Consider the following 56892-nt stretch of genomic DNA (forward strand, 5'->3'; position numbering starts at 1 on the left):
CCCCAGATCGTGAGTAGCAATCAGTACAGAGACCCCAAAATTGTTGAACTCCTGAAATAGCCGCATGATATCCATGGAGAGCTGGGGATCCAGGTTGCCGGTCGGTTCATCCGCCAGCAGCAGCGGCGGCTTGTTGACGATGGCACGGGCGATGCCGACCCGCTGCTGTTCACCCCCGGAGAGCATCCGCGGCTGGTAACGCTCCTTGCCGAGCAGCCCCACCTTGTCCAGCGCCGCCGCCACGCGCTTGTTGATATCGGCGTGGCTGTAGCCATCGATCACCAGCGGCAGCGCCACGTTGTCAAACACGGTGCGGTCCATCAGCAGGCGGTGATCCTGAAAGATCATCCCGATCTGGCGGCGAACATAGGGGATCTGGCTGCGCTGGATATGGCTGACATCATCACCATGAAAGAAGACGCGACCATCGGTCGGACGCTCCATCACGCTGATCAGTTTGAGGAGGGTACTCTTACCCGCCCCCGAGTGCCCGGTCAGAAAGGCCATCTCTCCCTTGCGCAGGTGAAAGCTGACCTTTTGCAGCGCCTGATGGCCGCCGCTGTATACCTTGCTGACCTTGTCAAAACGAATCATAACGGTTCCCTGAAATTGACAAACCCCGACCGGAGTCGGGGCATGGAACACTTACTCATCACGGCAGAGCTGACTCATCACGGCCGGACTTATTCATCGCGGCTGAAGAGCGCCTCGATGAAGTCGTTGGCAACGAAGGGACGCAGATCGTCGATCCCCTCGCCCACCCCGATATAGCGGATCGGGATCTGGAACTTGTCGGCCACCGCAAAGATGACGCCGCCCTTGGCGGTGCCATCCAGCTTGGTGAGGGTGATACCGGTCAGGCCCACTGCCTCGCTGAACAGCTTGGCCTGGCTCAGGGCGTTCTGGCCAGTGCCGGCATCCAGCGTCAGCATGATCTCGTGGGGCGCCTCTTCATCCAGCTTCTTCATCACCCGCACCACCTTCTTGAGCTCCTCCATCAGGTTGCTCTTGTTCTGCAGGCGACCGGCGGTGTCGGCGATCAGCACGTCAGCCCCGCGGGAGCGGGCGGCCTCGATAGCGTCATAAATGACAGAAGCGGAATCGGCGCCAGTGTGCTGGGCAATCACCGGAATGTTGTTGCGCTGACCCCAAACCTGCAGCTGTTCGACCGCTGCGGCACGGAAGGTGTCACCCGCCGCCAGCATCACGCTCTTGCCTTCAGCCTGGAACTGCTTGGCCAGCTTGCCGATGGTGGTGGTCTTGCCGACGCCGTTTACGCCGACCATCAGGATCACATAAGGCTTCTTGCTGGTGTCGATCACCAGCGGCTGTTCGACCTTGGCCAGCATCTCGCCCATGTCCTGCTTGAGCAGGCCGTAGAGCGCCTCGGCATCCTTGAGCTGCTTGCGATCCGCGTGCTGCACCAGCCCCTCGATGATACGAGTAGTGGTATCCACACCGAGATCGGCGGTCAGCAGCTGGGTTTCCAGCTCTTCAAACAGCTCATCGTCGATCTTCTTGCCACGGAACAGGCCGAAGAAACCGGAGCCGATATTCTCCTTGGTGCGTACCAGACTGCGCTTGAGGCGAGCAAAGAAGCCCTCCCGCTGCGGTTTGTCCTGGGTGTCGTCGTCCACCTTGGCGGCCAGCGGCAGAGCGGCCAGGGCGGCAGCCTCAGCCTCCATCGCTGCGACCAGGCGCATATCTTCCGCTCGCTGGGCCTCTTTGGCGATACGGGCTTCTTCCGCAGCCTGAGCTTCGGCAGCGATGCGAGCCTCTTCCGCGGCGCGAGCCTCGGCGGCGATTCGAGCCTCTTCCGCAGCGCGAGCCTCGGCAGCAATGCGAGCTTCTTCCGCAGCGCGGGCTTCGGCGGCGATACGAGCCTCTTCCGCGGCGCGGGCTTCGGCGGCAATGCGAGATTCTTCCACAGCGCGAGCTTCGGCGGCGATGCGGGCCTCCTCTGCAGCGCGGGCTTCGGCGGCAATGCGAGATTCTTCCGCTGCACGAGCCTCGGCAGCAATACGCGCCTCTTCTGCAGCGCGAGCCTCGGCAGCAATACGAGCCTCCTCTGCAGCGCGAGCCTCGGCAGCGATACGTGCCTCTTCCGCAGCGCGAGCTTCTGCGGCAGTGCGAGCGGCTTCAGCGGCACGCTCCTCTTCGGCGATCAGCGCTTCGTTGACGATCACCGGCTCCAGATCGGAGGCACACTCCTCCACCACCAGCGGGCCGTGGTCGTCCAGCTCGGTCGGCAGGCAGCAATCATCTTGCAAAACGGGATTCTGTGCGCTGGCAGGCACTTCGGGGGCAACGGCCGGCGTACTATCGGAAACTGTTATATCGGAAACGGGAGCGGGGGTAGCAGTGACCTCGGGCTCAACGGTAACGGGGGTGGCTTGGGGTGTCTGTGGTTGGACAGCCTCAGCCTCTTCTTTCTTGCGGCCGAAACCCAGCCAGGAAAACAAACCTTTTGCCATCTAAAAATACTCACATCAAAGGCTGACTGCTAAGATAGCCGTCCCTTGGCGGGTCGGCATAAAAATGAACCGCCTTATACTACCACTTTATTTTCTGACGATGAAACGCGATGCCCAGAGTGAAATCCAGCCGTAGCAACCCGAGCAAGAGTCCCGCCCCACAAGGAAAATCGGGCTTTGTAAGAATCATCAGCGGCCAGTGGCGAGGCCGCAAATTGCCGGTCAAGGATGTGGAGGGGCTCAGACCCACCACGGATCGCGTCAAGGAGACCATCTTCAACTGGCTGGCCCCCCACATTCGCGGCACCCGCTGCCTGGATCTGTTTGCCGGTAGCGGCGGACTCGGACTGGAGGCGCTGTCGCGCTATGCCGAGCAGGTGACCCTGATCGAAATGGACAAAGGGGCCGCCGACCAGATCAAGAAGAACCTGACCGCTCTCGGCAGCAGTCAGGGTCAGGTGATCCAGTCAGATGCAGTGAGCTGGCTGCAAGGCCCGGCCACGCCGTTTGATCTGGTGTTCCTCGATCCGCCGTTTCGCCGCGAGCTGCTGCCGCAAGTGTGCGAACTGCTGGAGCAGCGCGGCTGGCTGGCAGCGGACGCCCTCATCTATCTGGAGCGGGAGAAGGAGATGGCCGATCTGGCGCTGCCCGCCAGCTGGCAACTACTCAAGGACAAACAAGCCGGTCAGGTCTGCTATCAACTCTATCTAAGGGAGGTAAACAATGAAGCGAGTCTTTAATCTGTTGGCGATGGGGCTGATATTGTTCTTCTGGTTTGGTGTGCTGATGAGCCTGATTGCCCCGCTGCCCGGCAAACTCAACGGCTTTCTGCCGGTCTGCGGCGTGATCGTCGCCCTGCTGCACTGGCTGCAGGCCAGCATGATCAAGGCAGCTTGCAAACGCTACTTCGCTGTCACCAAGGCCGAGTTTGTCACTGTGCTGATATTTGGCGTGTTTGGCATGGTCGACATTCGTCAGCGCCTGCAAGAGATCGTCAACGCCGCCCAGCGCGGCAATCTCTCGGACAAACCATAAAAGAAAAGGGGACGGCGGTAGCCGTCCCCTAGAGTCGTGTCGTCCTGTCCGTAGAACTGCAATGCTCCCTGCAATCCCTGACGTTATCCTAATCCTTTGGAATATCCCCTTTCCAATCCGTTGGCGTGTCCTGCGGCGTTCCTGGCCTGGCAATTCATCCTGAACTGCTTCCCTGTCTCCATCCTGGAGGTGTCCATTACCACGTCCTGTGGGGTTCCTTGCGTCTTCCTGACAGATAACCATCCGGGTTATCTCACTTCATCCTGAAGTATTCCTCTCGCATCCGGCGAGGTCCTGTTCATCCTGAAGAACGAGGTTCCGTTCGTTCTACTCCCATCCCGAGAGTGTCCTGCCGCATCCCGCGGTGTTCCTTTATTCATCCGTAACGATAATCATCCTGATTATCGAGCTCATCCTGAGGTGTCCCTTGTCCACATCCTGCGGACTATTCCATCTTTATGCGCTGCCCTGCATCCTGCCGGACCAGCTCCGTCCTTGTGAGACCCATACTAAGGAAATGCGCCCCCCGAACAAGGGCCATCCGATGATAAAGATCCGATGCAGCTCTCATCCCAAAAAACAAACTTAAAAACTAACCCTTTAATATCAGTTATTTATTTAGTTTCACGGGAAAGTTCGATCATTCTGGCATGGCTTCGCGTACGGCTCAAAGCGCCAGCCTCTTACAGTCGCTATGGCAGATCTCTTACACGGGTTTCGCCCCCAAAAACGGGGCAGGAAAACGGTTCAATCCTGACGTTAAGACTTAAAAATTAGTTGAATAAATATGCTTAAAAAAACCGCAAAAAAAGAGCCGAGACCAGGCTCGACTCTTCAACATTCCAATTTTTTAATCAGCTCAAGCGGTTGGCCGGATTGAGATAGGCCTTGCGCAACGATTCCGGTGCCAGCACCTCCAGTTCACCGCCGATGTTGTTCAACCAGCTGCGAAACTCCGGGGTGTCCTGCACTTCGGTCTCCACCACCACGCTGCGCTTGTCATAGCGGGTCATGCGCGGATTGTTGCCGGGGATCTGGTTATCCACCAGCGACTGGCTGTTGGCATCGATCCGGCCGACGAAGCGGATCGGGCCGCTCACATCCTGATAGCCCTGATCGCGGATCAGCTTCTGGATATTGAAATCCTTCGGCTGGGTGGCGCTGAAGTTGGTCAGCTCCACGTTCTTGATATGGTCAAACGGGATGCCGTAAACCTTGGGATCCAGCTCGGATAGTGTGCAGAGCAGGATCGGCCCGTCCGGCTGATTGAGAATGCCGAGCGGGTTGATACGGTCGTAGCAGAGCCAAACGGTGCGCTCTTTGATCACGCGCTGGATCTCGGCACTGAACTTGCGACCACGCCAGAGCGCATCGCGGATCAGGGTGCTGCGACGGATCTCCGGGTTGCCGGCAAACGGGCGCGGTGACTGGTGGACACTCTCCAGCCAGCGTTCGGCCAGTTCACTCTGGCTGTCGCGGATCACCTGGCTCGCCTTGTCGACCAGCGGATTCAATTCAGTCAGTACACTCGCCGGCAACAGTTGGCTCGCCTGATCACTCCAGGTTTTCAGGGCCACCGCCAGCGAGAGCGGCATGATATTGGCAAAGTCGTTGAGGCCGTGGCGCTCGAAGCACCAGCCATGGGGTTTGCTGCGCTCGTCCGAGGTGAGGTCGAACAGTCCCATGCCGGACATCTCCTCCAGGTCCCGTTGCACGGTACGCAGACTGACATGGATGCCTTCCTCTTCCAGTTTTACCTGAAGTTGGCTGGCGGTCAGCTTGTAAGGGCGGTGCGGGATGCAACGCGCCAAGGTCAGTTGTCGTAACAGCTTCTTACTCATGGTGCATGCCTTCACTGGTTTAGCGTTGACTCTATGCTAGTCGCAACTTGCGACAGTCTATGTCGTAAGTTTTGTAGCGACAACTGTCGCCATTTTCATACAAAACTACACATGCATTTGATTTGTAAGAAAAAATATGAATAAGGACGGCTAGCTTGACGTTTTCAGACAAGCTAAGCGCATCGAAGAAAACTAAATGGAGAGGCAGGCTAACATAGAGGGGCTTAGGATTTTTCTGAATCTGTTCTTTTGAGATAGCCGGAGGGAGGCAATCCTCCCTCCCAGCCAAATCACGTCAGCCACGACCAGGCTGACTTGGTGATGGCCGCACCGACCATGTAGCCAAACACCGCCAGTGCCGCCACACCGGCCACCAGCTTCTGGCCGCGGGCCGGACGCTTGAGCGCCATGACTCCCAGGCCGATATAGAGCACCAGTGCAATCAGCTTGGCCATCAGCCAGGGTTGTTGGCCGGGGCTCAACTGCAAGGCCACCGCCAGCAACACCCCAAACAACAGCAGGAAGGTGTCGTTGATATGCGGCAGGATCTTCAGCCACTTCTGCTGCAACCGATCGCTGCCGGCCAGCGCCAGACTCCAGCGATAGATAAAGAGCAGCAGACTGACCAGCGCCAGCGTCATATGCAGGTGTTTGAACATGGGGTAATAGGCAATCATTTTGCTTCCTTGTCGTCGTCGGGTAGCCCGCTGTTCCAGTTGTGGGCATGGATACGCTCCTGCCCCTCCTCATCGTCTTGCAACAGGTCGGAGAGGATCTCCCGGTATTGCAGGCTCTTGTTGATATAAGTGTGTTCGTCGTCCAGATAGTTGACCTGCTCGCGCAACAGCCAGTTATCGTGCTGCTTGAAGGTCTGCCCCGCCCGCCAGGCCTGGTTGGCCCGAAAACCGAGCTGGGTCAAGGCTTCCACCCCCAGATCGACCGCCGAACCCAGGGTTTCCCGGTGTACGCTCTCGACCCCGTGGCGCAGGATCTCGTGGGCATGGGGTCGATCCAGCGCTCGCGCCAGGATCTTCAGGTGCGGGAAGTGCTTCTGCACCATCTCGATCACCGCCAGCGAGGTAGCCGGATCGTTGATGGAGAGCACCAGCAGCTTCGCCTTGTGCGCCCCGGCGGCATGGAGCAGGTCGATCCGGCTGGCATCGCCATAAAAGACCTGATAGCCGTACTTGCGCAGGGTCTCTATCTGGCTGGCATCCTGCTCGAGGATGGTGGTGCCGATGCCGTGACCATGCAGCAGACGCCCCACGATCTGACCGAAGCGGCCGAAGCCTGCGATGATCACCGGATGCTCCACCAGATCAGGTTGCTCATGTTGCGGTGCGTCGCTCTGGTTACGGTAATCGAACCAGGGCTGGATCACCCGATCGTTGAGGATCAGCAGCAGCGGGGTGAGCGCCATGGAGAGCGCCACCACCAGCGTCAGCAGGGAGATGGTCTCACCGGGCAGCACCCGGTTCTGGGCGGCAAACGAGAAGAGCACAAAGGCAAACTCGCCCCCCTGTGCCAGCGCCAGCGCGAAGGTCCAGCGTTGACTCGGCGAAATGCGGATGATGAAGCCGAGCGCCATCAACACCAGCCATTTAAGCACCATCAGGCCAACCACCAGGGTTGGTATCAGGAAGGGGTGTTCGGCAAACAGCCCGAAGTCGATCCCCGCCCCCACCGACATAAAGAACAGGCCGAGCAGCAAGCCCTTGAACGGCTCTATGTCGGCCTCCAGCTCATGGCGATATTCGCTGTCGGCCAGCACCACCCCGGCGAGAAAAGAGCCGAGAGCGGGCGAGAGCCCCACCGACTCCATCAACACGGCGATAGCGATCACCAGCAGCAGGGCGGCGGCGACGAAGATCTCCCGCATATGGGACTGGGCGATGGCACGAAATACCGGCCGCATCAGATAGTGGCCACCCAGCACTATGCCGGAGATGGCCGCGACCACCAGCAAACCATGTTGCCACCCCGCCAGCTCGGAGCCTCCACTGCTGGCGACCGGCGCCATGGCCAGCAGCGGCAGCAACGCCAGGATAGGAATGACCGCAATATCCTGAAACAGCAGTACCGCAAAGGCGGAGCGACCGCTCTCGCTCTGCATCAGCTTGCGCTCCTGCAGGCTCTGCAACACGATGGCGGTGGAAGAGAGCGCAAGAATGAGGCCGATGGCCAGCCCCTGTTGCAGCGGCAGACCGATCAGGTGTGCCACGCCGGTCAGCGCCGCCGTGGTGAGCAGCACCTGCAGGCCGCCGGTGCCGAGGATCGGCCCCTTCAACTGCCACAAGAGGGCCGGACGCAATTCAAGACCGACCAGAAACAGCATCAGTACCACGCCAAACTCGGCGAAGTGCATCACATCCTTCTGTTCCCCCACCAGCCCCAGCAGGAAGGGGCCTATGATGATCCCCGCCAGCAGGTAGCCGAGCACCGAGCCTAGCCCCCAGCGTTTGGCCAGCGGTACCGCGATAACGGCGGCGGAGAGGTAGATAAAGGCATCAAACAGGATCCCGTGGCCCATCAGTCAGCCCTCCGTGTGAACATCAGATCCGGCTCATAAGCTCGGCCAGCAAGCTGCCCGTGTTTCATCAGAGCACCTCCAGCAAGTCGCGCAGATAAGGGCGCCCGGCCAGTTGCTCCGGGGTCAGCTGATCGTCACGCAGGGCGCAAAGCAGCTGGCGGTAATCCTGCCCACAGCGGCGCAGGGCGGCGGGATCCTTGATCTTGTGAAAGGAGTGCAGCACGAAAGGGGGCAGCCAGTTCATGCCGCACAAGGTGGCCGCCTGCTGAAATGGCAGCAGAAAATCGAGCAGCGGTCGGCTGTTGTAACCCTCGCTGCAGTAGGACTCCGGCGCCCCGCCGGTGGTGATGGCGCTCAGCCACTGCTTGCCCTTGAGGGCGTGGGCTTCAGGGCCGTAGGCATAGCCATACTCCAGCACCAGATCCATCCACTCTTTCATGATGGCCGGGCAGGAGTACCAGTAAAACGGGTGCTGGAAGACGATGATGTCGTGCTCACAGAGCAGCGCCTGCTCCCGCTTCACATCGATAAACATGTCGGGATAGTGCTGATAGAGGTCGTGAACCGTGACCCCCTCCAGCCCCTCAATCGCCTGCAACAGCTGCTTGTTGGCCCGCGAGCTCTGCAGCGCGGGATGGGAAAAAATAACCAGAATGCGTTTCATGACCACATCACCCGAACAAAGCCTTGCGGTGCAAGGCGAGGTAAACAGAAAAGGGGAGTCTGGGGAGCTGCATCGTAAAGGTGCACAGGAGAGCGACCTTATCAGGAAGCGCCATAGCCTGCCAACTCGGGGATCAGCTCCCGCAGCGCCGGATTGAGGGTCTGGTGGGCGGGATAGCAGAGCCCGATCCGGCGAAACATCCGCGGCCCGCTCACCGGCAGGGTACAGAGCCCCGCCTCATCCTCGACCAGCCCGTCCGGCAGAAAACTGATGCCGACCCTCGCCAGCACCAGCGCCATCACCAGCCCCTTGCTCTCGGCCTTTGCCACCAGATTGAGGGTAAGGCGGTCACAGGCCAGCAGGCCGATAGTCTGCTGATGGGCCTCACAGGGTGGGCACTCAATAAAATCATAATGTTGCAGCTCGGCCAGCTCGATCCTTTCGCGACTGGCAAGGGGATGGTCGACCGGCACGCAGAGCACGTAATCCTCCTCCCACAGCGGCAGGAAGATCTCGTCCTCCCGGCGCAAGGCATCCAGCGTCAAACGGCAGTCGGCGGGTGTGGTGTAGTCGGAGAGGGTGAGATCCAGTTGCGGCAACACGCGCTGTACTTGCTGCAACAGCCCGGCCACCCGGCGGCGACTCAAGTCCGGCATGATGGCGATATTAAGCCTCGCACGCGTCGCTTTCTGGCGAAACAGCTCCGGCAGACGGCGCGCCTCCTCCACCAGCTTGACCGCGTGAGGATAGAGATAGTGGGCCGGATCTTTCGCCACCACCCCCTTCTTGCCCCGGACAAACAGGCTGTCACCGAGCGCCTCTTCCAGCTGGCGCAGCCCCGCCGAGAGGGAGGGCTGGCTGACGTGGCAACGCTCGGCCGCCGCCGTGATGTTCTTCTCTTCATAGATGGCGATGAAGAAACGCAGCAATCTCAAGTCCAGCATAAACCAACCATAGTTTTTTCAGATGATAACCAGCGGAAAACAATATTTATCACTTATAGATGCAGTGACTATAGTGATTGGGTTCCGTGCTGGCCAGCCACCTGTTTGCTCAAACCGACTCTTGAATCAGAAGGAAAGACCCATGTCCAAATCTCTCGTCGTGATCACCGGTGCCTCCGCCGGGATCGGTGCCGCCATCGCCCGTGCCTTCTCTGCCGCCGGTCATCCGCTGCTACTGCTGGCCCGCCGGGTCGAGCCGATGCAGGCACTGAACCTGCCCGATACCCTCTGCATCGGGGTCGATGTAACCGACACCGCAGCCATGAAGGCCGCCATCCAGCAGGCAGAAGCCAAATTTGGCCCGGTCGGCTGCATGGTCAACAACGCCGGCGTCATGCTGCTGGGTCAGGCAGATGTGCAGGATCCCGCCGAATGGCAGCAGATGCTCAACATCAACGTGATGGGGGTGCTGAACGGCGTCCACGCAGTGCTGGCAGGCATGAAGGAGCGCCGCAGCGGCACAATCATCAACATCAGCTCCATCGCCGGTCGCAAGACCTTCCCGAACCATGCTGCCTACTGCGCCACCAAGTTCGCCGTGCACGCCCTGACCGAGAACATCCGGGAAGAGGTGGCCGATGTCGGCGTGCGGATGGTGACCATCGCCCCGGGTGCGGTCGAGACCAAGCTGCTCAGCCATACCACTGACGAGAGCATCAAGGCCGGTTACCACGACTGGAAAGATCAGATGGGTGGCGTCATTGCACCGGAAGTGATCGCCGATGCCGTGCTCTACGCCTGGAACCAGCCTGCCAACGTCTGCGTGCGCGAGATCGTGCTGGCGGCGACCCGTCAGCAACCTTAATCCTGGCTGACTGACACCATGGGGAAGGCTTGACCCTCCCCCGGGGCACAGGGTTACCATGTGCCCCTTGTTATTTTCGAGTCATTCCATGGTTCTCACCCGTCGCCAACTCGCTCACGCCCGTCGCTGGCTCCCCTTGTGGAGTCTGGTGCTGGTGTTGATGTCGTTTGGCAGCCGGGCCGCAACCGACCTCTGTACCCTGACCACCCACTGCAGCCAGAGCGAGCGCACCCTGGAAAAAGCAATGCCCTGCGGCAGCTTTACCACCGCCCTCTCGATGACGCTGGTAGGCAGCGACAGCCTGACGGTAGCCGTGCTGGAACCGGATACCCCCGACTTCGCCTCCCCCTCTCTCTTTATGCCGGACGCTCCGTGCGAGCGGCTCGAACGTCCCCCACGCATCCAGATCTGAAACGCATCCCGTATCGGGCATCTTTTCTTTCAATCTGAGGTGAGTGATGTACAAACCCCTGTTACTGGCCATGCTGGCCGGTACCGTCAGCTTGTCAGCCCTCGCGGCCGAGAAGATGACCGTCTACAAATCCAAATATTGTGGTTGCTGCCAAAGCTGGAACGAGCACATGGAGCAGAATGGCTTCGAACTGGACGTCATCGAAACCGAACAGCTCGGCGCAGTGAAGCAGCAATACGGTATCGCGCCGGAACTGGCTTCTTGCCATACCGGTATCGTAAATGGCTATGTGATCGAGGGGCATGTACCGGCCGCCGATGTGCAGAAGCTGCTCAGGGAAAAACCGGCGATCCGTGGCCTGACCATTCCGGGCATGCCCCAGAGTGCGCCGGGCATGGATATTCCGGGCCATCCCTATGAGGTACTGAGTATCAGCAACGAGGGCGCGACCAACCGCTGGTCGAGCTACCCAGGCTGACGAAAACTGGTCATGAGAGGGCACTCCCATATCATGTGAGGCACACCTGAGCGGACTCTTGCCGCTCATGGCCAGAAAGAGGGCCGCTATCGCGAGATAGCGGCTTTTTTTGATTACATTTCCTGCAATAACAAGGGATTGCTTGCAACCACCGGCAACAAGGGGCAGATTTAACGCCAATTCATGGAGCCGATGCTCAGGTCCACCAACCCTTTCCAGCGCCAAGGATGCGACATGTTTACCTTTTCCCGAGGAGTTCTGCTGCTAGCCTTTCTGACAGTTCTCCCCCCCACTTATGCCAATGAAGAGCCCGCCATGCTGACAAGCGAACATCCAATCCAGCCGCCCGTGGCCGCCAAACATCCCCGCACTCTGAAAAAACACGGGGATACCCGCATCGACAACTACTACTGGCTGCGTGACGACGAGCGGCAGAAGCCCGAGGTGTTGGACTATCTCAAGGCCGAGAACGCCTATACCGAGGCCATGCTCAAGCCGACCCAACCCCTGCGCGAACAGCTTTACAAAGAGATGGTCGCCCGCATCCCCCAGCAGGATGAATCGGTGCCCTATGTGAAGAATGGCTACCGCTACCAGACCCGCTATGAGCCGGGCAAGGAGTACGGGATCTATTCGCGCACCAAGCTCGGTGAAGAGCAGGCGAGTCTGCTGCTCGACAGCAACCTGCGGGCGGAAGGGCACGAGTTCTATGCCCTCGGCGCCCTTGAGGTGAGCCGCAACAATCGCTGGCTGGCGGTGGCGGAAGATTTCCTCTCCCGCCGTCAGTACCAGATCCAGTTCCTCGATCTGGAGAGCGGCCAGTGGGCCACCGACAAACTGGAAAATACCTCCGGCAATCTGGTGTGGGCCAACGACAACAAGACCGTCTTCTATGTGCGCAAGCACCCGCAGACCCTGCTGCCCTATCAGGTCTATCGCCATACGCTCGGGACGGATCCGGCCACGGACAAGCTGGTCTACGAGGAGAAGGATGACTCCTTCTACATCAGCCTCTACGCCACCACCTCGGAAGATTTCATCGTCATCGCCCTCTCCAGCACCACCACCGGCGAAGCGCGGCTGATCGATGCCAACCAGCCGGAGCACGCCCCCCGCCTGTTCCTGCCCCGCCAGGTGGATCACGAATACAGCCTGGATCACTACCGCGGCCGCTTCTATGTGCGCTCCAACAAGGACGGCAAGAACTTCGGCCTCTACGAGACCAAAGAGAGCCCGGTCGATCGCTGGAAGCCGGTGATTGCCCCCAATCCGGAGGTGCTGCTGGAGAGCTACGCCCTGTTCAAGGATTGGCTGGTACTGGAAGAGCGCAACAAGGGGCTGACCCGACTGCGCCAGATCAACTGGCAGAGCGGTGACGAGAAGGAGATCGCCTTCGACGATCCCGCCTATGTCACCTGGCTCGCCTACAACCCGGAGCCGGATACCAGCGCCCTGCGCTATGGCTACTCCTCCATGACCACCCCCGCTTCTACCTATGAGCTGGATATGGCGAGCGGCAAGCGCACCCTGCTCAAGCAGCAACCGGTGGCAGGCTTCAAGGCCGACCAGTACGCCAGCGAGCGACTCTGGGTGACCGCCCGCGACGGCGTATCGGTGCCGGTGTCGCTGGTCTATCGCAAGGACAAGTTCAAGAAAGAGCAGGCCGATGCGCCCAAGAATCCGCTGCTGGTCTATGGCTATGGCTCCTACGGCGCCAGCATGGATCCCGACTTCAGCAGCTCGCGCCTGAGCCTGCTGGATCGCGGCTTCGTCTACGCCATCGCCCATATCCGGGGTGGTGAAGAGCTGGGCCGTCACTGGTACGAAGATGGCAAGTTGCTGAAAAAGCAGAACACCTTCAATGACTTCATCGATGTCACCAAGGCGCTGGTTGAGCAAGGCTACGGTACCAAAGATCAGGTCTACGCCATGGGCGGCAGCGCCGGTGGTCTGCTGATGGGGGCGGTCATCAATCAGGCGCCCGAACTCTATCGCGGCGTGGTAGCGCAGGTGCCGTTCGTCGATGTGGTCACCACCATGCTGGACGAGTCCATTCCCCTCACCACCGGGGAGTATGACGAGTGGGGCAACCCGAACCAGAAGCGCTACTACGACTACATGAAGAGCTACAGCCCCTACGATCAGGTCAAGGCACAAGCCTACCCCAACCTGCTGGTCACCACCGGACTGCACGACTCTCAAGTGCAGTATTGGGAGCCCGCCAAGTGGGTCGCCAAGCTGCGCGAGCTGAAGACGGATGATAACAAGTTGTTACTGAACACCGACATGGACGCCGGCCACGGTGGCAAGTCGGGCCGCTTCAAAGCCTACGAAGATATCGCGCTGGAGTATGCCTTTATCCTGGATCTGGCCACCCCGGCCAACTGATCCATTATGACCCCGGCCCTTGTCACACAAGGGCCGCATAAGAATCCCCTCCTAGTTTTTCCCTCTTCCATTTCCCTTCATATCAAATTAATCTTCGGCTAGAAAATGAATGATCAAGGTCATGTTTCTCAAGATTAAACTCCGTGATTTTGCCATTTCGTTTGATTTATGTTGGGTGAATGTGCTTAATCGGAGTGCTTGCAACTTTTTATTTGGCCCCTCAGGGGCCAATTTATCTTCGACCGACAGGAGGTCGGTAACCTCACCACAGGATGAGGGTGACCGCCGGAAAAGGGGGCAATCAACTCCCCCGCTTTCGCGCAACGAGAAGAGCGGGCAAGCCCGGCGCAGAACGGGATTGCCATCAATTTATCCGGGGATCGGATAAACAAAATCAAAGAAAAGGGAGAAAAAATGAAAGGATTAACTTTGGCATGCGCCCTGTCGGCGGCTCTGGTCGGTGTTTCATTCGGTGGTCCGGTACAAGCGCAGGAGCGCTTCGTGACCATAGGCACCGGCGGTCAGACCGGCGTCTACTATGTCGCTGGCCAGTCCATCTGCCGCTTCCTCAATCGCGGCGCCGCCGATCACCAGATCAAGTGCAACGCCCCAGCCAGTGGCGGTGGTGTTGCCAACGTCAACGGCATCCGCAGCGGTGAGTTCAACTTCGGCATCATGCAATCCGACCACCAGTTCAAGGCGATGAAAGGGCTGCCACCGTTCCAGGCCGAAGGGGCCATGGACGATATGCGCGCCGTCTTCTCCCTGCAGAGCGAGGTGTTCACCATCCTGGCTCGCCGCGATGCCAAGATCGCCAGCTTCGACGACCTGAAAGGCAAGCGCGTCAACATCGGCAACCCGGGCTCCGGCCAGCGTGACACCATGGAAGAGATCATGGCGGTCAAAGGCTGGAAGAAGGGTGACTTCGGTCTGGTCTCCGAGCTGAAGCCGGCCGAACAGGCCTCCGCCCTCGGTGACAACAACATCGACGCCATGAGCTACTTCGTCGGTCACCCGAACGGCGCCATTCAGGAAGCTTCCACCACCACAGATGCAGTACTGGTACCTGTGACCGGCGCCGACATCGACAAGCTGCTGGCCGAGAAGAGCTACTACAGCAAGGCCGAGATCCCGGGCGGCATCTACAAGGGCAGCGACAAGCCGACCCCCTCCATCGGTGGCAAAGCGGTGCTCTCCACCAGCGCCAAAACCGATCCGGAAGTGGTCTATCAGCTGGTCAAGTCGGTGTTCGACAACCTGGATCGCTTCAAGCGCCTGCACCCTGCCTTTGCCGACCTGAAAGAGACCGACATGATCAAGGTGGGTCTCTCTGCACCGCTGCATGAAGGGGCAGCCCGCTACTACAAAGAGCGCGGCTGGCTCTGATTGAAGGCCCCGGGGCCTTTGTCACTCTCTTCGACACCCGTCTGCCGCCTGATTGCGGGGGCGGGTGTCGCTCTTGTTGTACTCGTTGGCACAAGTTAACCCTATGCAAGATAAACAACTCTCTACCGAGGAACTGATCGCCCAGGATGTGGGCGCTCGCCTGCCGCTTGGCATCATGGGCTGGCTCATCACCGCACTGGCGCTGGCCTGGTCGCTGTTCCAGCTCTGGATCGCCTCTCCACTCCCCTTCATGGTGGGGTTTGGCGTACTCAATGACACCGAAACCCGCTCCATTCACCTCACCTTTGCCCTGTTGCTGGCTTTTCTGGTGTTCCCGGCATTTCGCTCCTCGCCGCGGGATCGGGTTCCCCTCGGCGATATCGCCCTCGGTCTGATCGCTGCTGGCGCCGCGTCTTACCTGTTCGTGATGTATGAAGCGCTGGCACTGCGTCCCGGCACCCTCACCACCGCCGATCTGGTGACCGCCTGCATCGGCATTCCGCTGCTGCTGGAAGCGGCGCGCCGCGCCCTGGGGCCAGCACTCGCGGTCATCGCCATCGTCTTTCTGATCTACAGCCTGGCGGGCCCCTGGATGCCGGGACTGCTGGCACATCGCGGGGTAGGCTTTACCGCGCTGGCCAACCACCAGTGGATCACCACCGAAGGGGTGTTCGGCATTGCCCTTGGCGTCTCCACCAGCTTCGTGTTCCTGTTCGTGCTGTTTGGCGCCCTGCTGGAGCGTGCCGGTGCCGGTCACTACTTTATCCAGCTCGCCTTCAGCCTGCTCGGTCACCTGCGCGGCGGCCCGGCCAAGGCAGCAGTGGTCGCCTCCGGCCTGACCGGTCTGATTTCCGGCTCGTCGATTGCCAACGTGGTGACCACCGGCACCTTCACCATCCCGATGATGAAGAAGGTGGGCTTCAGTTCAGAGAAAGCGGGGGCGGTGGAAGTGGCCTCCTCGGTCAACGGCCAGATCATGCCACCTGTGATGGGGGCTGCGGCTTTCCTGATGGTCGAATACGTGGGCATCCCCTATGTGGAGATCATCAAGCACGCCTTCCTGCCTGCCACCATCTCCTACATAGCGCTGCTCTACATCGTCCATCTGGAGGCGCTGAAACTGGGCATGCAGCCCATCGGCAACCATCAACCCAAACCCTGGCTGCGTCGCCTGACCGGTTTTGCCTTTGGCGCGGCCCTCATCAGCGGCCTGTCACTGGCGGTCTACTATGGCCTCGGCTGGCTCAAACCTGCACTGGGTGACTACGCCCTGCCGGGGATCTCGGTACTGCTGGCTGCCACCTATGTGGCCCTGTTGAAGATCGCCGCCAGCAATGAACCGCTGCCTGCCGAAGATCCCGACAAGCCGCTCACCGAATTGCCCAACACCCGCGCCGTGCTGCTCTCCGGCCTGCACTTCCTGCTGCCGGTGGTGGTACTGGTGTGGTGCCTGATGCTGGAACGCCTCTCGCCGGGGCTGTCGGCCTTCTGGGGGACCGTGATGCTGGTGATCATCCTGCTGACCCAGCGCCCGCTGCTCAACTGGCTGCGCAAGGACGGCAAGCACGACTACGGCACCGTCGCTGACGGCGTGGTGGATCTGCGGGAAGGGCTGGTCGCCGGTGCCCGCAACATGATCGGTATCGGCATTGCCACCGCCACCGCGGGGATTATCGTGGGTGCGGTCTCCCAGACCGGGGTCGGTCTGGTGCTGGCGGATCTGGTGGAGTTCCTCTCCATGGGCAACCTGCTGCTGATGCTGCTGCTAACCGCTCTGCTGAGCCTGATCCTTGGCATGGGGCTGCCGACCACTGCCAACTACATAGTGGTCTCCAGCCTGCTGGCACCAGTGGTGGTGACGCTGGGGCAGCAAAACGGGCTGATCGTGCCGCTGATCGCGGTGCACCTGTTCGTCTTCTACTTCGGCATCATGGCGGATGTGACGCCGCCGGTGGGGCTGGCTTCCTTCGCGGCTGCCGCTGTCTCCAAGGGCGATCCCATCAAGACCGGGATCACGGCGTTTTACTACAGCCTGCGTACCGCGGCGCTGCCGTTCCTGTTTATCTTCAACACCGATCTGCTGCTGATCGACGTGGACTTCGCCCACGGGGTGCTGATCTTCATCGTGGCGACCATCGCCATGCTGATCTTCGCCGCCGCCACTCAGGGCTGGTTCCTGGTGAAGAGCCGCTGGTACGAGAGCGTGCTGCTGTTGCTGGTCGCCTTTACCCTGTTCCGCCCGGGTTTCTGGATGGACATGGTGCACGACCCCTATCGCGAGACCCCGCCTGCCCAGCTGGCCCAAACCATGGGTGAAGTGGAGGCGGAGAGCACCCTGCGGCTGCGGATCCTCGGTGAAGATGCCGTGGGCAAGCCACGCAAGTTCACCCTGCTGGTCGCCGTACCGGATGGGGCAAATGGCGAGGAGCGGCTGGCCAATCTGGGGCTGAGCCTCTATGAGCAGGATGGCAAGACGCTGATCGACAACGTCGCCTTTGGCAGCCCGGCCGCCACCATGGGGCTGGAGTTCGATCAGGAGATCCTCACCGTCAAGGCGCCCACCGATCGCTGGCGCAAGGAGTGGATGTGGATCCCGGGCTTCCTGCTGTTCGGGGTGATCGTCTGGCTGCAGCGTCGCCGCAGCGTCAAGGCCGGTTAATCCGCCAGGCAAATAAGACAGAGGGCCGCGATTGCGGCCCTCTTTTTATGGATATCGATCTCGCTGCAGCGGCGATCAGTGACCCGCCAGCTTCATATTCTCTACCAGCACCGAGCCGGTCTTGAGACTGGAGCGCTCATCCTCGTCACTACCCACCGCCACGATATGACTGAACATCTCGGTCAGATTGCCGGCGATGGTGATCTCCTCGACCGGATAGGCTATTTCGCCATTCTCGACCCAGAAACCGGCAGCGCCGCGGGAGTAGTCGCCATTGACGATATTGACCCCCTGCCCCATCAGCTCGGTCACCAGCAGACCGGTACCCATCTCTTTCAGCATGCCCTGAAAATCCTGGCCGGTATTGGAGACCTGCCAGTTGTGGATGCCACCGGCATGACCCGTAGTGGTCAGCCCCAGCTTGCGCGCAGAGTAGGAGGTAAGCAGCCAGCTCATCAGCTCGCCGTTACGGATGATATCCATGTCGCGGGTACGCACCCCTTCGCCATCGAACGGGGTACTGGCGAGCCCCCCCAGCAGGTGTGGGAACTCCTGAATGGTGAGCCACTCTGGCAGGATCTGCTTGCCCAATTTGTCGAGCAGGAAGCTCGACTTGCGATAGAGGTTGCCACCGCTGATGGCCATCACCAGATGGCCCCACAGGCCGGAGGCAGTATCGGGGTGGAACAGCACAGGGGCATGGCGGGTAGAAATCTTGCGGGCGCCGAGACGGGAGACGGTACGCTCCACCGCCTCGTCGGCGATGCGCTGCGCGCTCCAGAGCCCGTCGAGGGAACGGCTGGAGGAGTAGCCGTAATCCCGCTGCATGTCGCCATCCTGCTCGCCGATCAGCACGCAGCTAAGGGAGTTACGCGACGCCGCGTAGCCTTTGACGAAGCCGTGGCTGTTACCATAGACCTTGATGCCAAGATGGCTGGAGAAACCGGCACCGTCGGAGTGCTTGATACGGACATCGCGACCCAGAGCGAGTCGTTCGCACTCGATGGCCAGATCGATGCCGCGCTGGGGATCCAGCTCGATTTGGTGACACAGTTGCAGGTCGGGGGCATCCCAGGCCAGCAGCTCGGCGTCCGCCAGACCGGCGCAATCATCCGCCGAGGTGTGGCGGGCAATCTCGATGGCCGCTTCAACGGCGGCACGAATGGCGGGTTTGCTCAGATCGGTGGTCGAGGAAGATCCCTTGCAACCATCGCGATAGACGGCGATGCCGAGGGCGCCATCCTTATTGAATTCAATGCTTTCCAGTTCACAACCCCGGGTGTTCACCGACAACCCGGTCTGCTTGCTGATGGAGACTTCGGCCAGCGAGGCGCCCAGTCCTTTGGCTATCTCCAGGGCTTCGGCAACCACGGCCTCGAGATGGGCTTGATCCTGGCGGATTTGGTCTTGCTGATCCATAACTCACATCTGTATGAAAGAAGGAAAGGGGGGTAAGCATATCAGACCCCTGCGCCCAGCGGGAGAAGCTGGTAACATATCCGCCAAACGTGAATGACAGGAATCAAGAGACTGATGAGTCAATATCAAGACGACAACGAGTTCGAAGACTGGGGCCCCAGCAAGAGCCAGCTCAAGCGCGATGCCGAAGCATTGCAGAAAATGGGGGAAGAGATCGTCTCCCTCAGCCACAGCGAGCTGGAAAAAATCCCGTTGGATGAAGAGCTTGCAGAAGCTGTCGAGCTGGGTCGCAAACTCAAGCCGAAGAAGGATGAGTCCTTCCGTCGCCATCTGCAGTTCATCGGCCGCCTGATGCGCAGCCGCGATATCGAGCCGATTGCCGAAGCGCTCTCCATCATCAAGAACCGTCACTCCACCGTGAATGCGCGCCTGCATCGCCTGGAGCAGTGGCGCGAGCGCCTGATCACCGAAGGTGACAGCGCCCTCAACGAGCTGATGTCCCAGTTCCACGAACTGGATCGCCAGAAGCTGCGCCAGCTGATCCGCTCCGCCAACAAGGAGCGGGAGCTGAACAAGCCGCCGGTCGCCTACCGCGAGATGTACCAGTATCTGCGCGGCGAGATCGAAGACCTGCTGTGATCCCCGAAACACGCCTCCCCTCGCGGAGGCGTGTTTATCTTGATGCCTTTTCCCCTACCCCCTCCCTGTGCGTTTAATATATCCACCACTTTGGTGTTCTTGGCATACATCCCTATCCGTTTTTCCCAGTAAAATCGGCACTAAAGAACCATTCAAAACTATGGCATTAACAATCTTGCATCATTTTGTTTGACATATTGAACAGCCTTGGCAGACTGGGGAGAGGATCCAGGCTGTCGCTGCCGAGGCTGACCGACGATTCGATTCTGCCACCCGGTAAGACGCGGGATCCCATGACCATACCTTGAGGCATGCCCTTGCCCAGCCGATGTGCAAGGGTCTGCCCAAGGTGCAGGATGAGACTTCAACGCCAGGGATAATCAGGGTGTTCTATGCCAAATTCCATACTCGTCACCAACCGTAAACCCGTCGTGCTGATGACCATGGGGGCCCAGCCCCGCAACGGCCACGCCTATCAGGTAATGACCCACAAATACATCATGCCGCTGGTCGAGATCAGCGGCTGTGTCCCGCTGCTGGTGCCCACCTGCTGTGGCACCGCCGATCTGGAGCAGTATCTGGATCTGGCTGACGGCATCTATCTGAGCGGCGCCGGCTCCAACATCGATCCGGCGCTTTACGGACAGGAGAACCTCACCCCGGAGAAACAGCAGGACAGGGATCGCGACCTGTTCGATCTGCCCCTCATTAAGGGAGCCCTCGCCCGTGGCTTGCCGATCCTCGGGATCTGTCGCGGCATGCAGGAGATCAACGTGGCACTGGGCGGCGATATCCACCAGAAGGTCTACACCGAACCGGGTTATGACGATCATCGGGAAGATGCCGACGATCCGGTCGACGAACAGTATGGGCCAAGCCATCAGATTGAGCTGCTGCCGGGCAGCTGGTTTGCCGAACTGATGGGGGCTGAACAGATACCGGTCAACTCCCTGCATGGACAGGGGCTAAACCGTCTTGGTGATGGCCTAGAGCCGCTGGCCCATGCCGAAGATGGACTGGTCGAGGCCATCCATGCCCCGACCCTCTCCCCTTTCCTGCTGGCAGTACAGTGGCACCCGGAGTGGAAAGCCAGCGAGAATCCTCACTCCATCAAGATCTTCCAGGCCTTTGGTGACGCCTGCCGACGCCGTCAGAGAGATAATCGTTAACGCTTATTCACCAAATCCTCGCGCCTTGAGCTTGGGCAATCCGCCCCGCTCGGGGCGCAGGGTACGGCAGATATCCATCCCCTTCAGTCCACGCTGGATATGGTCAGGCGAGTGACCAAACACCATGCCGTTGCTGCGGTAGAGGTTGTTGTCATCCAGTTCGAACTTCTCGCCGCCGATCAGCAACTGCTCGCGACCATTAACCGTGCCACCCCGCTTGATGGGCACCTTCATATCACTCAGCACCTCGCCGGTGGCACATCCCTCACTCCAGCGCGCCTCGCTGGAGAAGGGGGTAATGGCTATTTCACGCCAGGAGCCATCCCGGAATTCGACCCGATACTTCTCGGCCAGCAGATCGCAGCCAGCCAATGGCAACAGGGCCATCAAACAGATGATTTTCTTTGAAAATTTCACTCAATCGCACTCCTTTGCCCGGTTCTGCACAGGATAAATAAATTGCCGCCCCAACGCACCATTTCCCCGCGCCGCAGCAGCTATGCTGGAAATAAAACCACAATAAGGTGCTGCTATGGCTGGCGAAAACCTCACCGCGCTACCGACGCTGATCTGGATTGGCGAACACCCGTTCTGGACCCTGCTCACCCTCTCCCTGATGCTGCTCCACTTCTGGCGCCGTCCGGGACAGCGACGGGAGCTGCTCTCCGAGCTCAGTTTCGTGATGATTAGCGCGGTGGTGATCCTGCTGATCCAGCTGGAAGGGGGCTGGTTCAAACTGCCGCTGCCCCATCAATTGCTGATCGAGATCTCCACCCTGCTGGCTGGCCTGATACTGGTCAAGATATGGGGGATCCTGCTGTTCGAGTTTCTGCTCCCCCTCTGCCATGTGCGGATCCCGCGGATCATCGCCGATATCGTCATCACCATCGGCTATATCGGCTGGGGTCTGTTTCGCCTCTACGCCTCCGGCATGGCGCTCGGAGAGATTGTCACCACCTCGGCGGTGATCACAGCGGTCATCGCCTTCGCCATGCAGGACACCCTGGGCAACCTGTTGGCCGGGGTCTCCATTCAGCTCGACAACTCCATCGCCATCGGTGACTGGCTGCAAGTGGATACCACCCAGGGCCGGGTGGTGGAGATCAACTGGCGTGCCACCACCATCGAGACCCGCAACTGGGAGACAGTCGTCATCCCCAACAGCCATCTGCTCAAACAGCGCTTCACCGTGCTCGGGCGCCGTCGCGGCGAACCGCTGCAGTGGCGGCGCTGGGTCTGGTTCGATCTGACCCTGGATACCCTACCGACCCAGATCATCGCGCTGATCGAGAAATCCCTGCGGGAGACCAAGCTCCCCTGCGTCGCCAAGCATCCACAACCGGACTGCCTGCTGATGAACGTCGAAGGGGGCATCGCCCGCTATGCGGTGCGCTACTGGCTGACCGATCTGGCTCGCGACGATCCGACCGACTCCATGGTGCGCAGCCTGATCGATGCCGCCCTGCGCCGCAACGATCGCCGCCTCACCCCGCCGATCTTCAACGTCTTTATGGCCAAGGAGAAGCAGCATCTGGATGCCCGCCACAAGCGCCACACCGCCGAACGAACCGATACCCTGCGCAAGCTGCCGCTGTTTGCCATGTTGCAGGAGAATGAGCTGCTTCAGCTGGCCGATCAGGTGAAGTTCGCCCCCTTCGTCAGCGGCGATATCATGCTGGAGCAGGGAGATGTCTCCAGCTGGCTGTTCGTGCTGGTCAAAGGGGAAGCCGAGATGGTGGTCAATGTCGAAGGGCGAGAGCTGAAGCTTGGTACGCTCAACGCGGGAGACTTCTTTGGCGAACTGAGCCTGCTCACCGGCGAGCCCAGCTCCTTCACGGTACGGGCGGTGGCCACCGTCGAAACCTATCGCATCAATCATGCAATGTTTCAGGAGTTGGTGATGCAGCGCGAGGCGCTGGTCGAGCCCCTCTACCGGGTGCTGAGCGACCGCCAGCAGGAGCAGCGGGCGCTGCTGGAGCGGGAGGCGGAAGCCATGAAGCAACCACCACAACAGCTTGATTTGCTTGATAAACTGATGAAGCTGTTCGGCGGAAGATGACGTAGCATGGCATCGTATTGAGGACATGAAGAGAGAACCGCAGCCATGTTACTGACCACCCTGGCCCTTGCCGCTAGCCTGCAATTTGATTGTCCCGCCACCATCGAGACTCGCCAGCAGCTGCTGACCCCGCAGCAAGGCTGGCAGGCGTTCACCCGCAATGACGATGGCAAACCGGACGAAACCCTCAGCCACCGGCTCGATAATCTGGCCCTGTTCGACGGAGATCCTGCCGAGCTGGCCCAACTCAAACCGGATAATGGCGACAGCGACGAGATCCACTACTGGAGCCAGCTCGATAGCAGTCTGCGCCCGCTCTATCTGGTCTGCCGCTATCAGAACAGCGCCATCACCCTGCAGCAGGCGCTGCCCGTCGGCATCAGCTACTGCCGCGTCAACCAGCGCGACCGCTACACCCTGCTCGGGCTGGTTTGTCGCAAATAGCGGGCGTAACCCCTTGCCATATATCGCTATTCGATGACAGCCATTACCGCCTGAGCCGGGCCACCCGCCAGCGCCATCAGAGCAGCAGCTCGGCCAACTCCTCCAGTGCCGTCAGCTCCACGTCCGGCAACAGTTGCAGCTGTTGCCACGGTTGCTGCCGTTCGTTGAGCCAGGCGGCGCGAAAGCCGTGCAAACGGGCCCCCAGCACATCGGTCTCGGGATGATCCCCCACATGGAGGATCCGCTCCGCTGGCAGCTTGAGGGCGCTGCGGGTCTGCTCAAACATATCCGGCGCCGGTTTCATTCTGGCGCCCGCCCCCGCCTTGCAGACCACCGTGAAGTAGCGATCCAGCCCGGCCTGAACCAGATCCAGATTACCGTTGGTGATCACCACCAGCGGATAGCGTTCGGCCAGTCTGGCCAGCAGCTGATGAGTGGACTCGCTCACCTCGATCTTCGAGCGCTCTGCCAGAAACGCAGCAAACACCTGCTCCGCCTCGCGACTGGCCTGCTGGTCAGCCATGCCCCCCGCCACCATAGCGGCGCGGATGGTCTGCTGGCGCGCCAGACTGACATCGTGGCGCAGCTCGGGCCTGGCCAGCAACACGGCGCGTTTTAGCTCCAGCCAGCGCGGCTTGTCGAGCATGGCGGTGGCCAGATATTCGCTGCGCAGATGGCTCAGCATCCACTGCTCGGCGCGCACGATGGCGGGGCCGTTGTCATAGAGGGTGTCATCGAGGTCAAACGAGATGGCAGCAACCGGCTGCCAGCGGCGATAGAAGTGCATGGACTCTCCTCTGCAACGGGGCTCAGGGCCCGTTATTCATCGTCCTGCTCATCCGGGTCACGCTTGGCCCTGGGGTGGGCGCTGTCGTAAACCTTGGCCAGATGCTGGAAGTCGAGGTGGGTATAGATCTGGGTGGTAGAGAGGTCGGCATGGCCCAGCAGCTCCTGCACCGCCCGCAGATCACCGGAGGACTCCAGCATATGGGTGGCGAAGCTGTGGCGCAGCTTGTGGGGATGAACATGGGCGTTGAGCGCCTGCTTGTTGCCCCAGCCATCGAGGCGGGCCTGCACCGAGCGGGCCGACAGCCGCTGCTTGCGGCTGGAGACAAACAGCGCCTCGCTCTCGTCCCCGGCCAGCAGCGGGCGCAACTTGAGCCACTTCTGCAGCCACTCGACCGCCATCCGGCCGATGGGCAGCACCCGCTCCCGCGAGCCCTTGCCGGTCACCTTGAGCTGGCGGTCGTCGAGCTTCAGATCCACCAGATTGATCCCCACCAGCTCTGCCAGACGCAGCCCTGAGGAGTACATCAGCTCCATGATGGCGCGATCCCGCACCGCCAGCGGATCCTGCTCGTCTGTGATGTTGAGCAGCTGGTGCATCTCGTCCACATCGAGGTTTTTCGGCAGCGGCCGCCCCTGTTTGGGGGTGACGATGCCACGGGCCGGATTGGCGGTCAGCCGCCCCTGCCGCACCTGCCAGTCGCAAAAGCTGCGCAGGGCAGAGACCTTGGTGGAAAGGGAACGAGGAGCAAGCCCCCCCTTGTGCATCCGGGTCACCAGAGTGCGCACCTGGCTCGCCTCGAGCCGACCCCAGTCAGTGAGCCCCAGGGCCACCAGCTCGGCGGTCATCGCCTCCAGATGGGCTTGATAGTTATTGCGGGTATGAGGGCTGAGCTGACGCTCGACCCTCAGGTATTCGATAAAGGCCGCCAGCTCGTCAGCCAGTGCCGCAGGCAGTGGCGGTGCGACGACAGGAGCTTTGGCGGGCGCCCTGGCCGGTGTTCTAGCCATGAGTCAACTCGGGCAGACGCAGTTGCAGCAGGCGCCCCAGTTGGCCCAGCAGCAGGGTGTCGTTGTGGGGAGTAAAGTGGCCTGGATCCGAGCTGGCGAAGGCCAGTACACCGAGATCGCCAAGCCGCATCAGGGCCACCGAGTTGACCAGCACATCGTGGCCAAACAGTGCCTGCTTCTCACTCTGGCTCAGGCGGCCAAAGTAGTAATCCTGCCCCGGCAGACGCTGACCCAGCAGGGATTCGAGCTGCTTGCCCTGCGCCAGAAAACGCTGCTCTGGCCCGCTCAGGGCAAACTTCTTGGGATTGAGCCAGAGCCGCAGCCCGGTCAGGCGCAGCCGCTGGACAAAGGCCTTGCCCATCACGGCACTCACCTCGAACAGGGTCTGGCAGCCGTACAGCTCACCGTAGAGATCGGCATAGACCCGGAAGATCCGCTCGTTCTCGCTGGCGATCCCCATCAATTCGGTGATCTCCTGCTCCAGCTGTTCGATCCGCTCGCGCTGGCGCTCCAGCTGGCGCTCGACCAACGAGACCGACCCTTTGCGTTCATGGGGAATGCGGATCCTGTCCAGCACGGCGGCATGGCGTTGGAAAAACTCGGGATAACGGGCCAGGTACTCCAGCACAGTGGCTTCATCCACCGATTGCTCCTGCCGTTTGAGTTCGCTCATAAATTGGTTGATCCATCAGAGAAATGGGGCTCGCTGCCCCGACATCATGGGCAAAGGGGGCCAGCGCCCCCCGTACCTGAACCTTTATCGGCTAAACCTCTATCTGGCCGTCAAACACATGCTCGGCGGGGCCTGTCATGTAGACCGGCTGGCCCGGCCCCTTCCAGGCGATGGTCAGCTTGCCGCCCGGCAGACTGACGGTGACCCGCTCCTTGAGCTTGCCCTGACTGATGCCAATCACCGCCGCCGCACAGGCACCGGTGCCGCAGGCCAGGGTCTCGCCACAGCCCCGCTCGAATACTCGCAGCTTGATCTCGGTAGCATTGACCATCTCCATGAATCCAACGTTGACCCGCTCGGGAAAACGCTCGTGGCGCTCCATGATGGCACCGAGCGTCTCGACCGGCGCATCGGCGACCGAAGGCACCTCGATGACGCAGTGGGGATTGCCCATGGAGACCACGCCACACATCACGGTATGCTCCTGCGCCCGCAGCAGATAGGTTTTTTCCGCCTTCTGGGCCCGGAACGGGATCTTGCCCGGCTCAAACTGGGGAACCCCCATGTTGACCGTGACCTGATTCTCCCCCTCCAGCTGCAACACGATGCGACCCCGGGCGGTACTGACCGCGATGCGATCCCGGTTGATCAGCCCCTTGAGACGCACGAAACGGGCAAAACAGCGGGCACCGTTGCCACACTGCTCCACTTCGCTGCCATCGGCATTGAAAATGCGATAGTGAAAGTCGAGTTCAGGGTCATAGGGCGGCTCCACCAGCAGCAGCTGGTCAAAGCCGATCCCGAAGTGGCGATCTGCCAGCTTCTTGATGACGTCATTGCTGAAAAATACCTTCTGGGTGACGCCATCCACCACCATGAAGTCGTTGCCCAAGCCATGCATCTTGGAAAAATCTATCAACATCGTGCATTCCTGTGCTGTTAGGGCTGTAAAAACTCACCGTCAACCACTATGAAGTCGTTGTCCACAGCCCCGTGCATCTTGGAAAAATCTATCAACATCGTGCATTCCTGTGCTGTTAGGGCTGTAAATACTCACCATCAACCACTATGAAGTCATTGGCCACAGCCCCATGCATCCTTGAACAATCTGTACACATCGCGCACTCCTGTGCTGTCAGGGCTGTAAAATTCTGTCATCTCTATCTACTGCATCAGGGCAGCAGGTGCTCACCGCGCCAGAGATCGGCCAACTGCTCACGCTCGCGGATCAGGTGTGCTTCGGCACCATCCACCAGCACTTCGGCTGCGCGCGGACGGGTGTTGTAGTTGGATGACATGGTAAAGCCGTAGGCACCGGCCGAACGCACTGCCAGCAGGGAGCCCTCGGCAATGGCCAGGGTGCGCTCCTTGCCGAGGAAGTCGCCGGTCTCGCACACCGGGCCCACCACGTCATAGATCGCGGGAGCATGACCGGCACGGCTATCCACCTCGATGATGTTCATCCAGGCGCCGTAGAGCGAAGGGCGCAGCATGTCGTTCATGCCGGCATCGATCAGCGCGAAGTTGCGGGTCTCGCCCGGTTTCAGATACTCAACCCGAGTCAGCAGCACGCCGGCATTGGCGACGATGGCGCGGCCCGGCTCGAACAGCAGGGTCAGATCCCGGCCCGCCAGCTTCTGCTTGAGCGCTTCGGCATACTCGGTCGGATGGGGTGGCTGCTCGGAACCATAGTTGACCCCAAGGCCGCCCCCCACATCCAGATGGTGGATATGAATCCCTTCCGCCGCCAGACCGTCGATCAGCCGCAGCAACTTGTCAGCCGCTTCCATAAAGGGATTTAATTCAGTGAGTTGCGAGCCGATATGGCAATCCACCCCGACGATCTCGATGTTCGCCATCGCGGCCGCCTTGCGATAGATGGCTGGCGCCAGCTCGATGGGGATGCCGAACTTGTTCTGTTTGAGGCCAGTGGAAATATAGGGGTGAGTACCGGCATCGATATCCGGATTGACCCGCACCGAGACGCGAGCCTTCTTGCCCATGCTGCCCGCCACCCGATTGAGGCGCTCCAGCTCTGCTTCCGACTCCAGATTGAAGCAGAGGATCTCTTTATCCAGCGCAAGGCGCATCTCCGCTTCACTCTTGGCAACACCGGAGAAGACCACCTTGGCCGGATCACCGCCCGCCGCCAGTACCCGCGACAGCTCGCCACCAGAGACGATGTCAAACCCCGAGCCCAGACGAGCCAACAGGTTGAGCAGGGCCAGGTTGGAGTTGGCCTTCACCGCATAGCAGATCAGATGGGGAATATCGCCAGCGGCCTTGTCGAAGGCGTGCCAGTGGCGCTCGAGGGTCGCACGGGAGTAGACGTAAAGCGGGGTACCGTACTGCTCGGCAAGCTGTTGCAGCGAGGTTTGCTCGGCCTGAAGCTGGCCGGCGGCGTCGTAGTTAAAGTGATCCAAGGGGGCGGTTCCTTCCTAGAATGGGTGCGGCATTAGTGCGGCGCGGCCTCGGTGGCAGCCTCAGTGGTCGCAGGCGGTGCTGCTTGCGGTGTACTCTGGCTCTGTGGCTGCTCGGGGGGCGGCATATAGAGCGGCCCCTTCAGACCGCACGCGGCCAATCCGAGGGACAGAAGAGTGGCAAGCAGACACTTGGTGAACTGGGTGATCATAATGGTTCGCTGCGAAAAAATTTTTGGCCCTCTATAATCGCACTCACATTGTTAAAAGCAACAGGATAAACCGATGAAGGATCACGAGTATCACGCCCTGACCGACGCCTTTTTCCAATATGTGGAAGACACGCTCGACGAGGGGTATCCGGATATCGACTGCGAACGCAACGGCGGCGTATTGACCCTCTCTTTCGAGAACAAGACCAAGGTCATCATCAACAAGCAGGAGCCACTGCACCAGATTTGGGTCGCCACCCGCGAGAACGGCTTCCACTTCGAACTGCAGGGTGACACCTGGATCGACAACCGCTTCGGCCACGAGCTCAAGGCGCTGTTGAGCCAATCCTGCTCCGCCCAGGCGGGTGAAGATGTGGTGTTCCCATGATCGACCTGCACCCGCAGGGCGCCCGTCACGCGGTGATCTGGCTGCACGGGCTGGGTGATTCCGGCGCAGGTCTCGCCCCGCTGGTGGACGCGCTGGATCTGCCCGCCGAGCTGCCGGTGCGTCACCTGCTGCCGGATGCCCCCGAGCGCCCCATCACCATCAACATGGGCTACAAGATGCGCGGCTGGTACGACATCAAGAGCTTCGAGGATCCCGCCGAGCGGGCCGTGGAGTCCCATGTCCGTGAATCAGCCGACCAGATTGCCGCATTGCTGGATCAGCTGGTGGCCGACGGGTTTGCCCCCGAGCATATCGTGCTGGCAGGCTTCTCACAGGGCGGGGTAATTGCCTCCTTCACCGCGCTGCGCTATCAGGCTACGCTGGCGGGCTTGCTCTGCATGTCCACCTATCTGGCTGCCCCCGACAAGCTGCTCGGCGAGATGAGCGAGGCTGCTCGCGCCCTGCCCATCTGCTACATGCACGGCATCTACGACGATGTGGTGAGCCTGTCGCTCGGTTGGGATGCCAAGAACCGGCTGGAAAGCGCCGGGCTCGACCCCGAGTGGCACGAGTACCCGATGCGTCACGAGATCTGCCGTCCGCAGCTCGGCGACATTCGCAGCTGGCTGCTGGCCCGCCTCGGCGCCTGAGCAACCGCAAAAGCAAACGGCCTGCATCTGCAGGCCGTTTTTATGGCGACTTACCCTCGCGGGTCACCCGACATCACGAGTGGGTGACACCTGCTCACGCGGAGCTCCCTGGCTGCGATAGGGGATCACTGCCAGCTCGCTCCCCTGCTGCACTATCTCGTAGTACTGGGGCAGGTTGAAGTTGATGAACTGACCATCATCGCTGAACCGCTCGTGGTTGGAGGTGTAGAAGCGGTTGACCCCCGCCACCAGCTCATCCTTGTTGCCGGCAAAGTGCTGGTAGATCTCCACCCGGTTCGCCTCATCGAGGATGTAGATGTTGGTGCCCGCATCCCGGGTATCGAAGAAGAACTGCACCAACCCTTCGCTGGCGTAGGCATCGACGATGCTCGGCAGATGCTGGCTGTGGGTCTTGTCGAGCCGCAGCGGCAGGTGATCCAGCTTGTTGTGGGAGATGTGACGGTAAAAATCGATGGCGTTCTCCAGCTTCTTCACCGACACCCCGCGCCGCTCGAAGAAGATGCCGTACTTCTCGCGGCCAAGGGCCATGGTCTTGACCAGCTGCTGCTTGTCGCGGGCAAGGCGCAGATCGATACACTCCGCCACCAGCTTCTGGAAACGGGAGCGCACCAGAGATCGGAAGTGCTGGCTATAGCAGAACACCTCGATCATCTCGGGGGCGGCGGCATCCTGATGCATCTTGCCGAGGATGGTGGTGAGGGCATCGACCACAGCTTCATCCCCCTGGAAGTGCAGAGTACGGATCTCGCTCCAGGAGTTGCGATAGACCAGATCCACCGAACCGACCAGACACTCCTGATTGCGACCGAACGAGAAGACATCCACTGTATTGGCGTCAAATTCGATCACCTGACCGACCCAGTGGCTAGTCGGGTCCATCTCCAGGTTGAGGAAGATGGAGAGCTGACGGATCTCGCACGGCCGACTGAGCGCCAGGTTGGTGGCCAGCGGGTACTTCTCGGGGAAGCAGCCGGAGAGATCGCGGCAGAACTGGTGCAGATTGTCGATGTGCAGATCCGAGCCCTGATTGAACAGGTGCACCCGCGACTGGGGGGTCAGCAGATCGTTGAAGTAGGCCCAGGAGACCAGCTTGCTGATGTAGCCGTTGAACTCGAGCGGCGCGCGACCAATGATGTCCACCGGCTCCAGCGAATGTTTGTAAAGATACCAGCCGGCGCGGTTGAGGCGACCGTGGGGCACCTGCACGAAGCTAAGGTCGGGCTCGCTCAGATCTGGCGCTATCTTGAGGTTCACCCGCTGCACCTTGCCCGGCAGGCTCTCGAACGCGGCGTATAGTTTGCGCGACAGGATGCCGATATCTTCCGGGTTGATCGACTCGCTGATGTTGTTGCGACGGGCGAACTGGATCAGGTTGCGGTAGCTCTGCATCAGGGCCTCCAGCAACTCGGCATGGGCGATCTTCACCTCCTCGACCTTCCACTCGTGGCGATGATCGAGGTGGTACAGTTTATCCTGGCTCCAACCCCAGTAGGAGACCAGTTGGCTCATCTGCTCGCGGCGCCACTCGGGAGAGTGATCATCCTTGGGATGACTGAGGCCATCGCACACCTTGAGGTAGAAGCAGCGGCGCACCAGATCGAGTCGCGCCATGTCGCCGATGGACTTGAGGTAATTGGTCACCTTGTCCAGCATCAGACAATAGTTGTCGAGCCGGTAGTGCATCCCCTCGTTGTGCTGAAACCAGTCGCGGCTGATCATCGATAGCAACCGGGTGTTGGGGTACTCGTGGGAATAAGCCTCCATCAGCACCGACTTGAGCACCGCCTTATAGGGGGAATCGATCCCCTTGTAGAGCTGCCACAGGGCGGAACCGAAATACTCCTCCGCCGGAATCCGGTCAAAACTGCCGAGATCGAGCCAGTCATCCTGCCTGAGCTTGCCACTCTCGAACAACCCGTTCACATAGTCGTCGTAGTGATCATCACACTCGACAGGAACCAGATACCAGATGAGTCGCTTACCGGCGATGCGCATGGCGCTGCGGTAGAACTCGTCAAGCAGCAGCAGGTGCTGGGCGCTGCCACAGCTCTCTCCCTGCATCTCGGCATCGTTGGTCTGGCGGAACTTGTCTTCGGGGATCAGGAAGAAGTTGAGGTCGACCCCGCGCTGCTCCGCCCACTTGGAGAGCAACCGGCACTTCTGCTCCAGCAGGGCGAGCCGCTCCTGCGACAAGCCAGCCACGTGGCAAACCCAGATATCGAGATCGGAGTGACAGCACTGGCCGATGGAGGAGGTGCTGCCCATGGAGTAGAGCCCCTGAATGGCTCGATCATGGGTTGCCAGGCCGCTCTGACAGTTGGCGTTGCGACAGAGGTCATCGATAAAGGCTTGCTGCTCGGCGCTGGCGCTGAAGCTCCAGATGCCATGAGGAACATCACCGGAGACATAACCGGGGAGCAGGGGGTGATTGAAGTGCAGCATGACGGGCAGCAGTTGGAATACCTGCTGCCCGTAGCGACTCATGAGACCTAACGCCCGTTGCGTCTTGAGACGGGTAATGTCGTCATAACGCGCAACCAGCGTATCGATGTGTTCCTGCAATGCCCTGCCTATCACCTAAGTGAAAATGACGCACCAAAAGAGGGATACGTCAAAAAAGTGTGATCATGTTAACAATGCAAACAGCGGTGGTAAACAAGCCTTCAGCTAAACGTCAGATTATTTCTGGTATGACCACATCAAGTATCAGGGGAAATCATTAAATTCCAATGCATTCAATGAATTAATCAAGGCCGCTTGCTTAATGAAAATCATTTTCAGCATGCATTTTTGAGCTTGGCCCCGCTTTTGCCGGCTCCGCCATGAAAGCACGGGCAAAGGGTGGTAATATCGATTTCCTTCTAAAAATGAAACAACTGATTGATATGGCAGCCCGAACCCTGAAAATTGCCACTCGCAAGAGCCCTCTGGCCCTGTGGCAGGCCAACTTTGTCAAAGACCGGCTCGAAGCCCTGCACCCGCAGTTGCAGGTCGAACTGGTGCCCATGAGCACTCAGGGTGACAAGATCCTCGATACCCCGCTGGCCAAGGTCGGTGGCAAGGGGTTGTTCGTCAAGGAGCTGGAGACCGCCATGCTGGAAGGGCGGGCCGATATCGCCGTTCACTCCATGAAAGACGTGCCGGTGGAGTTCCCCGAGGGACTTGGTCTGCACACTATCTGCGAGCGGGAAGATCCCCGCGACGCCTTCGTTTCCAACCGTTTCAAAGCTATTGCCGAACTGCCGCAAGGGGCCGTGGTCGGCACCTCCAGCCTGCGCCGCCAGTGCCAGTTGCGCGCGGCGCGCCCGGATTTGGTGATCCGCGACCTACGTGGCAACGTCAACACCCGCCTCGCCAAGCTGGATGCCGGTGAGTACGACGCCATCATCCTCGCCGCCGCCGGTCTGAAACGACTGGAGATGGCGCACCGCATCACCGCCTTTATCGAGCCGGAGCAGAGCCTGCCCGCCAACGGTCAGGGTGCCGTCGGTATCGAATGTCGCCTCGACGATGTTGAGCTTCACGCCCTGCTGGCGCCGCTGGAGCACGCCGAGACCCGCGCCCGGGTGCTGACCGAACGCGCCATGAATCGCGCCCTGCAAGGGGGATGTCAGGTGCCTATCGGTGCCTACGCACTGGTCGAAGGCGAGCAGATCTGGCTGCGCGGTCTGGTGGGTAGCCCGGATGGCAGCCAGGTAATCCGTGACGAGATCCGCGGCCCGCTGGCCGATGGTGAGGCCCTCGGCGAGCAACTGGCCCAGCGCCTGCTGGCCGCCGGTGCCGACGAGATCCTCGCCGAGGTCTACCGCGCATGACCCCGCTGGTGGTGCGTCCGGCCGCCCAGGCCGCCGAACTGGTGCAGTTGTTGCGCCAGCACGGCCATGCACCACTCTGCTGCCCGCTGCTGGAAACCGTGGCGGGCAGCGAACTCCCTCTCCTGCCCGACCTGCTGCGCAGTGCCGACGTGGTTATCGCCGTCAGCATCCATGCCGTTCATTTTGCACACGATTTTCTGTTGCAAACTGGTCAGACCTGGCCACATATTGAGTACTTTGCGGTGGGTCAGGCCAGCACAGATGCGTTTGCAGCCATCGGCATCACGGCGAGCTGCCCGGATGACCCGCGCAGCGAAGGGCTGCTGGCCCTGCCCGCCCTGCAGCAGGTAGCAGGCAAACGGGTACTGATCCTGCGCGGCAATGGCGGGCGGGATCTCATCGCCAGCACACTGGCCTCACGCGGTGCTCTGGTGCACTATTGTGCGGCCTATGAACGCCACTACCCCGAGCTAGACGGGGAGACATTGACCCGCCACTGGCAGGCAGCGGGGCTGGACAGCCTGCTCATTACCAGTGGTGAACTGCTGCAACGGCTGCTGGAGCTGGTTCCCGACCACCAGCGGCCCTGGCTTTTTGACCGCCTGCTGGTGGTCCCCAGCCCGCGAGTGGCCGAGATGGCCCACTCCGCGGGCTTTATCCATATCACGATTGCCCAAGGTGCATCCAACCAGGCCCTGACGGCCGCACTGGAACTGAGGAAGATGGAATGACAGAACAACAAGAATCCCAGGTAAAACCCCAGCCGACCGCTGCGGTCAATGGCAGCAAGAGCCGCTCCGGTGCCGTACTGGGAGGGGTCGCCATCCTGCTGGCCCTTGGCCTGACCGGCGGTCTCTATCTGCACGGTCACAAGAATGCCGTGGCCCAGCAAGCCGAACTGGCCCAGCTCAAGCAGCAGCTGGCGAGCGCCCTGAGCAAGATCGACCAGACCAGCAGCAAGGATGCCGAGCAGCTGGCCGCGCTGGATCAAACCCAGCAGCGGCTGCAAGGGGAGATGCAGGGTCTGCAGAACCGGGTACTGGATCTCAACGATAAACGCCCCAACGACTGGATGCTGGCCGAATCCGAGTATCTGGTTCGGATGGCGGGTCGCAAACTGTGGCTGGAGCATGACCTCGTCTCCGCCATCACATTGCTCGGCAATGCCGACGAGCGGATCGCCGCCCTCAACGACCCCAGCCTGATGCCGATCCGCAAGGCGCTGGCCGAGGATATCGCCAAGCTCAAGGGGATGCCGCGCATCGACCGCGAGGGACTGACCCTCAAGCTGGCGGCACTGTCCGACCAGATCGAGCTGCTGCCCCTCTCCACCGTCAGCATGCCGGAAGCCAAGGCCGAGCCGGATCAAGCGGTCAGCACCAATCCAGACGAGTGGGAGAGCAATCTGAAGAAGAACTGGGTCAAGTTCACCGAGAACTTCGTCACCATCCGTCGCCGCGATGGCGCGGTCGAGGCGCTGCTCTCGCCGCAGCAGGAGATCTTCCTGCGTGAAAACCTCAAAACCAAGCTGTTGCAGGCCCAGCTCTCCGTCTATCGCGAGCAGCAGGCGCTCTACGAAGACAGCTTGGACAAGGCCCAGCGCTGGCTGACCCAATATTTCGACACCGACAACAGCGCCACCCGCTACATGCAGGGCGAGATCGACAAGCTAAAGGGTGAGCAGATCCAGATCGACTATCCGGCCCAGTTCAAGACCCAGGCCATGCTGGAGCAGGTGCTGACCGAACGCCTGCAACGCATTCTGGCCAGCAGCTGAGGAGGGCACCATGATCCGTATAATCATTCTGGTTGCCGTGATGGTCGCAGGGCTGATCTTTGGCCCGCAAGCCTCCGGTAACAAGGGCTATGTACTGATTGCCCTTGGCAATTACACCATCGAATCTTCCGTCACCAGCGCGGTGATCCTGGCCGTGCTGTTCTACGGCGCCCTGCTGATCGTCGAGTGGCTGCTGGGTCGGGTATTCGGCCTGCGCCGCAAGACCCTCGGCTGGTACGGCTCGCGCCGCCGCCGCAAGGCCAATCAACAGACCGTCGCCGCCACCCTGGCGATGGCCGAAGGGCACTACAGTCAGGCTGAAAAACTGATGATCAAGGGGGCCAGCAACAGCGATACCCCGCTGCTCAACTACCTGAGCGCCGCCAAGGCGGCACAGGCCCGTGGTGACGACGCCCGCCGGGATCAATACCTGCAAAAAGCGCAGGAAGAGAATCCCAAAGCCGAGCTGGCGCTCACCCTGACCCAAACCCAATTGCAAATCGAGCAGGGCCAGTACGATACCGCGCTGGCGATGCTGGAGTCGGTCTACGCCCTCAACCCGCGCCACCCCATGGTGCTGGATCAGCTGCGTCAGGTGCATCTGGCCCGTCAGGACTGGAGCGCCCTGTGCGACCTGATCCCGGCGCTGCACAAGGTGGGCAAGCTGACCCCGAAACAGGAAGAAGATCTGCTGCAACAAGCCTGGTGTGGTCGCCTGCAACAGGCTGCCGGCAGCCTCGAGACCCTCAAGGCGGTGTGGCAGGATCTGCCGCGCAAACTGCGCCTCGAGCCAGAACTGCTGGCCTGCTACGGCGATCTGCTGCGCCAGCTGGGCGCCGATGGCGAGGCCGCCACCCTGTGGCAGGAGGCGCTGCGCAAACAGCCGATGCCGCAGCTGCTGGCTCGCCTGCCCAAGCTGAAACTCGACAGCTACCAGCCGCTGTTGGCACTGCTGCAAAAACAGCAGGGGCAACCGGAGGTGGACACCGCACTGGCCCAGCTCTATCTGCTGGCCGGTCAGCTGGACGATGCCCAGAAGCTGCTGGAGCAGGAGGTGGAGCGGGCGCCGAGCGCCGCCGCCTATCACGCCCTCGGCCAGCTGATGGACAAGCGCCGCCTCACCAACAAGGCCAACGAATACTATCGTCAGGCACTGGAGCTGGCGGGGATCTGATCCCCGGCGAAAAGAAACGCGAGAGGCCGCATGATGCGGCCTCTTTTTTTATCTTTTCGCCCTGCCCTCGTCAGGTGGTGAGCCGCTCCAGCTCGCCGATCAGCCAGATGGCCTCGGCGCGATGGCTGCCACACACATCCATCATGGGGCGAAAACCGCCGCACACCGCCGGCCGCTCCGGTTGACCGAAAATCTTGCAGCCAAGGGCGCTATCGAGCTGGATACAGGGGACACCTGCCGGTTTGCCATCTGGCATACCGGGAATGGCACTGCTGATACTGGGGGCGATGCAACAGGCCGCGCAGCCACTACGACACTCCATAGACTCCACTCCTTTGAGACGGTCTGAACCACCATAGCCGAAGCGGCGGCACAAACGTAGCTGGCGCACAACAAAAAGCCCGACCGCACGGGCGATCGGGCTTCAAACAACACAGCCGGTTCAGCGAGCCATCATCACAGGATGATGTCACGTACCACGCTGTCTTTGCGCTCCAGGTAATGGATCGACTTGATACGACGAATGGTACGGGATTTACCACGGATCAACAGAGTCTCGGTGGTCGCCATCACGCCATCGCTGGTGATGCCATCCAGCAAATCACCCTTGGTGATGCCGGTAGCGGAGAAGATGACGTTGTCATTCTTCGCCATATCTTCCAGCTTGAGCACCTTGTTGACGTCGATGCCCAGCGCTTCGCAGCGGGCAATTTCCTGCTCGCCCAACGCACGCACTTCCGGGCTGTCGCCCTTGACCCGGTGACGCGGCACCAGACGGGCCTGCATGTCGCCATCCAGCGCGCGGATCACCGCCGCGGAGATCACCCCTTCCGGTGCGCCGCCGATGCCATAAAGCATGTCGACTTCGCTGTCCGGCAGACAGGTGAGGATGGAGGCGGCAACGTCACCATCAGGAATGGCGAACACCCGCACGCCCAGACCCTGCATCTCCTTGATTGCCTTGTCATGACGCGGCTTGGCCAGGGTAATGACAGTCAAACGGGAGAGCGGCTTGCCCAGCGCCTTGGCCACGGACTTCAGGTTCAGCTCGAGAGCCTGATCCAGGTCGATGGCGCCTTTGGCCTTGGGCCCGACGATCAGCTTTTCCATGTACATGTCAGGTGCTTTCAGGAAAGAACCCTTGTCGCCCACCGCCAGCACGGCCAGCGCGTTGGCCTGACCCATGGCGGTCATGCGGGTACCCTCGATGGGATCGACCGCGATATCCACCGCGTCGCCGTGTCCGGTACCGACCTTCTCGCCGATATAGAGCATCGGCGCTTCATCAATTTCACCTTCGCCGATCACAATCTCACCATCGATCTCGATCTGGTTGAGAATGTGGCGCATGGCCGCTACGGCCGCCCCATCAGCGATATTCTTGTCACCACGTCCGAGCCACTTGTAGCCAGCCAGTGCAGCCGCTTCCGTCACTCGGGAAAACTCGATTGCCAGTTCACGTCTCATCGCATATCCAACCTATGGAGCTCGAAAACGGGCGGCATTCTACCACAAGGGCAAACCTTTGCGCACAAAAGTAGCTGCCAGGTGCATAAATGTAGCCAATTCATCCAATTGCAACCCAATTGCCATCGACTCTTCATCCAGTTGTCACCCCGCTGTCATGCATCTTCCCTAGGATGGCCCCGTCTTCAAAACAAAAGCTTGCAACACAAGGGATTAAGATGAAAAAGCTGACTGTAGTGGCACTGGCTCTGACCGCCGCCTTCCAGGCGCAAGCCGTTGAGGTGTATAAAAATGATACCGCCATGCTGGACCTGTATGGCCGCATCTACGCCGGTCAATTCTTCGGCGACAAGAAAGAAAACGTCGATACCGCCAACCCGAATGGCACCAAGGATTACAGCGCCAAGCAAGGGGCTAACCAGTTTGTCCGCTTCGGTGCCAAGGCTGAAACCCAGATCCAGAGCGGTCTGAAGGCGCTGGCCCAGTACGAAGTTCAGATGTACATCAACGACAGTGAGAAGACCATCAGCGAGAGCTCCGACAACCTGCGTACCCGTCTGGCCTTTGCCGGTGTGGGCGCTGACTGGGGTACAGTGACCTTCGGTCGCCAGAAGGGGGCCCCGGGTTTCCTGGCCGACTGGACTGATGTCTCCCTCTCCGACGGCTACGGCAACGACGCGCTGGGCGCCAAGACCGACACCTTCGCCACCAACCGCGCCGGTTCCGTGCTGAAATACTCCGGCCTGTTCAATGGCTTCCAGCTCGACACCAGCTACAAGTTCGACGGTGGTGACACCGAAGAGACTACCAGCAAGGATAGCGACGCGGCCTACGGAGCAGCCGTGGCCTATACCTTCCCTTTCAACCTGTCGCTGGGTACTGCCTATAACGTCGGCCTGCGCGACAAGAGCGGTGAAGAAGATGCAAAACTGTGGCTGATCTCCGCCAAGTTTGACAACAAGGCCGCCTACGCCGCCCTCAGTTATGCCGATGGCAGCGACTTCCTGGCGACCGGCACCGATCACACCGGTTGGGAAGCCGCGCTGGGCTACAACTTCGAGAATGGCTTCGGTCTGATGGCGCTGTGGAACAAACAGGAGCAGGACAAGGCTGGCACCAAGAAAGACAATGTGGATTACTACACCCTGGGAGCCCAGTACAAGTTCAACAAGAACCTGCGGGTGATCGGCGAGTACCGCATCAACAATCTGGACAGCGTTGCCGGCAAAGCGACCGCCAACAAGGATGACTTCCAGCTGGCTGCTCGCTACGACTTCTAATCGAGGTTTTCTGATACCCAAAGCGCGATGGCTTGCCATCGCGCTTTTTCGTCGCTGTTGCTCAGAAAACCACAAACTGGCCTAGGCTCAAGAGTAGATGTATCGCCGGAGAGATGATCATGGTCAGGCTGCTTTTCGTCCTGCTCTTGCTGCTGGCTCTTCCCGCTCACGCCCTCAATATCGCCATGGTACTGTGGCGTGGCGAAACCGCCGCCGAGGCGGGCTTTCGGGCCGAACTGACCCGACTTGGCTATCAGACCACCATCACCGTCTACAATGCCAATCAGGATCGCACGGCGCTGGCGACCATGCTACGTCAGCAGATGCTGCCGAAACTGGCCGAATACGACTACATCTACACCTTCGGTACCACAGCCACCACCATGACAAAGAGTTTGGTCGCCAATCGCAAGCCCATGATATTCAATGTGGTTTCAGATCCTGTCGGGGCAGGTTTTCTCTCTGAGGACAAGGCTCAGAACAGCATGGTCGCCGGGGTAAGCAATATGGTGCCGATGGCGCTGCAACTGGCCAATGCCAGCAAGTACCTCCCATCGGATAAGCGGCTGCTGCTACCCTTCAACCCGCGGGAGCAAAACACCCTGCTGGTGGCCGACATGCTGATCAACGCGGCCAAAGGTTACCAATGGCAAGTCGCAACCTGGCGTATAGCACCGGATCCAAAGCGACTGGAGAACGAGTTGAAGCGGCTGCAACAGGATGCCAAAAACGACATCGTCTTTCTGGCCGCAGACAGCTATCTGCTCTCCATCGCCCCCCGTTTGCTGAATGCACTCAACGCAGCTGCCATCCCTACCATCTGCAGTGCCGAGCTGTTCGTCGAGCACGGCTGCAGCGTTGGCACCATCAGCAGCTACGAGGCGCTGGGCAAGATGGCCGCAGTAATCATCCATCGCCACCAGCAGGGAACGCAGTTGCAGGATATTCCGCTGCAGACAGATCCCCACCCCAAACTGGTGCTGGGGCAACTGGGCAGCACCACCAAGCAGGAGAAGAACCCCGAGAAACCGAAGCTTTGATAAAGATCTCGGCCAATCAGGCTCCAGGCGGGTATGCTGTTGGCCCCCATCGCCCGAGAGCCTTTTCCCATGAGCACCACCGTCTTTTTTGCCGTTCTGCTGGCAGCCCTGCTTCACGCCAGCTGGAATGCGCTGGTCAAAATTGGCGAAGAGCGGCTGGTGGGCGTGTCACTGGTGGCGATCTTCTCAGGGCTTATCGCCGCCGTGGCGCTGCTACCCATGGGGCTTCCCTCTGCTGCCGAGCTGCCCTGGCTCGGCCTCTCAGTCCTGCTCCATATCGGTTACTGCCTGTTTCTCAGCCATGCCTACAATCAGGGCGATTTTGGCCAGATCTATCCGCTGGCCCGTGGCAGTGCCCCACTGCTCGCCATGGCGTTAAGTGCCCTGCTGCTGGGGGACTACCCCGGTTACGGCGGCATCATCGGTGCCTGCGTGCTGATCATGGGGGTCTTGCTGATGGCCTGGCGAGGTGGGCAGCAACGCCTTGACAGCAAGGCAGTTCGTGCAGCCCTGATCACGGCCATGTTCACGGCGACCTACACCCTATCGGATGGGGCCGGCGCCCGCGCAGGGGGTGAACCGGTACGCTACACCCTCTGGCTCTTTGCCTGCACCGGGCTGGCAATGCTGCTGGTGCTGCTCGTCCACCAGAAACGCAACGCATGGCGCCAGATCCGTCGCCATGCGATGGCGGGAATGGCAGGAGGTGCCATGTCACTGCTCGCCTACGGGATTGTTATCTGGGCCATGACCCAAGCCCCCATTGGCGTGGTTGCGGCTCTGCGCGAAAGCAGTGTGCTGTTTGCCATGCTGCTCTCGGTTTGGCTGCTGAAAGAGCCGCTCGGGCGCATGCGGCTGACGGCGGCGGCCATTATCACTGGCGGCGTGCTGCTGACCCGGCTGGGAGGATAAGCGCTGTCGCCATTGGTGCGTATTTATCAGGCAGGATGGCGTAATTCACTCCGCCAAATATACCGAATACCAATAATGGAAATAAGTGTCGGCCCGGGCGTAAATGTTTACATCCGCAACGTATCAATTAACTGGCAGGTCTGTTTATTTCAACCACAGCTTCATTCGGGAAACTTACCTGCCCAGCAGCATTAATGATAAAATCGTTCACAGTTAATTTTCGGCAACGCTGACCAATACCGCGCATGGCACAGACCATGCCGCTCCGCCCATACATTCATTGACCGCCTGACGGGTAAGCCAGCCCGGTCAGAGATGACCTGATCGCGCCCGCCACAGCAGGATGGCATGGCGCTACCGCGTTATTAATGGGTCCGGTTTCGTCTGTTTAATTTTTGATTATTTTAAATCCAGCACCATCAGGGAGTTTTTAATATGTCGGCAAAAAAGCTGAAGTTGGGCGCCTTTATATTGATGATATTAACATCGGTATTTGGCGTCACTAATATCGGGATCGGTTTTTACCGAATGGGATATGCCGCCATTCCGATGTTCGTCATTGGCGGTCTGTTTTTCTTCATCCCGTTCATTTTGATGATGATTGAGTTTGGTACCGGCTTTCGCAAAGAGGCGGGCGGTATCTTTACCTGGATGCGCCACTCGGTCTCGACCCGATTCGCCTTTATCGGTCTGACCATGTGGTTCGCCTCCTACGTCATCTGGATGTTTGGCAAGGCGCTCTCCATGTGGGTGCCCCTCTCCTTCATGCTGTTTGGCCGCGACATCACCGTCATCCCGGTCACCCTGGGCACCGGCATCGACTTCGGCCCCTTTATTCTGGGAGTGGTCGCCATCGCGCTGGTTGCCACCGTCACCAAGCTCATCACCCTGGGTAGCGCCCGCTTCGCCAAAGTGGCGGCCATCGGCGGTCTCTCAGTGGTGGCACTCAACGTGTTGCTGCTGGTCGGCGGCGTCTTCACCTTCGCGGTGAGCGGCATGACTCTGCAGGAGCCCTTCACCCAGGCATCACTGGCAGCCTCTCCCAATGCCGCTTTCAACGACATCATCCCCTTCCTCGGCTTTATGGTGTTCGCCATCTTCGCCTACGGCGGGGTCGAGGCGATGGCCGGGGTGGCTGACGAGCTGGAAGATCCCGAGCGCGACCTCAAGCGCGGCATCTTCCTCTCCGGCGCCTTCATCGTGCTCTGCTACATCATCGGCTTTCTGGCGGTCGGCTCCATCATGCGCTGGAGCGACTTCCCGGCCGAGGGGATCACCTCTCTCTCCGCCCTCTTCATCATCATGCTGGAGCTGGGGCGCCATCTTGGTGGCGAGTGGCTGGGACAGGTGTTCATGCGCTTTGCCGGATTGGGCATGTTCCTGAGCTATCTGGGTGCCTTTATCGCCCTCTCCTACGCGCCACTGCGCCAGTTCATCACCGGCACCCCGAGTTACTTCTGGCCGGAGCGTTTCCAACGCGAAAACGAGAATGGCGTGCGCATTGAAGCCCTCAAGGTGCAAGCCTGGGTGGTCTGTCTGTTCATTGCCGCCAAGTCCATCTTTACCCTGATCAACCCGGAAGGGGCCGCCGCCCTCTATGAGCTGATCATCACCATGACCAACGTCGGCATGACCCTGCCCTACATGTTCCTCATCTACGCCTGGTATCGCTATCGCAACAACCCGGCGCTGGGCAAGGACCTGATCTTCTTCAAGAGCGCGGGCTCGGTACTGCTGGCCACCATCATCAGCCTGATCCTGGTCGCCTTCGGCAACGTCTTTACCGTGGTCGCCCCCTTTATCTCCGGCGATATCTCCACCGGCGTCTGGACCATCATTGGCCCGCTGCTGTTCGTGGTGATCGCCATGCGCTTCAAGATAAAGCAGGAAGATGCCCACTAAACGGTAAGCAATGCTCCATGCCAATCGGGACCGTTCTGGTCCCGATTTTTTTTAGCACCGGCTTCCGCTCGCCATCACGGCCAGCCCATTGTTTTAATGCAAAAAAAAGACTCCATGGAGACCTCTTTTACGCTCTCCTCGCCGTCAGAGCTCGCTCAACGCCGTAAATTATCAATATCAAGGTGAGAATGATTGTGAAGCGCCAGTTCACGACATATAACTTAGCGAGATATCCCTGTATTTCGTCCGGTAGAGCTGATCATGATGATGCGTTCCCTCCTTCCCCTGTTGCTTGGCGCAGTAATGCTGCCGGCCACTATGGACAGTGCCCATGCCAACCCCTTTTCCGCCAGCAGCAAGAGCAGCAGCGGCTTTCTCGAGCGACGGGATGTGCCTAACCTCAGCTCGGCTGCCTTCGTGGTGGCCAACCACAGAACCGGCGAGGTGATCTCCGAGCGCAACGGCAACCGGGTAATGCCCATCGCCTCACTCACCAAGCTGATGACGGCGCTGGTGGTGCTGGATGCCAACCTGCGCCTCAACGAAATGCTCACCGTAACCAATGCCGACATCGACCGCATCAAGGGGACCGGCTCGCGCCTGGCCATCGGTTCCAGGCTCAGTCGCGCCGAAATGCTCCATATCGCCCTGATGTCCTCTGAAAACCGCGCCGCCTCGGCACTGGCCCGCCACTATCCCGGCGGCCAGCGTGCCTTTGTCGAGGCGATGAACGCCAAAGCCCGCATGCTGGGAATGTGGAATACCCGCTACGCCGACAGCACAGGGCTCAACCCGCGCAATGTTTCCACCGCGCAGGATCTCGCCAAACTCGCCGCCGCAGCGGCCTCCTATCCGCTGATCCGCCAGTACTCCACCGACGAGCAGAGTTATGTGCGCACCAACAAGCGTCAGCTGCACTACCTCAACTCCAACCGGTTGATCCGCGAAGGGCAATGGGAATTCACTCTCTCCAAGACCGGCTATATCCGCGAAGCGGGCCGCTGTCTGGTGCTGGGCACCAAGGTCAATCGTGAGCCGGTGATCATGGTGTTGCTCAATGCCGAGACCACCAACGATCGGGTCGCCGACGCCAAGCGGATCAAAACCTGGCTGGAGAGCTCGGGCAGAACCACCCTGGCCGCCAACCAGAGCAGCATGCTAACTCACCAGTAAGCTCGAGATCCCCAACCAAGCGAGGCGCCCGCCTCGCTTTTTTATCTGCATGAGCGCGCCCAAAAAACGGGAGCCCGCTCCCGTTACAGGTAACACCTTCCACCATCCCGTTACAAAATGTAACTACTCAACAGCGTGATTCACACTAATAGAATCAATTGGTTGTAACCTGGCAGCGAGAATTTTAGCGTGCCATCACAACCCCTGTAACGACGAGCCACCATGCGTATTTCCAGTATCGAGTGCGGGCGGGTGCTGGCCATTCTGGCCGTGATGACCATTCACGTCTCCCCCTTCGCCAATCCGTTCAATCCCGCCCTGTGGGAAAGCGGATCCTGGCTCTGGCTGAGCGGCACCATCAACCAGCTATGCCGCTTTGCCGTGCCGCTGTTTTTCCTCTGTGCCGGTTATTTTCTGCAGCCGAGACTGAGCCGCGAGGCGCCGCTGACCGTGGCCTGGCGCTACTGCCGCCCCTTGCTGCGACTCTGGCTGGTGTGGAGTCTGGTCTACCTGCTGGTGCCGTTCAATCCGCTTGATGCCGTGCAGCAAGGCTATCTGGCCTCCCTGCGCGGACAGTGGCAATTCCAGCTCGGCGACCCCCTCAATGGCTGGCTGGTGGGCGGCATGATCCACCTCTGGTTCCTGCCAGCCCTGGTCATGGCGGTGGCCCTGCTGGCACTCTGCTACCGGCTTGGCAGACCATCGCTCGCCCTCTGGCTGGGTCTTGGCCTTTACCTACTGGCGCTGCTGGGGGGTTCCTATGCCAAGCCGCTGCTGGGCGCCGAGTGGCCACTGCTCACCCGTAACGGCCCCTTCTTCTCCCTGCTGTTTGTGGCGCTCGGGGACCTGCTGCGCCAGCGTCAGTGGCAGCCCGATGCCCGCACCGGCTGGCAACTACTGCTGGCGGGCGTGGCGCTCTATGGCTGTGAAGCCTGGGCGCTGCAGCACTTTGCCGCAGTGCCGCTCACCCGCCACGACTTCCTGCTCGGCTCCCTTCCCTGGGCTATCGGCCTGTTTGGCCTGCTGCTGGCCAACCCCGAGTGGGGCAAGGGCAGCTGGCTTGAGCGCCAGGCCCCCAAAGTGCTCGGAATCTACTGCCTGCACATGATGCTGGTGGTCTGGCTCTTCGTGTTCGGCCCGCAGGGCGCATCCATCCTGTGGGAGATTGCCAAAGTGCCGCTGCTGCTGGGATCGTCTCTGCTGGCCTATCGCCTGATGGCGGCCCTGCCCCTCGCCCATCGACTGCTGCGTACCCACTGAACCCTCCATCCGGCCCGTCCTATCGGGCCGGATGCCTCTTCACGCTTTGTCCCTTTCTCTTCCGCTACGCCCTTTTTCCCTTGCTTCGTTCGCGCGGTTTGCTGCAATGGCTCTGCTTTTCAGCCGAGCTCCCCCGACCGCACAACCCTCCTCCAATGCCCCTATCCATTTTCACCTTGCCAGACAAATGAAAATCAATATCATTGGCATCCCGCTTTGGCGGGTCAGGCTAATTATAATTAAATCAATATGTTCGAGCCGTCAGGTCGACATCCAAAGAGTCAATATTGAATATGCAGCACCCTCACTTTCGCAGAACGCTGGTCTCGCTGGCACTGCTGGGCACCGGCTTCACTGCCCAGGCCACCGATGAAACCATGACTGTGGTTGGCAAACGCTCCCAGCATCAGGAAGTTGCCACCGCTACCCGGACCAATACGCCAGCCAAGCTGGTGCCCCAGACCATCGACAGCGTCAAGGTCAGCGAGCTGACCGCCTTCGGCCAACCGACGCTGAGTGAAGCGCTGAGCGGCATTCCCGGGGTCAACGCCAGCGGTGATACCCGCTTCGACGGGGTCAATATCCGCGGCTTCAGCGCCAGCAACGACTTCTATCTCGACGGATTCCGCGACGACATGCAGTACACCCGGGATCTCGGCAACATCGAGCGGGTGGAAGTGCTCAAGGGCCCGGCTGCCGTGCTCTACGGCCGCGGTAGCACGGGGGGCATCGTCAACCGGGTCAGCAAAAAGCCGCAAAAAGGGCAGGAGTCCAGCGTCACCGCCCGGGTCGGCAGCTTTGACAGTCAGCGACTGGCCGCCGACCTCAATGGTGAGGCGAGTGAGCAGGTGCAACTGCGCCTCAACATGGCGCAAGAGGACAAAGATAGCTTCCGCAACGGCGTGAAGAGCAAGCGCACCCTGCTGGCGCCTTCCGCCAACTGGGAGATCAGCGACAACCTAAACTGGCTGGTACAGTACGAGCGCAACGAACATGACCGCACCCCGGATCGCGGCATTCCCGGGGTCAATGGCCGTCCGGCCGATGTGCCGCGAGAGTATGTCTACAGCGATACCAGCCGCGACTTCATCGATGACGTGGCACAATCCACCCGCTCACGCCTCTCCTGGGATATCAACGATCAGTGGCTGTTGCGCCAGCAGCTCGGTTACTCCACCCTCGACAGCCAGTTTGACAACACCTATGTCACCAGCGTCAAAGGGGATAAGGTGACCCGCTCCCGCTGGCAGCAGGATCTGAAAGCGAAGAACCTGATCAGCAACACCGAGGCCGAGGGTCTGTTCCAGACCGGCCCGGTGGAACATCGCCTGCTGGTTGGCTTCGAGCAGAACTGGCAGGAGCGCACACCCAAGCTCTACCAGAACGCCACCGCCATCCCGTCTGGCAATCTCTACGATCCGGGCTCACTGCCTACCTACAATGGCGCCATGAAGCTCTCCAGCGACGCCAAACACAAGGTGCGCGGCAATGGCCTCTATCTGCAGGATCAGCTCAGCCTGGGTGACTGGCATCTGGTGGGCGGGCTGCGCCGTGACGACTTCACTGTCACCAGTCGCCGCTACGACCTCAACAAGGAGGAGAGCGTCTCGGTCAACAGCCTGAGCCCGCGCCTCGGTCTGGTGTGGAACCCCCTCGAGGATCACGCCTTCTACACCTCCTACAGCAAGACCTTCACTCCGGTGGGCGGCGAGCTGATCGGCATCACCCCGGGTGACAAGAACAACGGGCTGGAACCCCAGCACACCCGCCTCTACGAAGGTGGCGTGAAGAGTGACTGGCTGAACGGCAAGCTGGCGACCACTCTCTCCCTCTATCGACTGGAGATGTACAACAAGCGCACCAAGGATCCGCTGGATCCCACCAAGGTGATCCTCACCGGCCTGCAGCGTACCGAAGGGGTCGAACTGAGCGCCCGCGCCGAGCTGACCGACGAGATCTATCTGCGTGGCGGCTTCGCCATTCAGGATGCCGAGCAGGTCAAGGCGGATGCGGATCTGCAGGGCAAGCGCCCGATGAACGTCTCCCGTCAGAATGGCCAGTTCTATCTCGGCTACAAGAGTGGCGAGCAGGGCTGGTTCGGCGAAACCGGCGTGACGGCAGTGGGCGATCGCTTTGCCGACAACGCCAACACCACCACTCTGCCCGGTTACGCTCGCTTCGATGCGCGCGCCGGTTATCGCTGGCAGCAGTGGGAAGCCGAGCTGAGCGCCGAAAACCTGACCGATCACGAGTACTTTGTCAGCGCCACCAGTGCCACCCAGATCATGCCGGGCACCCCCCGTCAGCTGAGTCTGACCGGTACCTACCGCTTCTGATCTCTGTGACAACCACCCCGACTGGCCAGCCCCTGCTGGCCAGTTTTTTTATGAAGCAACCACGATGAAACGCAGAAGAGCTCCCCTTCACAACAACAAATGGGTACGCCGCCTCCATGCCTGGGCCGGTTTTTTTACCCTCGCCCTGATGCTGATGTACGGCATCACCGGTCTCTGGCTGCAACACCGTGCCGTGTTGCCCATTCCCGGCCCCCACACCGACAAATCGAGTGAAGAGATAGTACTGGAGGCGCCACTCGCCAGCCCGGAGCAGCTGAAAAGCCTGCTGCAACAGCGCTATCCCGATACCTTTGCCGACGGGCGAACCATGATCACCCCGGCCCAGACCCTGCCCACCCCGAACGGCCCGCTCACCCTGCCCGCCAAGTGGGAGATGCGCGGCGTTACCCTCAGCCAGAGCGTGGCCGCCAGCTATGTCGAGGGTACCTTGCTGGTACGTACCGACCTGCAACTGGCCAACTTTGCCGCCAGCCTCAACCGGCTGCACCGCGGTATGGGCACCGGCCTCGGCTGGCAGCTGTTTAGCGATATCGCCGCCCTGGCCCTGCTGCTGCTCGCCCTCACCAGCCTGTTTATGTGGACCAAGCTGCATGGCACACCCAGAGCCATCATCGCGCTGACACTCGCTGGCACCCTCGGCACCCTGCTGTTTGCCCTGCTGGGATAGTGCGGCAACCATGTTCTGATGCCGCAAGGTTTGGAAAAAACCGCAATAGAGACAGGCCGCTGGCGGTGATGCCGTCAGCAGCCACATCAAGAAAAGGAAATAACGGAGAGCAGGAAAAGAGAAGGGATACCAAGAGGTAACGGGAAGTACTGCCAGCTCAACAGTAACGCTCCCATGTGCAGGAACGCTAAAAAACAAAAGGCCATCATTGCTGATGGCCTTTTGTCATGAATTTGATGGTGCCGGGGTCTCTATCGAATTAAGATGATAAATCATTGTTTTTGATTATAAAATAAATCAGGGCGTTGTCTTTATACCCCCACAAGTACCCCCATCTCTTTCACTCTGGGTACCCTGTCGCGGATAACTTCAATTGCTCACTTCCGTCTGCCCATCGCCTGCTTTCCTCGTCATGCCCATTGCTTTTCGTTTTTGGCTGGATTGCGCAATTTGCGCAGTTCCCTAACCAGCTCAATCCACCGCAATCCCTTGTGCTGCTTAGGCTGCCAGCTAATTAGCAACAGTTTTGCGCAGCCCGCAGTTGTTATTCGTTTTTGGATGAATTGCGCAATTTGCGCAGAATGAAGATCAGCAAGATGCCATCCAGATGAGAGGGGTTGCCCTGGTAGGCTGGGGGTGTGGTTTGTAGCTGGTTCAGCTACGTTGTAGCCGTTGTGGTTCGAGGGTAGAACTTAGAAGCTGGAATGCCAGTTTTCATCTGGCTCGTACGCCGGTTTAACTGCGGAGTTTGCGGCCAGTAGTGGCGAGGGGTGTGGCGGTTTACTGCCGATTTGGGTGCGGAGTTACTGTCATGGTTACCCGGACACTGTCCGAGAAACCGTGACTCGGTGGCTACCTGGTTAATCGGCTTGAGTCTCAGCCAATTGGCGTAACCGTGCCCAGGCCGTAGCGGCCCAACGCTTCATGGCATAACGTCTCGAGGTGATCCGCTTTCGCTCCAGCGCTGCCAACCGTGCGTTCTCACGTGCGACCAGCTCCGCATCTATCTCGGCGAGCCTCTTTGCCTGCCTCCTGTCCAGCTCGGCTCGTACCTCCTCGCTCATCAGAATGCGACCGTGAGGCCAAGGTAGCGGCAGATACCCCTGCGCGTAGGTTGTCAGCCTCTCGAACAGATATGTTTCGAACGGGTGCGGCGGCGGAAATATCGGTGCCATCCTAAGTTCGGTCTCTGGCCTTCTCTGAGACGATGGCGGAGCGGCCTCTTGAATGGGGGCAGGCTCCTTTGATTTGGTCATGGTATTTCCTCAATCGCACATGCTGGCAGGCGTCTGGGTTGGCGTACCGGTTGGTGGGACATCATACACAAACCAAGTCAGCAGCAGCGCGACTTTCAGCGTACCGGTCGGCGTACCGGTCGGCGTACCGGTCGGCGTACCGGTCGGCGTACCGGTCGGCGTACCGGTCGGCGCACCGCCTGCCACGCAGACATGACGGAGTTGGTTTTCGTCTGCCCACACTTGCTCCTGTTGGTAAGTGTGCCTTGCTAGCTGGGCAAAACTGCCCGGGTTTCTGGGTAAAACTACCCGGATTCACGGGCAGAGCTAGCCGATCAGGTTATCTAGGATCCGCTCTGCCTCGGGGGCGTCGTCCCGCTCACTGCCCATCAGGTAGCGCAGGGTTGCCCGCGCCTCTTCCCTGTTTCTCGGTCGCAGTTCAGCCAGCAAACCAAACACAAACCAGTCGCGAGCGTGTGCCTCTATGCTGTTCTCGTAATAGCCTTGCGTGTCGCACGCATGGCGCAGCCGGTACAGTTCGTTCCAATAGGCCAGCTCATGAAGGCAGTCGCTCAGGGTGTGCGGCATCAATTCCGGCACTGCCTTGAACCGCTCCGCGACCTGTTCAGGCGGCAGTTGCCAACTGTCTTGCTCCAGCCCTCTCAGTACCTCCTGACAAAACGCCTCCGCCTGGGTGTCGTCCCACAGCGCATCCCCGAACCGCCCGATGGCTTCGGATTCATTGGCTCGCCGTTCAATGGAGCGCTCGGCCAGTCCATCCAGATTGGCAAAGCCGATGCTGCCAAGGCCCGCGAGCATGTGACCCGCCTTAGCCACCAGCCATTTGCCGTAACGCTGCTCCAGCTCGCCGGGCGGGGTGGTGATCCGCCCTGCCGCCTCCTTGGCCTGGGCAATGCGTACCGGGTCGCCCGTCCCTATCACTTGACGTAGCCAGAGCAGGGCGTCGATCTCCTTATCCCCGGTCACCACTTCCTGCTGCGGTAGCTCTGGCACCGCTGGCAGTGTCTCCCCGCTGCTTTGTAGTGGCGGCAAGGTGAACATGGCCCGGTGTCTTGGGTTGTCGGTGAACAACCCCGATCTGCTGACGATAGCTTTCACCGTTCCCAGAGAGAGGCCAGCCAGAGAAGCCACCTCACTCAATGAATGGGTGCGGCGCAGGGTGATCACCTGCTCGCGTTGTTCGTTGGTCAATCTCAATGCAACCCCCTGTTGCGGCAAAAGTGTGATCTTGATCGGCTCGTACCGCTCTATAGATGAAAAAAAACGGTGGTTCCGGTGGTTCTGTGGTTCCAACTCCCCGCCAGCCCGCGCCACAACAGGGTTTATTGGTGAACCACTTGTGACTTACCCACTGGTTCTTAGACCCCCGTCACTGGTTCCGACCTAATATCGACCCCATTGAGGAACCAGTGGAACCAGTGCGGAACCAGTCGATTCTTATACAGTGGTTCCGTCTCTATCCCTTATGTTGTAAGGGTTTGAGGATGTTAGGAACCAGTGAACCAGTAGAACCACTGTTTTTCCTTTGTGCTCGCGCATGAGGCTGGCAAGAAAAGGGCGCACTCGGCAGCCCATTGCTTACCTCTGGCTGGCTTAGTCGCCCTGTTGCCCTTCGGCATCGTCGGCCAATACCAGATCGGTCAGCACATAGACCCGTGCCCGCTTTCCGGTCGGGAGCCGCCTCAACAGCTGATAACGCCCCTCACCGCCGAGCAGGTATCCCGCTTTGGCTGACAGCTTGGCGGCCTTCTTAGCATCGCGTCCGCTGGTGATCTCAACCCAGCCCGATGGGTCAACCCAAAACTCCAGTTCATCATCGGTACCATGCCTAGGGTTACGCCTGTAACCAACCACATTTGCCGGTCGGTGGTTCGGGTCGCTCACATCCACAAAGCGGGTGTACTGGTGAGCCCGCATAAAGGCCCGGATCTGCGCCAAGGTTGCAGCGTCCTCCTTGTTGCCAAGGTGACCACGCTCCGCCAACCACGCCTTGAGGCAGACCCGCACCGCTCGCAGCGCCTCCCCCTCGGGCCAGCCGGTTACCCCTAGCCGGGTTGCCAGCTCACCGGCAGCGGCCACCAGCGCGAACCGGTTGATAGCTCGGCCAACCTGATTACCTGCTCCCTGCGGGGTCAGCTCGGCGGCAATGCGCTTAATCTCGGCCCTCAGCCGCTCGCTGTGCGCTCCCAGCTCCCCAGCCAATGCCTCGGCATAGGTTCGGAAGGCGCTGCCGTGCTGGTGGTCGCAGTGGGCCTTGAGTGTGTCGGCGAAGGTACGTCCGCCCTCCATGCCGTGAAGCCACTCGAACGCCCCATGGTGGCCGGTGTCGCTCGGGATTTGGATGGTGCGCACTTCCATCCCTGCTTGAGTGCGCTGGCCTGCGCTGGCAGCGTGATCTTCAAGGCTCAATTCCCCAGTGGAGAGGAACAGCAGCCGCCACGCCTTGCGCTCCCGTAGCTCCCCATCCTGCTTGCTGCGGCCCTTGCCCTGTCCATTTGCCAGCATATAGGCCACCTGCCCCGCCTCGCGCCCGTCCAGCTCCCCCAGCTCATCCAGGCAGAGCAGGGCATCATTGCGCCGGCTGGCTATCCCCTCGATGGCGTTACCGGTTGCCCGCCATGTTTGGCTGTAGCGATCCGGGTTGCCGTAGACGCTGGCGGCGGCCTTCATGATGGTGGTTTTGCCGTCTGTGCTCTCACCCTTGAGGTGAAAGCCTCCCCCCTCCATGCCTACCAGAGAGAGAAGGGGGGCAGCAAAGGCCAAGGACAGGGCAAAGCAGAGGCGGGAGTTACCCACCGCCAGCGCCGCAACCCCCTGTTGCCACTCGCCCAAGGTGCCGCGCTCGACAAAGTCGCTGGCTGCGTAGCCAGTTGTTTGCAGGATCACCCCATCGGCGTCAGGCCCTATTGACCCTTGAGGCAGTACATAGGCCCGCCCATGCCAGCCGGTGCGCTCCACACAAGTGATCCGCTTGTCGGGCCGACAAGCCATCAGGTACTCGGCGAGTTTGTGTTTGCGGCCCAACGCAATAAACGGCAAGCCCGCATCCAGCAGGGCGGCTAGCACCTCTTCACCCTGACGGCGTGTCAGCTCCCTCATGGGCATTGGCCAGCTACGTTTGCGCCCAGCGGTATCTTGCCACTCCAGCAGGCGGCCATAACCACACCCTTGCTCATCACTGGTTTCAGCTAGCACCCTGATCGGGCTGGATATGGGTACCCACTCTTGGTGCGCATCCTCACCCCGCCCGACCATCTCCCACACACAGAGGTGATCCCCCCGGATCGCGAACCCTGCCGGCAGGTCTTGCCCTTTCTCGGTCTCGTCATCGCGAACCGGGTGAAGCGGTACCACTTCGGCCTGCCAGGGAGCCCCTTCCTTCTGGTGGGCGTCTTGGTCTTGGGGTTGGTTGGGGGTAGGTGTGGCGCTGGCGCTCATGATGGCCTCTTTGGTTGCGGTCAGCCCGTGGGCTTGGTGGTAGTCGTTCCAGTCACCGGCAACCGATGGCAGAGCCACCAGCCCGCCCACGGTTGCGGCGGCGTGCTCGGCCTTGGCCTTACCAGGGTTGCCCTTGGTGCCTTCGTCATTGTCGCCACAGAGCAGGAGCCGGGCCTTTGGGTGCTGGCGGCGGGCAATCTGGGCCACGGCCAGCAGGTTACCGGCATCCATGGCGCAATAGACGGTCGCCCCGATAGCTAGGTGAACAGATAGCCCGGTTGCGTACCCCTCCACCACGGCCACCAGCTCCCCACCATCGATACGGTGGAAAGCCCCGGCCTTCTGCCCACCAGCCAGATAACGCTTGCTGCCGTCATGGCCGATCAGCTGTACGTTCACCAGTTCGCCCGTCTCATTGGTCAGCGGGATCACCAGGCTGCCGGCTGGGTAGTTCTCACCCCCTTCACGGATCGGGGTTCGATTCACTGCGTTCAGGTGTGAGCCAAAGCCCTTACGCTCAACATAGGGGGTGTTCCCCTGCTCACAGTCGCTGATGATGGCAGCAGCACGGCGGGCAGCCTTCTGACGCTGTTGCTCCTCCTGTTTGCGTTCTTGCTCTGCCCTGGCCTGTTGCTGCTGGTGGATACGCTCCCGCTCTACAGGGTCAAGCCCACCGGCAGACAGACCCACCAAAGGGGCAACCAGTTCGGCGGCCTCCTTGGGGTTCTTGCTTGTCACCCGGCACACCAGATCCAACCCATCCCCAGCACCGCATTGCCCACAAATGAAAGTGCCGCGACCTCCTTTGTCATCCAATCGGAATCGGTCTTTGCCACCACAGGCAGGGCAGGGGCCATGTTTGCCGCGGCACGGGGTCTCGATACCAAGACCCGCAAGCACATCAGGCCAGTGGCCGGCAGCCGCCGCAACTACGTCAGAAACAAATCGGGGGCTTGCGCCCCCTGTTGTTTTCATCATTGTGTAGCCCTCCGCTCGCGCTCTCTCGCCAGCTCCGCCATGGGGTCCTTGCCCTCATCCAGCATCTGCCGCACATCGGCACAAAAGGCACGGTTCATTTCGTCCAGCACCAGACTACCCAGCGGCGTTAACTCATCGCCAGCCAACATATGGCGCAGCATCAGCAAGGCATCATCACGTCCTTGCTTACCACCGGCATGTTCCAAGTTATCGATCTCGGTCATGGCAACCCCCTGTTGCATGGTGTTCACCTGGCTGTTTCTGAGCCTTGGATGCCCGCTTGAACAGTTCTCGCAATACCGAGGGACGCAGAGGGTTGCGTGATAACTCACCCCAGATCCGGCTGCGTAGCGCCGCAATAAGACAGCTACTCATTACCTGACCCTCCCGCCAGTACGGCAACCAGCGCCCTGAATGCCCGCTCATCCAATCCAGCCTTCAGCTCACGGGCCTGCTTGGCGGTGACAGCAACGGCAGCCCCTTTGGCCTGCTCAATGAAGCGATCCCGATCGCGCCTCCAGTCAAAGGCGCTCAGGCTGCCAGCCTGTGAGCGCTTTCCTGTTCGCGGGTTAATTGGGCCTGTAAAGGTGGGGGGCGTGGTACTGCTTGCCCATGCGAAATATCTCATGCGGCCACCTCCTGGCAGATACCCACTTCTGCCCGCATCTCCCCCAGCAAGACGCAGAATTGAGCCCTTTCTTGGCGACTCAGGTCTGTCTGCTCCAGGATGTCGGCAAGCTGTTCAAGTAGCGCATTCATCTTGGGTTGATTGGTCGGGTTCATGCGGCGCCCCTCCCAGTCGGAGTGCGGGACAGGAACACCAGAGGCAGGCCAGCCAGAGCAATACGGGCTTGGGCTTCGGTGTCAGCAACGGCGGTAATGGTGCGGATATGGGGCAAGTCTGCCACGCGACAGGCGCGGGAGCGTTGGATCAAGAATGTGAAGATCATTTGGGTTATCCCTACGTGAAGTTGACGCAGGGCGGATCGGGTAGCCGCAAAGCAGTGCTCACGTAGGCAGGCACAGTGGGGGCGTTTTCTTTGGCTCCCGACCCATGCCCCCAAAACTGGATAAATCCCCGGCAGGGTGCCGGAAATGGGGGAAAGGGATACAGATTTTCCTACGTGAGTCACAGCTTGCGGGTGCTTAATCCGCCAGCCACGCCGCCACTTGCTTAAGGTGACGACAGGGAAGATCGTACCGTGTCGCACGGTATCAGGCAACCCCGTCCGGCTGAATTTGGGCAAGGCTTCGCCCCGGGCAGTTCGCCCCATAGGTTTCATCATCACGGTGATCCTTAGCGGAGAGAGTCTAGCAGGAGGGTCGTTGCTACCAAGTCGAATGCCAGAATGGCAAGGAGGATGACATCAAGCATAGCTGGCCTCCTCCTCTACCATGCCGGGGTAGCGTTCTAGCAACGGAGTCAACCAGTCCCGTGCAAGGCACATGCCTTTCTTTGAAAGCTTCTCACCCACCCATGAAGCAAGTTTGACCGCATCTTCATAGCAAGCAAGGCTGTAAATTGTGAAGCCCCCCTCACCCCCACGGACACCAATACGGGCATATTTTTGCCATGCGCACACCAGAAGATCGTCGGAATAACCATTGCCACTGCGATAAGTCATCGAGAGCAGGCCGTTACGCGCGGTCATACGATAACGTCGTAACTGAATACCAAGGCCCCGCTCCCAGGAACAGGGGTAATTACGCCCACTGGTGAGGCGGGCCAGATCCAGGATCTCAAGTTCACTTAGACCCACCGGATTAGCCAACATGTGGATTGCAGCGGATACTTCCTTCCCAACCGCTTTGGGCATAGAATTGGCAGTGATTTCAATAAATGCTTTAGCTGTGCCGTTCTCGGTGCGGCTATTTTTTTTGTCCATTTTTCAGTTCCTTATGCTGCTTTACCTTGAGAGTTGATCCACTCACGGACGGCCTCGCATTTCCATGCGGTTACTCTTGGGGATAGTTTTATTGGCGCGGGGAACTTGCCATCTCTGACCATCCGCCAAAGCGTTGACTTGCTGAACGGCAACGGACCCACCTTGCTCGCAGTGGTCACAAGTTGAGCCTCTCGAATAAACCCTGTTTCCGGTATTGCCATATGCGTTCTCCTGAAATGAAAAAACCCGGCGCAACGGCCGGGTTTGATGGGTATAAAAACAACTATCGGGGATTAGGTGGTGTGTTCTGGGCTTAAGTTCCTCCAACGAAAAAACCCGGCACAATGGCCGGGTCTGGAAATGAAAAGGCCCAATCTCGAAAGACTGGGCCATGATGGGGAAATCCTAACGTTAGTGTCCTGACGGGTCAAGTAGTTATTAAACGTTCCATTAGCCAACCCCGCCCGTCACTCTCTGAAAATTCACCGGACGCACATTCCCTCCCTGCTGAGATTCGTAGAAATCAGCCAGCCACTGCAAGAGCTTGCGACGATCATCCAGGTACTCGGCTCGATGGTAGGCAGCCCGCACCTTATTGCGTTCAGCGTGGGCAAGCTGGCGCTCTATAACATCCGGATCAAAGCCCTCTTCGTTCAGGGTGGTCGATGCCAGCGCCCGGAAGCCATGAGGAGTGGCAATGCCAGCATACCCCATCCGCCCCATGGCATAGCTCAGAGTGTTCTCACTCATGGGCTTGGTCAGGTTGCGCTCGCTCGGGAACAACAGATCACAATGACCGGTGACTTGGTGGAGCTCATCAAGGACGGCCAGCGCCTGCCTGGATAGTGGGACAATATGCTCTGATCGCATCTTCATCCGCTGAGGGGGGATCCGCCACTCGGCCCGCTCCAGGTCGAATTCATCCCAGCGGGCAAAGCGAACT

At 60.1% G+C, this 56892-nt stretch carries 54 protein-coding genes (2 of these 54 running past the window's edge); 26 read left to right on the top strand and 28 right to left on the bottom strand.

Annotated features, from left to right (window positions below; all coding sequences use genetic code 11):
- Together ftsE and ftsY are read right to left on the bottom strand one after the other, a co-directional pair.
- Nucleotides 1-594, bottom strand: the 5' portion of a protein-coding gene (ftsE, locus tag G5315_RS06015) for a cell division ATP-binding protein FtsE (protein ID WP_005339995.1). 75 nt of this gene lie to the left of the window's left edge; only the first 594 of its 669 coding nucleotides appear in the window; the start codon lies at nucleotides 592-594; its stop codon lies beyond the left edge, outside the window.
- A gap of 89 nt (nucleotides 595-683) precedes the next feature.
- Nucleotides 684-2474, bottom strand: coding sequence for a signal recognition particle-docking protein FtsY (gene ftsY, locus G5315_RS06020; RefSeq protein WP_421332714.1), 1791 nt, complete (start codon nucleotides 2472-2474; stop codon nucleotides 684-686).
- 110 nt (nucleotides 2475-2584) lie between these two features.
- On the opposite strand from ftsY, the gene rsmD reads away from it, so the two are divergent.
- Both rsmD and G5315_RS06030 read left to right on the top strand, forming a co-directional pair.
- Nucleotides 2585-3214: a 16S rRNA (guanine(966)-N(2))-methyltransferase RsmD gene (gene rsmD / locus G5315_RS06025; protein WP_124930360.1), complete on the top strand. Its 630-nt coding sequence runs from the start codon at nucleotides 2585-2587 to the stop codon at nucleotides 3212-3214.
- Entirely contained in the window at nucleotides 3198-3509 is a 312-nt protein-coding gene (locus tag G5315_RS06030) for a DUF1145 domain-containing protein (RefSeq protein WP_042052536.1), read from the top strand. The genes rsmD and G5315_RS06030 overlap by 17 nt, the downstream gene beginning before the upstream one ends.
- 854 nt (nucleotides 3510-4363) lie before the next feature.
- Here the strand turns inward: G5315_RS06030 and G5315_RS06035 are convergent.
- The 5 genes from G5315_RS06035 to G5315_RS06055 form a co-directional block, all read right to left on the bottom strand.
- Nucleotides 4364-5350: a helix-turn-helix transcriptional regulator gene (locus G5315_RS06035; RefSeq protein ID WP_005339987.1), complete on the bottom strand. Its 987-nt coding sequence runs from the start codon at nucleotides 5348-5350 to the stop codon at nucleotides 4364-4366.
- Between the two features lie 290 nt (nucleotides 5351-5640).
- Entirely contained in the window at nucleotides 5641-6027 is a 387-nt protein-coding gene (locus G5315_RS06040) for a SirB2 family protein (protein WP_421203295.1), read from the bottom strand.
- On the bottom strand, nucleotides 6024-7880 hold the full coding sequence (locus tag G5315_RS06045; protein ID WP_421332716.1) for a monovalent cation:proton antiporter-2 (CPA2) family protein: 1857 nt from the start codon (nucleotides 7878-7880) through the stop codon (nucleotides 6024-6026). The genes G5315_RS06040 and G5315_RS06045 overlap by 4 nt, the downstream gene beginning before the upstream one ends.
- Nucleotides 7881-7947: 67 nt before the next feature.
- Nucleotides 7948-8544 (bottom strand): NAD(P)H-dependent oxidoreductase, encoded by a 597-nt coding sequence (locus G5315_RS06050; protein ID WP_005339958.1) that lies wholly within the window; start codon nucleotides 8542-8544, stop codon nucleotides 7948-7950.
- A 101-nt stretch (nucleotides 8545-8645) separates the two neighbouring features.
- A complete protein-coding gene (locus G5315_RS06055) occupies nucleotides 8646-9488 on the bottom strand; it encodes a LysR family transcriptional regulator (RefSeq protein WP_164537854.1) in 843 nt (280 codons plus the stop codon).
- Between the two features lie 142 nt (nucleotides 9489-9630).
- Between G5315_RS06055 and G5315_RS06060 the strand changes: the two genes are divergently transcribed.
- The 6 genes from G5315_RS06060 (at nucleotide 9631) to G5315_RS06085 (ending at nucleotide 17676) form a co-directional block, all read left to right on the top strand.
- Nucleotides 9631-10353 (top strand): SDR family oxidoreductase, encoded by a 723-nt coding sequence (locus tag G5315_RS06060; RefSeq protein ID WP_421332718.1) that lies wholly within the window; start codon nucleotides 9631-9633, stop codon nucleotides 10351-10353.
- An 88-nt stretch (nucleotides 10354-10441) separates the two neighbouring features.
- Nucleotides 10442-10765, top strand: a complete 324-nt coding sequence (locus tag G5315_RS06065; protein WP_005357652.1) for a hypothetical protein — start codon at nucleotides 10442-10444, stop codon at nucleotides 10763-10765.
- Nucleotides 10766-10811: 46 nt separating this feature from the next.
- Nucleotides 10812-11243 (top strand): DUF411 domain-containing protein, encoded by a 432-nt coding sequence (locus tag G5315_RS06070; RefSeq protein ID WP_421332719.1) that lies wholly within the window; start codon nucleotides 10812-10814, stop codon nucleotides 11241-11243.
- Between the two features lie 234 nt (nucleotides 11244-11477).
- The gene (locus G5315_RS06075; RefSeq protein WP_421332721.1) at nucleotides 11478-13631 is read left to right on the top strand and encodes a S9 family peptidase; all 2154 of its coding nucleotides are present in this window, start codon (nucleotides 11478-11480) and stop codon (nucleotides 13629-13631) included.
- A 414-nt stretch (nucleotides 13632-14045) separates the two neighbouring features.
- Nucleotides 14046-15017, top strand: a complete 972-nt coding sequence (locus tag G5315_RS06080) for a TAXI family TRAP transporter solute-binding subunit (RefSeq protein WP_421332722.1) — start codon at nucleotides 14046-14048, stop codon at nucleotides 15015-15017.
- Nucleotides 15018-15120: 103 nt separating this feature from the next.
- On the top strand, nucleotides 15121-17676 hold the full coding sequence (locus G5315_RS06085; RefSeq protein ID WP_421332723.1) for a TRAP transporter permease: 2556 nt from the start codon (nucleotides 15121-15123) through the stop codon (nucleotides 17674-17676).
- A gap of 75 nt (nucleotides 17677-17751) precedes the next feature.
- Here the strand turns inward: G5315_RS06085 and pmbA are convergent, their stop codons facing one another.
- Nucleotides 17752-19095, bottom strand: coding sequence for a metalloprotease PmbA (pmbA, locus tag G5315_RS06090; protein ID WP_421332724.1), 1344 nt, complete (start codon nucleotides 19093-19095; stop codon nucleotides 17752-17754).
- 114 nt (nucleotides 19096-19209) lie between these two features.
- On the opposite strand from pmbA, the gene yjgA reads away from it, so the two are divergent.
- The gene (gene yjgA / locus G5315_RS06095; protein ID WP_005336359.1) at nucleotides 19210-19734 is read left to right on the top strand and encodes a ribosome biogenesis factor YjgA; all 525 of its coding nucleotides are present in this window, start codon (nucleotides 19210-19212) and stop codon (nucleotides 19732-19734) included.
- Nucleotides 19735-20126: 392 nt separating this feature from the next.
- Nucleotides 20127-20903 (top strand): gamma-glutamyl-gamma-aminobutyrate hydrolase family protein, encoded by a 777-nt coding sequence (locus G5315_RS06100; protein WP_216979643.1) that lies wholly within the window; start codon nucleotides 20127-20129, stop codon nucleotides 20901-20903.
- A 3-nt stretch (nucleotides 20904-20906) separates the two neighbouring features.
- Here the strand turns inward: G5315_RS06100 and G5315_RS06105 are convergent, their stop codons facing one another.
- Nucleotides 20907-21290: a hypothetical protein gene (locus G5315_RS06105; protein WP_041202228.1), complete on the bottom strand. Its 384-nt coding sequence runs from the start codon at nucleotides 21288-21290 to the stop codon at nucleotides 20907-20909.
- A 145-nt stretch (nucleotides 21291-21435) separates the two neighbouring features.
- Here G5315_RS06105 and G5315_RS06110 point away from each other — a divergent pair, with 145 nt between their 5' ends.
- Both G5315_RS06110 and G5315_RS06115 read left to right on the top strand, forming a co-directional pair.
- Nucleotides 21436-22962 carry a cyclic nucleotide-binding domain-containing protein gene (locus G5315_RS06110; RefSeq protein ID WP_421332725.1) on the top strand — a complete coding sequence of 509 codons (1527 nt, stop codon included), beginning with the start codon at nucleotides 21436-21438 and terminating at the stop codon, nucleotides 22960-22962.
- Between the two features lie 45 nt (nucleotides 22963-23007).
- Nucleotides 23008-23406 (top strand): STY0301 family protein, encoded by a 399-nt coding sequence (locus tag G5315_RS06115; protein ID WP_005336367.1) that lies wholly within the window; start codon nucleotides 23008-23010, stop codon nucleotides 23404-23406.
- Nucleotides 23407-23482: 76 nt separating this feature from the next.
- Here G5315_RS06115 and G5315_RS06120 read toward each other — a convergent pair whose 3' ends face one another.
- From G5315_RS06120 to lptM, 6 genes are all read right to left on the bottom strand, one after another.
- Nucleotides 23483-24193 (bottom strand): HAD-IA family hydrolase, encoded by a 711-nt coding sequence (locus G5315_RS06120; RefSeq protein WP_421332726.1) that lies wholly within the window; start codon nucleotides 24191-24193, stop codon nucleotides 23483-23485.
- Nucleotides 24194-24225: 32 nt separating this feature from the next.
- A complete protein-coding gene (gene xerC / locus G5315_RS06125) occupies nucleotides 24226-25203 on the bottom strand; it encodes a tyrosine recombinase XerC (protein WP_421332727.1) in 978 nt (325 codons plus the stop codon).
- On the bottom strand, nucleotides 25196-25876 hold the full coding sequence (locus G5315_RS06130) for a DUF484 family protein (RefSeq protein WP_005336370.1): 681 nt from the start codon (nucleotides 25874-25876) through the stop codon (nucleotides 25196-25198). The genes xerC and G5315_RS06130 overlap by 8 nt, the downstream gene beginning before the upstream one ends.
- 91 nt (nucleotides 25877-25967) lie before the next feature.
- Nucleotides 25968-26798, bottom strand: a complete 831-nt coding sequence (dapF, locus tag G5315_RS06135; RefSeq protein WP_005336371.1) for a diaminopimelate epimerase — start codon at nucleotides 26796-26798, stop codon at nucleotides 25968-25970.
- Between the two features lie 250 nt (nucleotides 26799-27048).
- On the bottom strand, nucleotides 27049-28299 hold the full coding sequence (gene lysA / locus G5315_RS06140; protein ID WP_123172212.1) for a diaminopimelate decarboxylase: 1251 nt from the start codon (nucleotides 28297-28299) through the stop codon (nucleotides 27049-27051).
- Nucleotides 28300-28331: 32 nt separating this feature from the next.
- Nucleotides 28332-28508, bottom strand: a complete 177-nt coding sequence (gene lptM, locus G5315_RS06145) for an LPS translocon maturation chaperone LptM (protein ID WP_019444858.1) — start codon at nucleotides 28506-28508, stop codon at nucleotides 28332-28334.
- A 73-nt stretch (nucleotides 28509-28581) separates the two neighbouring features.
- On the opposite strand from lptM, the gene cyaY reads away from it, so the two are divergent.
- Together cyaY and G5315_RS06155 are read left to right on the top strand one after the other, a co-directional pair.
- Nucleotides 28582-28896, top strand: a complete 315-nt coding sequence (gene cyaY, locus G5315_RS06150; RefSeq protein WP_005336374.1) for an iron donor protein CyaY — start codon at nucleotides 28582-28584, stop codon at nucleotides 28894-28896.
- A complete protein-coding gene (locus tag G5315_RS06155; protein WP_421223075.1) occupies nucleotides 28893-29546 on the top strand; it encodes an alpha/beta hydrolase in 654 nt (217 codons plus the stop codon). Before cyaY ends, G5315_RS06155 begins: the two co-directional genes overlap by 4 nt.
- 63 nt (nucleotides 29547-29609) lie before the next feature.
- Here G5315_RS06155 and G5315_RS06160 read toward each other — a convergent pair whose 3' ends face one another.
- Entirely contained in the window at nucleotides 29610-32129 is a 2520-nt protein-coding gene (locus G5315_RS06160; RefSeq protein ID WP_421205638.1) for a class I adenylate cyclase, read from the bottom strand.
- A gap of 323 nt (nucleotides 32130-32452) precedes the next feature.
- Between G5315_RS06160 and hemC the strand changes: the two genes are divergently transcribed.
- The 4 genes from hemC to G5315_RS06180 are packed head-to-tail and all read left to right on the top strand — an operon-like array spanning nucleotide 32453 to nucleotide 36333.
- A complete protein-coding gene (gene hemC, locus G5315_RS06165) occupies nucleotides 32453-33382 on the top strand; it encodes a hydroxymethylbilane synthase (protein ID WP_139740585.1) in 930 nt (309 codons plus the stop codon).
- Nucleotides 33379-34113, top strand: coding sequence for a uroporphyrinogen-III synthase (locus tag G5315_RS06170; protein ID WP_106843458.1), 735 nt, complete (start codon nucleotides 33379-33381; stop codon nucleotides 34111-34113). Before hemC ends, G5315_RS06170 begins: the two co-directional genes overlap by 4 nt.
- On the top strand, nucleotides 34110-35159 hold the full coding sequence (locus tag G5315_RS06175) for a uroporphyrinogen-III C-methyltransferase (protein WP_005336380.1): 1050 nt from the start codon (nucleotides 34110-34112) through the stop codon (nucleotides 35157-35159). The genes G5315_RS06170 and G5315_RS06175 overlap by 4 nt, the downstream gene beginning before the upstream one ends.
- 10 nt (nucleotides 35160-35169) lie before the next feature.
- Entirely contained in the window at nucleotides 35170-36333 is a 1164-nt protein-coding gene (locus G5315_RS06180; protein ID WP_100646922.1) for a heme biosynthesis HemY N-terminal domain-containing protein, read from the top strand.
- A gap of 70 nt (nucleotides 36334-36403) precedes the next feature.
- Here G5315_RS06180 and G5315_RS06185 read toward each other — a convergent pair whose 3' ends face one another.
- Together G5315_RS06185 and glpX are read right to left on the bottom strand one after the other, a co-directional pair.
- On the bottom strand, nucleotides 36404-36655 hold the full coding sequence (locus G5315_RS06185) for a YkgJ family cysteine cluster protein (RefSeq protein ID WP_005336384.1): 252 nt from the start codon (nucleotides 36653-36655) through the stop codon (nucleotides 36404-36406).
- A 134-nt stretch (nucleotides 36656-36789) separates the two neighbouring features.
- Nucleotides 36790-37800 carry a class II fructose-bisphosphatase gene (gene glpX, locus G5315_RS06190; protein WP_005336386.1) on the bottom strand — a complete coding sequence of 337 codons (1011 nt, stop codon included), beginning with the start codon at nucleotides 37798-37800 and terminating at the stop codon, nucleotides 36790-36792.
- Between the two features lie 218 nt (nucleotides 37801-38018).
- Between glpX and G5315_RS06195 the strand changes: the two genes are divergently transcribed.
- From G5315_RS06195 to G5315_RS06230, 8 genes are all read left to right on the top strand, one after another.
- A complete protein-coding gene (locus G5315_RS06195) occupies nucleotides 38019-39080 on the top strand; it encodes a porin (RefSeq protein ID WP_421332728.1) in 1062 nt (353 codons plus the stop codon).
- A gap of 119 nt (nucleotides 39081-39199) precedes the next feature.
- Nucleotides 39200-40120: an ABC transporter substrate-binding protein gene (locus tag G5315_RS06200; RefSeq protein WP_266134540.1), complete on the top strand. Its 921-nt coding sequence runs from the start codon at nucleotides 39200-39202 to the stop codon at nucleotides 40118-40120.
- 33 nt (nucleotides 40121-40153) lie between these two features.
- Nucleotides 40154-41032, top strand: a complete 879-nt coding sequence (locus G5315_RS06205) for an EamA family transporter (protein WP_421332729.1) — start codon at nucleotides 40154-40156, stop codon at nucleotides 41030-41032.
- 435 nt (nucleotides 41033-41467) lie between these two features.
- On the top strand, nucleotides 41468-42934 hold the full coding sequence (gene yjeM / locus G5315_RS06210) for a glutamate/gamma-aminobutyrate family transporter YjeM (protein ID WP_421332730.1): 1467 nt from the start codon (nucleotides 41468-41470) through the stop codon (nucleotides 42932-42934).
- A 261-nt stretch (nucleotides 42935-43195) separates the two neighbouring features.
- Nucleotides 43196-44107 carry a D-alanyl-D-alanine endopeptidase gene (gene pbpG / locus G5315_RS06215; protein WP_005336410.1) on the top strand — a complete coding sequence of 304 codons (912 nt, stop codon included), beginning with the start codon at nucleotides 43196-43198 and terminating at the stop codon, nucleotides 44105-44107.
- Nucleotides 44108-44329: 222 nt separating this feature from the next.
- Nucleotides 44330-45367: an acyltransferase gene (locus tag G5315_RS06220; protein ID WP_266134537.1), complete on the top strand. Its 1038-nt coding sequence runs from the start codon at nucleotides 44330-44332 to the stop codon at nucleotides 45365-45367.
- 293 nt (nucleotides 45368-45660) lie between these two features.
- Nucleotides 45661-47703 (top strand): TonB-dependent receptor, encoded by a 2043-nt coding sequence (locus G5315_RS06225; protein ID WP_421332732.1) that lies wholly within the window; start codon nucleotides 45661-45663, stop codon nucleotides 47701-47703.
- Nucleotides 47704-47767: 64 nt separating this feature from the next.
- On the top strand, nucleotides 47768-48391 hold the full coding sequence (locus tag G5315_RS06230) for a PepSY-associated TM helix domain-containing protein (protein WP_421332734.1): 624 nt from the start codon (nucleotides 47768-47770) through the stop codon (nucleotides 48389-48391).
- Between the two features lie 1265 nt (nucleotides 48392-49656).
- On the opposite strand, the gene G5315_RS06235 is transcribed toward G5315_RS06230, so the two are convergent.
- From G5315_RS06235 to G5315_RS06280, 10 genes are all read right to left on the bottom strand, one after another.
- Complete coding sequence (locus G5315_RS06235) at nucleotides 49657-49869, bottom strand: hypothetical protein (protein ID WP_421332735.1); 213 nt, start codon at nucleotides 49867-49869, stop codon at nucleotides 49657-49659.
- Nucleotides 49870-49953: 84 nt separating this feature from the next.
- Nucleotides 49954-50844 (bottom strand): hypothetical protein, encoded by an 891-nt coding sequence (locus G5315_RS06240; protein ID WP_005340551.1) that lies wholly within the window; start codon nucleotides 50842-50844, stop codon nucleotides 49954-49956.
- Nucleotides 50845-51240: 396 nt separating this feature from the next.
- Nucleotides 51241-54060 (bottom strand): DUF927 domain-containing protein, encoded by a 2820-nt coding sequence (locus G5315_RS06245; RefSeq protein ID WP_421332766.1) that lies wholly within the window; start codon nucleotides 54058-54060, stop codon nucleotides 51241-51243.
- Nucleotides 54060-54305 carry a hypothetical protein gene (locus G5315_RS06250; protein ID WP_421332737.1) on the bottom strand — a complete coding sequence of 82 codons (246 nt, stop codon included), beginning with the start codon at nucleotides 54303-54305 and terminating at the stop codon, nucleotides 54060-54062. Before G5315_RS06250 ends, G5315_RS06245 begins: the two co-directional genes overlap by 1 nt.
- 125 nt (nucleotides 54306-54430) lie before the next feature.
- Complete coding sequence (locus G5315_RS06255; RefSeq protein ID WP_088869463.1) at nucleotides 54431-54691, bottom strand: hypothetical protein; 261 nt, start codon at nucleotides 54689-54691, stop codon at nucleotides 54431-54433.
- Nucleotides 54688-54846, bottom strand: a complete 159-nt coding sequence (locus G5315_RS06260; RefSeq protein WP_157161807.1) for a hypothetical protein — start codon at nucleotides 54844-54846, stop codon at nucleotides 54688-54690. The genes G5315_RS06255 and G5315_RS06260 overlap by 4 nt, the downstream gene beginning before the upstream one ends.
- Nucleotides 54843-55013 (bottom strand): hypothetical protein, encoded by a 171-nt coding sequence (locus G5315_RS06265; RefSeq protein ID WP_371156297.1) that lies wholly within the window; start codon nucleotides 55011-55013, stop codon nucleotides 54843-54845. The genes G5315_RS06260 and G5315_RS06265 overlap by 4 nt, the downstream gene beginning before the upstream one ends.
- A 417-nt stretch (nucleotides 55014-55430) precedes the next feature.
- Entirely contained in the window at nucleotides 55431-55949 is a 519-nt protein-coding gene (locus tag G5315_RS06270; RefSeq protein ID WP_421332739.1) for a hypothetical protein, read from the bottom strand.
- An 11-nt stretch (nucleotides 55950-55960) separates the two neighbouring features.
- Nucleotides 55961-56170, bottom strand: a complete 210-nt coding sequence (locus G5315_RS06275) for a helix-turn-helix transcriptional regulator (protein WP_201938879.1) — start codon at nucleotides 56168-56170, stop codon at nucleotides 55961-55963.
- Nucleotides 56171-56399: 229 nt separating this feature from the next.
- Nucleotides 56400-56892, bottom strand: partial view of a tyrosine-type recombinase/integrase gene (locus G5315_RS06280; protein ID WP_421332741.1) — the 3' end only. 728 nt of this gene lie beyond the right edge of the window; the window shows 493 of its 1221 coding nt (coding positions 729-1221); its start codon lies off the right edge, out of view; it ends in the stop codon at nucleotides 56400-56402.

The organism is Aeromonas sp. 603607, assembly GCF_049171595.1.
Lineage (GTDB): Bacteria > Pseudomonadota > Gammaproteobacteria > Enterobacterales > Aeromonadaceae > Aeromonas > Aeromonas veronii.

Excerpts from the sequence above, each read along its gene's own strand:
- G5315_RS06275 (WP_201938879.1), bottom strand. The coding sequence starts at position 56,170 with ATGGCAATACCGGAAACAGGGTTTATTCGAGAGGCTCAACTTGTGACC.
- G5315_RS06270 (WP_421332739.1), bottom strand. The coding sequence starts at position 55,949 with ATGGACAAAAAAAATAGCCGCACCGAGAACGGCACAGCTAAAGCATTT.
- G5315_RS06100 (WP_216979643.1), top strand. The coding sequence starts at position 20,127 with ATGCCAAATTCCATACTCGTCACCAACCGTAAACCCGTCGTGCTGATG.
- G5315_RS06080 (WP_421332722.1), top strand. The coding sequence starts at position 14,046 with ATGAAAGGATTAACTTTGGCATGCGCCCTGTCGGCGGCTCTGGTCGGT.
- G5315_RS06120 (WP_421332726.1), bottom strand. The coding sequence starts at position 24,193 with ATGCACTTCTATCGCCGCTGGCAGCCGGTTGCTGCCATCTCGTTTGAC.
- G5315_RS06030 (WP_042052536.1), top strand. The coding sequence starts at position 3,198 with ATGAAGCGAGTCTTTAATCTGTTGGCGATGGGGCTGATATTGTTCTTC.
- pbpG (WP_005336410.1), top strand. The coding sequence starts at position 43,196 with ATGATGATGCGTTCCCTCCTTCCCCTGTTGCTTGGCGCAGTAATGCTG.
- pmbA (WP_421332724.1), bottom strand. The coding sequence starts at position 19,095 with ATGGATCAGCAAGACCAAATCCGCCAGGATCAAGCCCATCTCGAGGCC.
- G5315_RS06130 (WP_005336370.1), bottom strand. The coding sequence starts at position 25,876 with ATGAGCGAACTCAAACGGCAGGAGCAATCGGTGGATGAAGCCACTGTG.
- G5315_RS06200 (WP_266134540.1), top strand. The coding sequence starts at position 39,200 with ATGGTCAGGCTGCTTTTCGTCCTGCTCTTGCTGCTGGCTCTTCCCGCT.
- G5315_RS06195 (WP_421332728.1), top strand. The coding sequence starts at position 38,019 with ATGAAAAAGCTGACTGTAGTGGCACTGGCTCTGACCGCCGCCTTCCAG.
- yjeM (WP_421332730.1), top strand. The coding sequence starts at position 41,468 with ATGTCGGCAAAAAAGCTGAAGTTGGGCGCCTTTATATTGATGATATTA.
- G5315_RS06115 (WP_005336367.1), top strand. The coding sequence starts at position 23,008 with ATGTTACTGACCACCCTGGCCCTTGCCGCTAGCCTGCAATTTGATTGT.
- G5315_RS06245 (WP_421332766.1), bottom strand. The coding sequence starts at position 54,060 with ATGAAAACAACAGGGGGCGCAAGCCCCCGATTTGTTTCTGACGTAGTT.
- rsmD (WP_124930360.1), top strand. The coding sequence starts at position 2,585 with ATGCCCAGAGTGAAATCCAGCCGTAGCAACCCGAGCAAGAGTCCCGCC.
- G5315_RS06220 (WP_266134537.1), top strand. The coding sequence starts at position 44,330 with ATGCGTATTTCCAGTATCGAGTGCGGGCGGGTGCTGGCCATTCTGGCC.
- G5315_RS06070 (WP_421332719.1), top strand. The coding sequence starts at position 10,812 with ATGTACAAACCCCTGTTACTGGCCATGCTGGCCGGTACCGTCAGCTTG.
- xerC (WP_421332727.1), bottom strand. The coding sequence starts at position 25,203 with ATGGCTAGAACACCGGCCAGGGCGCCCGCCAAAGCTCCTGTCGTCGCA.
- cyaY (WP_005336374.1), top strand. The coding sequence starts at position 28,582 with ATGAAGGATCACGAGTATCACGCCCTGACCGACGCCTTTTTCCAATAT.
- G5315_RS06075 (WP_421332721.1), top strand. The coding sequence starts at position 11,478 with ATGTTTACCTTTTCCCGAGGAGTTCTGCTGCTAGCCTTTCTGACAGTT.
- G5315_RS06105 (WP_041202228.1), bottom strand. The coding sequence starts at position 21,290 with ATGGCCCTGTTGCCATTGGCTGGCTGCGATCTGCTGGCCGAGAAGTAT.
- G5315_RS06260 (WP_157161807.1), bottom strand. The coding sequence starts at position 54,846 with ATGAACCCGACCAATCAACCCAAGATGAATGCGCTACTTGAACAGCTT.
- G5315_RS06060 (WP_421332718.1), top strand. The coding sequence starts at position 9,631 with ATGTCCAAATCTCTCGTCGTGATCACCGGTGCCTCCGCCGGGATCGGT.
- G5315_RS06185 (WP_005336384.1), bottom strand. The coding sequence starts at position 36,655 with ATGGAGTGTCGTAGTGGCTGCGCGGCCTGTTGCATCGCCCCCAGTATC.
- dapF (WP_005336371.1), bottom strand. The coding sequence starts at position 26,798 with ATGTTGATAGATTTTTCCAAGATGCATGGCTTGGGCAACGACTTCATG.
- G5315_RS06035 (WP_005339987.1), bottom strand. The coding sequence starts at position 5,350 with ATGAGTAAGAAGCTGTTACGACAACTGACCTTGGCGCGTTGCATCCCG.
- lptM (WP_019444858.1), bottom strand. The coding sequence starts at position 28,508 with ATGATCACCCAGTTCACCAAGTGTCTGCTTGCCACTCTTCTGTCCCTC.
- G5315_RS06045 (WP_421332716.1), bottom strand. The coding sequence starts at position 7,880 with ATGGGCCACGGGATCCTGTTTGATGCCTTTATCTACCTCTCCGCCGCC.
- G5315_RS06085 (WP_421332723.1), top strand. The coding sequence starts at position 15,121 with ATGCAAGATAAACAACTCTCTACCGAGGAACTGATCGCCCAGGATGTG.
- glpX (WP_005336386.1), bottom strand. The coding sequence starts at position 37,800 with ATGAGACGTGAACTGGCAATCGAGTTTTCCCGAGTGACGGAAGCGGCT.
- G5315_RS06050 (WP_005339958.1), bottom strand. The coding sequence starts at position 8,544 with ATGAAACGCATTCTGGTTATTTTTTCCCATCCCGCGCTGCAGAGCTCG.
- hemC (WP_139740585.1), top strand. The coding sequence starts at position 32,453 with ATGGCAGCCCGAACCCTGAAAATTGCCACTCGCAAGAGCCCTCTGGCC.
- G5315_RS06040 (WP_421203295.1), bottom strand. The coding sequence starts at position 6,027 with ATGATTGCCTATTACCCCATGTTCAAACACCTGCATATGACGCTGGCG.
- G5315_RS06230 (WP_421332734.1), top strand. The coding sequence starts at position 47,768 with ATGAAACGCAGAAGAGCTCCCCTTCACAACAACAAATGGGTACGCCGC.
- ftsY (WP_421332714.1), bottom strand. The coding sequence starts at position 2,474 with ATGGCAAAAGGTTTGTTTTCCTGGCTGGGTTTCGGCCGCAAGAAAGAA.
- G5315_RS06110 (WP_421332725.1), top strand. The coding sequence starts at position 21,436 with ATGGCTGGCGAAAACCTCACCGCGCTACCGACGCTGATCTGGATTGGC.
- G5315_RS06175 (WP_005336380.1), top strand. The coding sequence starts at position 34,110 with ATGACAGAACAACAAGAATCCCAGGTAAAACCCCAGCCGACCGCTGCG.
- G5315_RS06065 (WP_005357652.1), top strand. The coding sequence starts at position 10,442 with ATGGTTCTCACCCGTCGCCAACTCGCTCACGCCCGTCGCTGGCTCCCC.
- G5315_RS06205 (WP_421332729.1), top strand. The coding sequence starts at position 40,154 with ATGCTGTTGGCCCCCATCGCCCGAGAGCCTTTTCCCATGAGCACCACC.
- yjgA (WP_005336359.1), top strand. The coding sequence starts at position 19,210 with ATGAGTCAATATCAAGACGACAACGAGTTCGAAGACTGGGGCCCCAGC.
- G5315_RS06170 (WP_106843458.1), top strand. The coding sequence starts at position 33,379 with ATGACCCCGCTGGTGGTGCGTCCGGCCGCCCAGGCCGCCGAACTGGTG.
- G5315_RS06225 (WP_421332732.1), top strand. The coding sequence starts at position 45,661 with ATGCAGCACCCTCACTTTCGCAGAACGCTGGTCTCGCTGGCACTGCTG.
- G5315_RS06250 (WP_421332737.1), bottom strand. The coding sequence starts at position 54,305 with ATGCAACAGGGGGTTGCCATGACCGAGATCGATAACTTGGAACATGCC.
- G5315_RS06265 (WP_371156297.1), bottom strand. The coding sequence starts at position 55,013 with ATGATCTTCACATTCTTGATCCAACGCTCCCGCGCCTGTCGCGTGGCA.
- G5315_RS06055 (WP_164537854.1), bottom strand. The coding sequence starts at position 9,488 with ATGCTGGACTTGAGATTGCTGCGTTTCTTCATCGCCATCTATGAAGAG.
- G5315_RS06180 (WP_100646922.1), top strand. The coding sequence starts at position 35,170 with ATGATCCGTATAATCATTCTGGTTGCCGTGATGGTCGCAGGGCTGATC.
- G5315_RS06155 (WP_421223075.1), top strand. The coding sequence starts at position 28,893 with ATGATCGACCTGCACCCGCAGGGCGCCCGTCACGCGGTGATCTGGCTG.
- G5315_RS06255 (WP_088869463.1), bottom strand. The coding sequence starts at position 54,691 with ATGAGATATTTCGCATGGGCAAGCAGTACCACGCCCCCCACCTTTACA.